The sequence below is a fragment of the Streptomyces flaveolus genome, from assembly GCF_000716535.1.
Lineage (GTDB): Bacteria > Actinomycetota > Actinomycetes > Streptomycetales > Streptomycetaceae > Streptomyces > Streptomyces flaveolus_A.
Genome location: NZ_JNWV01000051.1, coordinates 1 through 47,797 on the forward strand (window position 1 = coordinate 1; position 47,797 = coordinate 47,797).

General features: G+C 71.2%; 45 protein-coding genes, 1 rRNA gene and 1 pseudogene. 22 read left to right on the forward strand and 25 right to left on the reverse strand.

What is annotated here, in order from left to right:
• Both OO52_RS53405 and OO52_RS40340 read right to left on the reverse strand, forming a co-directional pair.
• A pseudogene (locus OO52_RS53405) lies at positions 1-147 on the reverse strand (LLM class flavin-dependent oxidoreductase); the annotation flags it as partial.
• A 107-nt stretch (positions 148-254) separates the two neighbouring features.
• The gene (locus OO52_RS40340; protein ID WP_030656224.1) at positions 255-1,163 is read right to left on the reverse strand and encodes an NADP-dependent oxidoreductase; all 909 of its coding nucleotides are present in this window, start codon (positions 1,161-1,163) and stop codon (positions 255-257) included.
• A 134-nt stretch (positions 1,164-1,297) separates the two neighbouring features.
• On the opposite strand from OO52_RS40340, the gene OO52_RS40345 reads away from it, so the two are divergent.
• Positions 1,298-1,702: a winged helix-turn-helix transcriptional regulator gene (locus tag OO52_RS40345; protein ID WP_030656225.1), complete on the forward strand. Its 405-nt coding sequence runs from the start codon at positions 1,298-1,300 to the stop codon at positions 1,700-1,702.
• Between the two features lie 54 nt (positions 1,703-1,756).
• Here OO52_RS40345 and OO52_RS40350 read toward each other — a convergent pair whose 3' ends face one another.
• Positions 1,757-2,221, reverse strand: a complete 465-nt coding sequence (locus tag OO52_RS40350; protein WP_030656227.1) for a hypothetical protein — start codon at positions 2,219-2,221, stop codon at positions 1,757-1,759.
• A gap of 147 nt (positions 2,222-2,368) precedes the next feature.
• On the opposite strand from OO52_RS40350, the gene OO52_RS40355 reads away from it, so the two are divergent.
• The 3 genes from OO52_RS40355 (at position 2,369) to OO52_RS51810 (ending at position 3,703) form a co-directional block, all read left to right on the forward strand.
• Positions 2,369-2,707: a YnfA family protein gene (locus OO52_RS40355; protein ID WP_030656229.1), complete on the forward strand. Its 339-nt coding sequence runs from the start codon at positions 2,369-2,371 to the stop codon at positions 2,705-2,707.
• 61 nt (positions 2,708-2,768) lie between these two features.
• Positions 2,769-3,545 carry an SDR family NAD(P)-dependent oxidoreductase gene (locus OO52_RS40360; protein WP_030656230.1) on the forward strand — a complete coding sequence of 259 codons (777 nt, stop codon included), beginning with the start codon at positions 2,769-2,771 and terminating at the stop codon, positions 3,543-3,545.
• Positions 3,542-3,703 carry a hypothetical protein gene (locus OO52_RS51810; protein WP_167347952.1) on the forward strand — a complete coding sequence of 54 codons (162 nt, stop codon included), beginning with the start codon at positions 3,542-3,544 and terminating at the stop codon, positions 3,701-3,703. Before OO52_RS40360 ends, OO52_RS51810 begins: the two co-directional genes overlap by 4 nt.
• 27 nt (positions 3,704-3,730) lie before the next feature.
• Here the strand turns inward: OO52_RS51810 and OO52_RS40365 are convergent, their stop codons facing one another.
• The gene (locus tag OO52_RS40365; RefSeq protein WP_030656231.1) at positions 3,731-4,576 is read right to left on the reverse strand and encodes an SDR family oxidoreductase; all 846 of its coding nucleotides are present in this window, start codon (positions 4,574-4,576) and stop codon (positions 3,731-3,733) included.
• 135 nt (positions 4,577-4,711) lie between these two features.
• On the opposite strand from OO52_RS40365, the gene OO52_RS40370 reads away from it, so the two are divergent.
• On the forward strand, positions 4,712-5,263 hold the full coding sequence (locus OO52_RS40370) for a TetR/AcrR family transcriptional regulator (protein WP_234339930.1): 552 nt from the start codon (positions 4,712-4,714) through the stop codon (positions 5,261-5,263).
• A 177-nt stretch (positions 5,264-5,440) separates the two neighbouring features.
• Positions 5,441-6,241 (forward strand): LAGLIDADG family homing endonuclease, encoded by an 801-nt coding sequence (locus OO52_RS40375; RefSeq protein ID WP_106972152.1) that lies wholly within the window; start codon positions 5,441-5,443, stop codon positions 6,239-6,241.
• Between the two features lie 39 nt (positions 6,242-6,280).
• Here the strand turns inward: OO52_RS40375 and OO52_RS40380 are convergent, their stop codons facing one another.
• Positions 6,281-7,474: an RtcB family protein gene (locus OO52_RS40380; protein ID WP_030656234.1), complete on the reverse strand. Its 1,194-nt coding sequence runs from the start codon at positions 7,472-7,474 to the stop codon at positions 6,281-6,283.
• 214 nt (positions 7,475-7,688) lie between these two features.
• Here OO52_RS40380 and OO52_RS40385 point away from each other — a divergent pair, with 214 nt between their 5' ends.
• From OO52_RS40385 to OO52_RS40395, 3 genes are all read left to right on the forward strand, one after another.
• Positions 7,689-8,588 carry a hypothetical protein gene (locus OO52_RS40385; protein WP_030656236.1) on the forward strand — a complete coding sequence of 300 codons (900 nt, stop codon included), beginning with the start codon at positions 7,689-7,691 and terminating at the stop codon, positions 8,586-8,588.
• A gap of 111 nt (positions 8,589-8,699) precedes the next feature.
• Positions 8,700-9,602, forward strand: coding sequence for a DUF3558 family protein (locus OO52_RS40390; protein WP_234339931.1), 903 nt, complete (start codon positions 8,700-8,702; stop codon positions 9,600-9,602).
• Positions 9,603-9,694: 92 nt separating this feature from the next.
• Positions 9,695-10,960: a DUF2637 domain-containing protein gene (locus tag OO52_RS40395; protein WP_199820041.1), complete on the forward strand. Its 1,266-nt coding sequence runs from the start codon at positions 9,695-9,697 to the stop codon at positions 10,958-10,960.
• A 51-nt stretch (positions 10,961-11,011) separates the two neighbouring features.
• On the opposite strand, the gene lysS is transcribed toward OO52_RS40395, so the two are convergent.
• Complete coding sequence (gene lysS / locus OO52_RS40400; protein WP_030656242.1) at positions 11,012-12,754, reverse strand: lysine--tRNA ligase; 1,743 nt, start codon at positions 12,752-12,754, stop codon at positions 11,012-11,014.
• A 128-nt stretch (positions 12,755-12,882) separates the two neighbouring features.
• Here lysS and argS point away from each other — a divergent pair, with 128 nt between their 5' ends.
• The 5 genes from argS (at position 12,883) to OO52_RS40420 (ending at position 22,661) form a co-directional block, all read left to right on the forward strand.
• Entirely contained in the window at positions 12,883-14,649 is a 1,767-nt protein-coding gene (gene argS, locus OO52_RS40405; protein ID WP_030656244.1) for an arginine--tRNA ligase, read from the forward strand.
• A 225-nt stretch (positions 14,650-14,874) separates the two neighbouring features.
• Positions 14,875-16,944 carry an FxSxx-COOH system tetratricopeptide repeat protein gene (gene fxsT, locus OO52_RS53410; protein WP_234339932.1) on the forward strand — a complete coding sequence of 690 codons (2,070 nt, stop codon included), beginning with the start codon at positions 14,875-14,877 and terminating at the stop codon, positions 16,942-16,944.
• A 93-nt stretch (positions 16,945-17,037) separates the two neighbouring features.
• Positions 17,038-20,337 (forward strand): tetratricopeptide repeat protein, encoded by a 3,300-nt coding sequence (locus OO52_RS53415; RefSeq protein ID WP_234339934.1) that lies wholly within the window; start codon positions 17,038-17,040, stop codon positions 20,335-20,337.
• Between the two features lie 6 nt (positions 20,338-20,343).
• Positions 20,344-21,615 (forward strand): CHAT domain-containing protein, encoded by a 1,272-nt coding sequence (locus tag OO52_RS40415; protein WP_030656245.1) that lies wholly within the window; start codon positions 20,344-20,346, stop codon positions 21,613-21,615.
• A gap of 26 nt (positions 21,616-21,641) precedes the next feature.
• Positions 21,642-22,661, forward strand: a complete 1,020-nt coding sequence (locus tag OO52_RS40420; RefSeq protein ID WP_030656246.1) for an alpha/beta hydrolase — start codon at positions 21,642-21,644, stop codon at positions 22,659-22,661.
• On the opposite strand, the gene OO52_RS40425 is transcribed toward OO52_RS40420, so the two are convergent.
• Positions 22,636-23,634 carry a helix-turn-helix transcriptional regulator gene (locus tag OO52_RS40425; protein ID WP_030656248.1) on the reverse strand — a complete coding sequence of 333 codons (999 nt, stop codon included), beginning with the start codon at positions 23,632-23,634 and terminating at the stop codon, positions 22,636-22,638. The genes OO52_RS40420 and OO52_RS40425 overlap by 26 nt on opposite strands.
• 73 nt (positions 23,635-23,707) lie before the next feature.
• Here OO52_RS40425 and OO52_RS40430 point away from each other — a divergent pair, with 73 nt between their 5' ends.
• Together OO52_RS40430 and OO52_RS40435 are read left to right on the forward strand one after the other, a co-directional pair.
• Positions 23,708-24,097 (forward strand): VOC family protein, encoded by a 390-nt coding sequence (locus OO52_RS40430; RefSeq protein ID WP_030656250.1) that lies wholly within the window; start codon positions 23,708-23,710, stop codon positions 24,095-24,097.
• Between the two features lie 81 nt (positions 24,098-24,178).
• Entirely contained in the window at positions 24,179-25,003 is an 825-nt protein-coding gene (locus tag OO52_RS40435; RefSeq protein ID WP_030656252.1) for a DUF4253 domain-containing protein, read from the forward strand.
• Positions 25,004-25,013: 10 nt separating this feature from the next.
• On the opposite strand, the gene OO52_RS40440 is transcribed toward OO52_RS40435, so the two are convergent.
• Positions 25,014-26,357, reverse strand: a complete 1,344-nt coding sequence (locus tag OO52_RS40440; protein WP_030656253.1) for a helix-turn-helix domain-containing protein — start codon at positions 26,355-26,357, stop codon at positions 25,014-25,016.
• Between the two features lie 202 nt (positions 26,358-26,559).
• Here OO52_RS40440 and OO52_RS40445 point away from each other — a divergent pair, with 202 nt between their 5' ends.
• Complete coding sequence (locus OO52_RS40445) at positions 26,560-27,294, forward strand: DUF4232 domain-containing protein (protein WP_037630784.1); 735 nt, start codon at positions 26,560-26,562, stop codon at positions 27,292-27,294.
• On the opposite strand, the gene hemB is transcribed toward OO52_RS40445, so the two are convergent.
• Entirely contained in the window at positions 27,284-28,294 is a 1,011-nt protein-coding gene (hemB, locus tag OO52_RS40450; RefSeq protein ID WP_030656257.1) for a porphobilinogen synthase, read from the reverse strand. The two genes, OO52_RS40445 and hemB, sit on opposite strands and share 11 nt — an antisense overlap.
• Before the next feature lie 107 nt (positions 28,295-28,401).
• Complete coding sequence (locus tag OO52_RS40455; protein WP_030656259.1) at positions 28,402-28,980, reverse strand: TetR family transcriptional regulator; 579 nt, start codon at positions 28,978-28,980, stop codon at positions 28,402-28,404.
• Between the two features lie 108 nt (positions 28,981-29,088).
• Here OO52_RS40455 and OO52_RS40460 point away from each other — a divergent pair, with 108 nt between their 5' ends.
• Complete coding sequence (locus OO52_RS40460) at positions 29,089-29,520, forward strand: nuclear transport factor 2 family protein (RefSeq protein ID WP_030656261.1); 432 nt, start codon at positions 29,089-29,091, stop codon at positions 29,518-29,520.
• Positions 29,517-30,401: an NAD(P)H-binding protein gene (locus tag OO52_RS40465; RefSeq protein ID WP_030656263.1), complete on the forward strand. Its 885-nt coding sequence runs from the start codon at positions 29,517-29,519 to the stop codon at positions 30,399-30,401. Before OO52_RS40460 ends, OO52_RS40465 begins: the two co-directional genes overlap by 4 nt.
• A gap of 106 nt (positions 30,402-30,507) precedes the next feature.
• On the opposite strand, the gene OO52_RS40470 is transcribed toward OO52_RS40465, so the two are convergent.
• The 5 genes from OO52_RS40470 to OO52_RS40490 all read right to left on the reverse strand — a co-directional run bounded on the left by OO52_RS40470 (position 30,508) and on the right by OO52_RS40490 (position 36,205).
• Positions 30,508-32,211 carry a uroporphyrinogen-III synthase gene (locus OO52_RS40470; RefSeq protein WP_030656264.1) on the reverse strand — a complete coding sequence of 568 codons (1,704 nt, stop codon included), beginning with the start codon at positions 32,209-32,211 and terminating at the stop codon, positions 30,508-30,510.
• On the reverse strand, positions 32,208-33,179 hold the full coding sequence (gene hemC / locus OO52_RS40475) for a hydroxymethylbilane synthase (RefSeq protein WP_030656266.1): 972 nt from the start codon (positions 33,177-33,179) through the stop codon (positions 32,208-32,210). Before hemC ends, OO52_RS40470 begins: the two co-directional genes overlap by 4 nt.
• Positions 33,176-34,870 carry a glutamyl-tRNA reductase gene (locus OO52_RS40480; RefSeq protein WP_030656268.1) on the reverse strand — a complete coding sequence of 565 codons (1,695 nt, stop codon included), beginning with the start codon at positions 34,868-34,870 and terminating at the stop codon, positions 33,176-33,178. Before OO52_RS40480 ends, hemC begins: the two co-directional genes overlap by 4 nt.
• Positions 34,867-35,643: a redox-sensing transcriptional repressor Rex gene (locus OO52_RS40485; protein WP_030656270.1), complete on the reverse strand. Its 777-nt coding sequence runs from the start codon at positions 35,641-35,643 to the stop codon at positions 34,867-34,869. The genes OO52_RS40480 and OO52_RS40485 overlap by 4 nt, the downstream gene beginning before the upstream one ends.
• 280 nt (positions 35,644-35,923) lie before the next feature.
• A complete protein-coding gene (locus tag OO52_RS40490) occupies positions 35,924-36,205 on the reverse strand; it encodes a glutaredoxin family protein (RefSeq protein WP_106972151.1) in 282 nt (93 codons plus the stop codon).
• A 117-nt stretch (positions 36,206-36,322) separates the two neighbouring features.
• Between OO52_RS40490 and OO52_RS40495 the strand changes: the two genes are divergently transcribed.
• The 3 genes from OO52_RS40495 (at position 36,323) to OO52_RS40505 (ending at position 39,818) form a co-directional block, all read left to right on the forward strand.
• Complete coding sequence (locus OO52_RS40495; protein ID WP_078630043.1) at positions 36,323-37,243, forward strand: HAD family hydrolase; 921 nt, start codon at positions 36,323-36,325, stop codon at positions 37,241-37,243.
• Between the two features lie 327 nt (positions 37,244-37,570).
• Entirely contained in the window at positions 37,571-38,350 is a 780-nt protein-coding gene (locus tag OO52_RS40500) for an ECF subfamily RNA polymerase sigma factor, BldN family (RefSeq protein ID WP_030656275.1), read from the forward strand.
• 235 nt (positions 38,351-38,585) lie between these two features.
• Positions 38,586-39,818, forward strand: a complete 1,233-nt coding sequence (locus OO52_RS40505) for a DUF5667 domain-containing protein (RefSeq protein WP_030656277.1) — start codon at positions 38,586-38,588, stop codon at positions 39,816-39,818.
• Between the two features lie 72 nt (positions 39,819-39,890).
• On the opposite strand, the gene OO52_RS40510 is transcribed toward OO52_RS40505, so the two are convergent.
• From OO52_RS40510 to rrf, 10 genes are all read right to left on the reverse strand, one after another.
• Positions 39,891-40,955, reverse strand: a complete 1,065-nt coding sequence (locus OO52_RS40510; protein WP_030656279.1) for a lysophospholipid acyltransferase family protein — start codon at positions 40,953-40,955, stop codon at positions 39,891-39,893.
• Between the two features lie 14 nt (positions 40,956-40,969).
• Positions 40,970-42,031, reverse strand: coding sequence for an NAD-dependent epimerase/dehydratase family protein (locus OO52_RS40515; RefSeq protein WP_030656281.1), 1,062 nt, complete (start codon positions 42,029-42,031; stop codon positions 40,970-40,972).
• A 187-nt stretch (positions 42,032-42,218) separates the two neighbouring features.
• A complete protein-coding gene (locus OO52_RS48635) occupies positions 42,219-42,317 on the reverse strand; it encodes a 30S ribosomal protein bS22 (protein WP_003948845.1) in 99 nt (32 codons plus the stop codon).
• 135 nt (positions 42,318-42,452) lie between these two features.
• A complete protein-coding gene (locus OO52_RS40520) occupies positions 42,453-42,665 on the reverse strand; it encodes a helix-turn-helix domain-containing protein (protein ID WP_158712621.1) in 213 nt (70 codons plus the stop codon).
• 129 nt (positions 42,666-42,794) lie between these two features.
• Positions 42,795-43,610: a phosphatase gene (locus tag OO52_RS40525; RefSeq protein WP_030656284.1), complete on the reverse strand. Its 816-nt coding sequence runs from the start codon at positions 43,608-43,610 to the stop codon at positions 42,795-42,797.
• Positions 43,611-43,737: 127 nt separating this feature from the next.
• Entirely contained in the window at positions 43,738-44,910 is a 1,173-nt protein-coding gene (locus tag OO52_RS40530) for an acetoin utilization protein AcuC (RefSeq protein ID WP_030656285.1), read from the reverse strand.
• Positions 44,861-46,078 carry an MFS transporter gene (locus OO52_RS40535; protein ID WP_030656287.1) on the reverse strand — a complete coding sequence of 406 codons (1,218 nt, stop codon included), beginning with the start codon at positions 46,076-46,078 and terminating at the stop codon, positions 44,861-44,863. Before OO52_RS40535 ends, OO52_RS40530 begins: the two co-directional genes overlap by 50 nt.
• Positions 46,079-46,199: 121 nt before the next feature.
• Positions 46,200-46,913, reverse strand: a complete 714-nt coding sequence (locus OO52_RS40540; protein ID WP_030656289.1) for a VC0807 family protein — start codon at positions 46,911-46,913, stop codon at positions 46,200-46,202.
• Positions 46,914-47,005: 92 nt separating this feature from the next.
• The gene (locus OO52_RS40545) at positions 47,006-47,650 is read right to left on the reverse strand and encodes an HAD family hydrolase (protein WP_030656292.1); all 645 of its coding nucleotides are present in this window, start codon (positions 47,648-47,650) and stop codon (positions 47,006-47,008) included.
• Between the two features lie 59 nt (positions 47,651-47,709).
• Positions 47,710-47,797, reverse strand: a 5S ribosomal RNA gene (gene rrf / locus OO52_RS46295); the annotation flags it as partial.

The window sequence follows — 47,797 nt, forward strand, 5'->3', positions numbered from 1 at the left end:
CTCACCCATCGCGAAGACGTCCAGGCCGACCTCCTCGGCCTTCAGCGCGATGGCGACCATGGCCTTGATCCGCTCGCGCTCGGTCGGGGTCCGCCCCGTGGTGGGGTCCGGCGTGACATCGCCGACCGAAAAGATCCCGAACTGCATGGTCGCTCACCCTCCAGGTTGTTGACCGTTCAACTATACCCCTCCAACGGCCACCACACCCCGGGTATTCCAGCCCCCTCCACCGCCCCTTCCCGGCCCCTCCGGCCCTACGGCACCAGCACCACCCGCCCCCGCAGCCCGCCCTCCGCCAGCCGGGCATGCGCCTTGGCCGCATCCGCCAGGGCGAACGTCTCGGCCACCCGCAGCGTCAGCACCCCTTCGTCGACCAGCCGGACCAGCTCCGCGAGCCGCGCCCCGTCCGCGGTCACCGCCACGGCCCCCGTCCGCACCCCGCGCACCGACGCGGGGTGCGCCCCGGGCCGCACCCCCGTGTACGCGCCCCCGTCCCGCACCCACTCCAGCGCCGGCTCCCCGAGCACCGCCGCGTCCAGCACCGCGTCCACGCTCCCCGGCTCGACCAGCGAGGCCCCCTCGGCCGGCCCGGCCGTGAAGTGCGCGGCCCCCAGCGACCGCACCAGCTCCTCGTCGCCCGCCCGGGCGTGCCCCGTCACCTCGATCCCCCGGTGCGCGGCGAGCTGCACGGCGAACCCGCCGACCGCGCCCGCCGCCCCGGTCACCAGCAGCGACGCACCCGGCGCGAGGTCCAGCAGATCCAGCGCCTGGACGGCGGTCAGCCCGTTCAGCGGCAGGGTCCCCGCGTGCACGGCGTCCACGGTGGCCGGCGCCTTCGCCACCGCGTCCGTGTCCACGACGACGTACTCGGCGTGCGCGCCCAACGGATCGGCGACGCCCGGCACGAGCGCCACCACCGGGTCGCCCACCTGCCAGGCGGCGGCCGCCCCGACCGCGTCCACCGTCCCGGCCGCGTCCCAGCCGAGCCCGAGCGTCTTGCCGGCCCCGCCGAAGAACCCGGCGCGCACCCCGGCGTCCACGGGGTTCAGCGCGCCCGCGGCCACCTTGATCCGCACCTGCCGGGCCCCCGGCTCCGGTACCGGCACCTCGGCGATCTCCACCGCGTCCGGACCGCCGAACGTCCTCACCACAGCAGCACGCATGACAACTCTCCTCAGCCATAAGGCAGTTGATGGATTCCGCGGCACTTTTCCGGCCGCACGACCCACCGTAGGAGAGCTACTATCCACAAGTAAGTAGTTACCTCAGAGTGCGTAGCCGACCCGGAGGAGAGTCCATGGCGACCATGACCGCCGCCCAGCGCCGCGAACAGGCCCGCGCCGACTACGACGCCTTCCTGCGCAACTGCCCCACCAACCAGCTCCTCGGGCGGCTCAGCGACAAGTGGGTCAGCCTCGTCGTCGCCGCCCTCTCCACCGGCCCCCTGCGCTACAGCGACCTCGGCCGCAAGATCGCCGGCGTCAGCCCCAAGATGCTCACCCAGACCCTGCGCACGCTGGAGCGGGACGGCATCGTCAGCCGCACGGTCACCCCGTCCGTCCCGGTCCGCGTCGACTACGCGCTCACCCCGCTCGGCACCGGCCTCGCCGGCCTGCTCACCGCCGTGAAGACCTGGGCCGAGACCCACTTCGACGAGGTCCGCGAGGCCCGCGAACGCTACGACGCCGAGAACCCCGCCTGAGCCGAGGAAGGCGCCGGCACGGAAGGCACCACCGGCACCGAAGCCAGCGGAAGATCAGAAGGCGTACGAGTCCCCGGTCGCCAGCACCAGCACCGTCATCCGGTCGTTCGACCGGTCCTGGTCCGTCACACCCGCGCTCCACGCGGTGTCGACCTCCAGCGTCAGCTCCGACGGCCGCTCCCGCAGCCGTACCGGCAGCCGCAGCCGCTCCCCCTCCGCGTCCACGGCCAGCGGCCCGGTCCCGCACAGCACCGTCCGCTCGTCCTCCCGGGCACAGCGCGCGGGCAGCTCCTGCCGGTCGGCCAGCTCCTCCGACCAGCGCAGCCGGACGGTGGCGTCCGCGACGGCGGTGGGGCCGTTGTTGCGCGGGGTCAGCACCACCTCCACCTGGTCCCCGTCCATCGTCGCGGTCCCGTGGAATGCGAGGTCGGCCTCCGGAACCGGAGCGGCCACCGCGATCCCCGGCACCAGGACGGCACCGGCACACACCCCGGACAACACCCACGCCCGCATCCGCATGCGCTCACCACTCCTCGCTCGCGACCGCACCGCCGTATCCACGGCTGCCGTACGGATGTATGCCACGCGAGCCATCCGCCAGGCGCCCTCCAACAGGTGACGCGCCCTCCCCCGGGTGACGCGGAACCGGCGTGCGAAGCTGCCCCCATGCCGATCCTCCGCTCCGCCGCCCTGTTCGTCGTCGCCGCTCTGTTCGAGATCGGCGGCGCCTGGCTGGTCTGGCAGGGCCTGCGGGAACACCGGGGCTGGCTGTGGATCACCGGGGGCGTCCTCGCCCTCGGCGCGTACGGCTTCGTCGCCACCTTCCAGCCGGACGCCCACTTCGGCCGCATCCTCGCCGCCTACGGCGGGATCTTCGTGGCCGGCTCGATCCTGTGGGGCGTCGTCGCGGACGGCTACCGCCCCGACCGCTGGGACATCACAGGGGCGCTGATCTGCCTCGCCGGGATGGCCGTCATCATGTGGGCGCCGCGAAACAGCGGCTGAGGCTCACTTACGCTGGACGGACCCGCTCGACCGACCGCCCAGCCGCAGCCCAGGAGCAGCCATGGCCACCGCCGCACCGTCCGCCGCCTCCCGCATCGCCGTCGTCACCGGCGCGAGCAGCGGCATCGGCGCCGCCACGGCCCGGCAACTCGCCACGGCCGGCTACCGCGTCGTCCTCACCGCCCGCCGCAAGGACCGCATCGAGGCCCTGGCCGAGGAACTGACCAAGGCCGGCCACTCCGCCCTGGCGTACCAGCTGGACGTCACCGACCGCGCCGCCGTGGACGAGTTCGCCACCGCCTTCCAGACGATCGGGGTCCTGGTCAACAACGCGGGCGGCGCCCTCGGCGCGGACCCGGTCGCCACCGGCGACCCGGCGGACTGGCGCACGATGTACGAGACGAACGTCATCGGCACCCTGAACCTCACCCAGGCACTGCTGCCGAAGCTCGTCGCGAGCGGCGACGGCGTGGTCGTGGTCGTCTCCTCCACCGCCGGCCACGGCACCTACGAGGGTGGCGCCGGCTACGTGGCCGCCAAGCACGGCGCCCACGTCCTCGCCGAGACCCTGCGCCTGGAGATCGTCGGCCAGCCGGTCCGGGTCATCGAGATCGCCCCCGGCATGGTCAAGACCGACGAGTTCGCGCTGACCCGCTTCGGCGGGGACACCGAGAGGGCCGAGAAGGTGTACGAGGGCGTCGCCGAGCCCCTCACCGCGGACGACGTGGCCGAGACGATCACCTGGGCGGTGACCCGCCCCAGCCACGTCAACGTCGACCTCCTGGTCCTGCGCCCGCGCGCCCAGGCGTCCAACACGAAGGTGCACCGGGAACTGTGACGGACGAGAACTCCCTGACGGAGGACACCTTCGAGAAGCGGCGCCTGGCGCAGGAGACGAAGAACGAACGCCAGGTCTGGTACTTCCTGGCCTACTTCCTCTTCGGCATCCACTTCATCGCGTTCATCATGATCTACGCGGTGCGGCACGCGAAGTGACGCACGGGCCCGTACGCCGGGCCCGCGTCAGGCGAACGCCGGCAGGTTGCGCGCGACCCACGCGGCGAAGGGCGCGGCCGGGCGCCCCAGGACGGCCTCCACATCCGGAGCGGCCCTGCGCTCGGCCGGCAGCGGCGCGCCGAGGACGTCGAGGGTGCCGGCGACCACCTGCTCCGGCATGAACCGCGCCATCCCCGCGTGCGCCTCCTCGCGGGACAGCTCCACGAAGGCCACCTTCTCGCCGAGGGCCGCCGCGATGACCTCGGTCTGCTCGCGCGGGCTGATGGGCTCGGGCCCGGTCAGCTCGTACACCCGGCCGGCGTGCCCGTCCTCGCGCAGAGCGGCGGCGGCCACGGCGGCTACGTCCGCCGGGTCGACCACGGGCAGGGCGACCTCGCCGAAAGGCGCGAAGACGGTGCGCTCGGCGCGGACCGACCCCGCCCAGGCGAGGGCGTTGGAGGCGAACCCGCCGGGGCGCAGGATGGTGAACTCCCGCCCGGACGCGCGTACCGCGGCCTCGAGGGCGCGCAGCCGGGCGTGTGAGGACGCGTCGGGCCGGGTGGCGCTGACCTGCGAGGACACCAGCACGATCCGTCCGACCCCGGCGTCCGCGACCGCATCGAGCAGGACGTCGGGGCTCTCCCCCCGGAAATTCAGCTCGCCCCCCAGGACCAGGAACACGGCACGGGAACCGTCGAGGGCGGCCCGCATGCTCGCCGCGTCCCCGACCCCGCCCCGGACCCACCGCACCCCGGCCCCGGACGACGCGGTGTCCGGCCGCCGCGACACGGCGACGACCTCCTCACCGCCCGCTGCCAGCAGCTCCACCAGCACACGCCCGACGTTCCCGGTGGCACCGGTCACAGTGATCATCACGAACCCCCCAGTGAGTAAGTTGACTAACTAACTGAGACGCTAGCAGAGCCCCACCCCCGGCTGTCTATAGTCAGTCAGGTGACAAACTCAGTGGATCGGCGGGCACGGGCGTCACAGAAGCGCCAACGACTCATGACGGCGGCGGCCCGGGTCCTGCACCAGCAGGGCGTCGAGCGCACCACCCTCGCCGACATCGCCCGCGAGGCCGACGTCCCGGTCGGCAACGTCTACTACTACTTCAAGACCAAGGACGAACTCGTCCAGGCGGCGCTCGCGGAACACCGCGCCCACCTCGACGAACTCACCGGCGAACTGGACCGGTTGCCGACCCCGCACGACCGCCTCAAGGCCCTGGTCGAGGCCTGGACCGCCCAGCGCGAGGTCGCCGCCCGCCACGGCTGCCCCACCGGCACCCTGGCCGTCGAACTGGACAAACGCGCGGACGGCACGCTGGACGCGGAAGCCGGCGCGGTGATCCGCCGCCTCCTGGACTGGACCGCCGGCCAGTTCCGCACCTGGGGCGTCCCCGACCCCGACGACCACGCCCTCACCCTGATCGCGGCCTACCAGGGCATGTCCCTCCTGACCAACGCCCTCCGCGACCCCGACATCATGACGAGAGAGGGAGCCCGCCTGCTGCGCTGGCTGGACGCGCTGGAGCCGGGGGCCGGGCGGGACGCGTAACCCACACGGGCGAACCTCATCGATCACCCGATCAGCGCACGAACATCCGCCCTAGGCTCGCGCCACACGATCAACTCGACGGTCCTCGGCGGGGAGTGCCATCCCAGCCGAGGACCTGACCAGCAAGGAAGTGGAGGCTTCCCTGTGGCTGACTGCGAGCCTAACGCCCACCGGTTCATGGACCTCACGGTCCCTGAGTACGCATACATGTTCGGGTTCTTGCAGGCGGATGGGCATCTGTCTCACCAGTCACGGAAACGGGGGCGACTGGCGGTCGAGATCAGCTCTCGGGACATCGATCTGCTGCGACAGTTCCAGAAGCTGACTCCCTACAAGAGCAGCATCACCGAACGCACCCGGTCCACCAACTTCGCCACGACTCACACCGCCGCCATCTGGAACCTGCATTCCCTGGAGGCGAGGACCAGGATCAACGAACTCGGTCTGCCTTACGGCCGCAAGTCCGAGGCGATCAGTCCACCGAGCGTGGCGTTCTCGCACCGGGACTATCTTCGCGGCCTGATCGATGCCGACGGCTCGGTCGGCTTCACCAGCAAGGGGTTCCCGTTCGTATCCCTCACCACCGCCAGTAGTGCGATCGCGTCCTTCCTGTGCGACTACGCCAGGGAGGTGACGGGAGCCGAGCGCAACGCCAAGCGCAACGCCCGCGACGGGGTCTACAACGTCCTCTACATGATGGAGCTGGCGCAACGTTTGGCGGCTGACCTCTATTACCCCGGCTGTCTCTCCCTGGAACGCAAGCGCGCGACCGCGGACTCGCTCTCCGCCTGGGCGCGTCCCACCGGCATGAGGGCCGCGTACACAGCACGCCGCTGGGCCGAGCACGAAGACCGGATCCTGTTGAAGCTCAGCAGCCCCATGGCCGCAGCAGAGGCACTCGGCAGGACCAGTCAGAGTTGCAGTCTCCGTCTATGGCGGCTGCGCACCGGCCAAGTGCCGATGCCCAACGATCAGTGACCAGATGAAGAGGCCCCTGGCGCCAGGGGCCTCTTCACGTCAACCCTTCACACAGATGAACTGCTTCAGCTTCGCCACGACTTCGACGAGGTCGCGCTGCTGCTCCATCACCTGGTCGATGTTCTTGTAAGCACCTGGAATCTCGTCCAGCACACCCGAGTCCTTGCGGCACTCCACGCCTCGGGTCTGCTCCTCCAGGTCCTTGGTCGTGAAGCGACGCTTGGCCGCATTGCGGCTCATGCGCCGACCGGCCCCGTGCGAAGCCGAGTTGAAGGCCTTCTCGTTCCCGAGCCCTTTCACGACGTACGAGCTGGTGCCCATCGAACCGGGAATGATCCCGAACTCACCCGAGCCGGCACGGATCGCTCCCTTACGGGTCACGAGCAGGTCCATGCCGTCGTACCGCTCCTCCGCCACGTAGTTGTGGTGGCAGGAGATCTCCGGCTCGAAGGTCGGCTTCGCCTTCTTGAACTCTTTGCGAATCACGTCCTTCAGGAGCGCCATCATGAGCATGCGGTTGTACTTGGCGTACTCCTGCGCCCAGAACAGGTCATGTCGGTAGGCCGCCATCTGCGGGGTGTCCGCGATGAAGACGGCGAGGTCCCGGTCGACCAGGCCCTGGTTGTGCGGGAGCTTCTGGGCCTCGCCGATGTGATGCTCGGCGAGTTCCTTCCCGATGTTGCGCGACCCTGAGTGCAGCGTGAGCCAGACCGAATCCGACTGATCCAGACAAACTTCGAGGTAGTGGTTGCCGGATCCGAGCGTTCCCATCTGTTTTTCTGCTCGATCGTGACGGAATTTGACCGCTTCCGCGACCCCGTCGAACCGCCCCCAGAAATCGTCCCACCCGGCAGTGGCCACCCCGTGGAACCGCCCGGGATCGACGGGACTGTCATGCATCCCCCGCCCCACCGGAACAGCCTGCTCGATCTTCGACCGCAGCCGCGACAGGTCCCCGGGGAGGTCGTTCGCCGTGAGGGACGTCTTCACCGCCGACATCCCGCAGCCGATGTCCACCCCGACCGCCGCCGGGCACACCGCCCCCCGCATCGCGATGACCGAGCCGACCGTGGCGCCCTTGCCGTAGTGCACGTCCGGCATCACGGCCAGGCCCTTGATCCACGGCAGGGTCGCCACGTTCTGGAGCTGGCGCAGGGCCACGTCCTCGACCGTCGCCGGGTCCGTCCAGATCCGGATCGGGACCTTGGCGCCCGGCATCTCCACGTACGACATGTATTCCTCATTCCCCCGGAACCGACAACAAAAGGCTTGAAAGCGGAAAAACGCAAAAGCGGCGCCAAGGTCGATGAAAAGGGACAAGGGACCGGCGTCCACGGCAGTGCGTGCGATACACATTGTCTCCAGGGGGCGCCCCGCCACGGCAAGCGAATAACCAGCGGGGACACTGGAGCACCAGCGATCGAACACCGTCGAGAGGAGCCCGACCGTGCAGCGGAAGGCGTATGTAACCGGCACCGCCGCCCTCCTCGCGGCGCTGCTGGCCGGCTGCACGAGCGGCTCCGGGGACACGGGTCCGGCGGACAACGCCAACCCGGGTGACGCCGGTTCGGCCGCGGCCGCCGCCCAGCCCGGCAAGTACCGCACGCTCCCCGAGCCCTGCGGCGCGGTCGGCCACGACGCCCTGGACGCGCTGCTGCCCGGCATCCAGCAGATCACCGACCCGGCCCAGCGGGACAAGGCGTACCAGGGCGATGCCGCGCTCACCTACGACACCGATCGCAAGGTCGGCTGCCGCTGGAAGGTCGAGTCGGCCGATGCCACGGACCACCTGTCCGTCGACTTCGAGCGCGTGGTGTCGTACGACAACACGGTCAGTGACGACGACCAGGCGCAGAAGCTGTTCCTGGAGAAGGAGACGGCCGCCGACCTCCCGGCGCCGACGACCTCCTCGGCACCGCCGACCTCGTCCCCGACGCCCACCGCGTCCTCGTCCTCGTCCGCGTCCGCGTCCTCCTCCTCGTCGGCGAAGGGCTCCGCCGGCGGCGCCGCCTCCCCGGGTGCGACGAAGCCGTCTTCCTCCAACTCCCCTGTGTCGTCGGGCTCCTCCGAGTCCTCCGACGCGTCCTCCGGTGCCGCGCCCACCGATCTCCAGCCGCGCGCGCTCCTCGACCTCGGCGACGAGGCGTATCTGGACGACCGGCTCAGCACGTCCGGTTCGACGGCCGAACAGCGGACGGTGACTGTGGTGTTCCGCACGTCCAACGTCATCGTCACCATCCAGTACGAGGAGCAGCCGATGGCCATGGGAACGGTCCCGGACAGCAAGGAAATGCAGGACAGGGCCCGTAATCTGGCCTCGCGGCTGGATGACGCGCTGGGCGGCTGACGACCTCACCGGTCCCACCGGTCCCCGTCCGCGAAGCGCGCGAACGGAAACCGCACAGCTCCTTCACCGCGTACCGTGGCCCCGCAGGAACCCGCACGAACACCGAGCGTCATGAGTGAAGGAACCATGCAGCGAGCAGCCCAGCGAGACGACCGTGCCCAGCGACACCAGCGAGCCAAGCGCCTTCGCCGCGTTCTTGTCTGCGCGGCAGCCGTTCCCGCGGTTCTGATCACCGCGGCGTGCTCGTCGGACTCGGGTGACTCCAAGGCCAAGTCCGGTGGCGGGAGCAGCGCGTCGGCTGGGGCCGGCAGCTCGCAGCCGTCGGCGAGCGCGTCGCCGACCGTGCAGGCGGCGGCGTACGACAAGCTTCCCGACGCGTGCGCGGTGCTGTCGAAGAAGACGCTGGCCGATCTGGTCCCTCAGGCCGCGAAGTCCGGCAAGAAGGGCAGCTCGGACGAGCCGTCGTCGCGTGCTTCCTGTTCGTGGAACAGCCTGGACAACAACGGTGTGAAGGGCTCCCAGTTCCGCTGGCTGAACGTCTCCCTGCTGCGCTTCGACTCGGACGTCTCGCGTGGTTCCGGCGACGACCAGGCGCACACGTTCTACGCCCGGCAGGTGAAGGACGTGCAGGCGGTCGACGGTGCGAAGGGCACCAAGGCGATACCGCTGTCCGGTACGGGTGCGGAGGCGATGGCGGTGCGCTACGACCTGAAGAAGAAGGAAGGCCTCTTCAAGCAGCAGACGGTCGTCGCCCGGGTGGAGAACGTGGTGGTGACGGTCGACTACAACGGGGCCGGCCTCGCGGGTGAGAAGACGCCGGACGCCGACGACCTGACGAAGGCCGCGGAGAAGGCCCTGAAGGAGGTCGTGGCGTCGGTTTCGTCGGCCAACGGGGCTGGTGGTAAGGCGAGTTCGCCGGCGTCCCCGTCGAAGTCGGCGTCGCCCTCGAAGACCTCTTCGAAGTCGCCCTCTGCCGGCGCGTCTCCGTCCGGGTCGGCCGCGAAGAAGAGCTGACCGGGGGCCGTGAGGGCTGACCGGCACCGCGTTCGCCGCACGCGTGTGCCACTCTGTTGCGCGCAACAACACGCAATGGGAGGGGAGTACGAGTGGCCGCGCCACTGCAGCTGACTCGGATGCACCGCGTGCTCATCGGCGTGGTCGTGACCGGCGCGTTGATCATCGCCGGCATCGGCTTCGCCGGTTCGTACGCGGCCGTCCGTGAGCTGGCCATCAAGAAGGGCTTCGGGAACTTCTCTTATGTGTTCCCGGTGGGCATCGACGCAGGCATCTGTGTCCTCCTCGCCCTGGACCTGCTGCTGACCTGGATCCGTATCCCCTTCCCGCTGCTGCGCCAGACGGCGTGGCTGCTGACGGCGGCGACGATCGCGTTCAACGGCGCGGCCGCCTGGCCGGACCCGCTGGGTGTCGGGATGCACGCGGTGATCCCGGTGCTGTTCGTCGTGGCGGTCGAGGCGGCCCGGCACGCGATCGGCCGGATCGCGGACATCACGGCCGACAAGCACATGGAGGGGGTCCGTCTCACCCGCTGGCTCCTCTCCCCGGTGCCCACGTTCCTCTTGTGGCGCCGTATGAAGCTGTGGGAGCTGCGTTCGTACGACCAGGTCATCAAGCTGGAGCAGGAACGCCTCGTCTATCAGGCGCGCCTGCGGTCCCGCTTCGGCCGGGCCTGGCGCCGCAAGGCTCCGGTGGAGTCCCTGATGCCGCTGCGGCTGGCTCGGTACGGCGTCCCGCTGGCGGAGACGGCCCCGGCGGGCCTGGCGGCGGCGGGCATCGAGCCGGCCCTGATACCCGCCGTGGTCGCGGGCAGTCGTGCCGCTGGGGCGGCGCCCGTTCCCCAGCAGGCGGCACCTCCCGGCGAGCAGCGGCGCGAGCTGCCCGGCCAGCGCTCCGGGCAGCCGGACGACACCCCGGTGGACGAGCAGAGCCCGTGGTTCCAGACTCCCCGGGAGGTCGAGTACCACGGCGGTTACGACCCCACCTACGACCCCATGCTCCAGGAGCCCCAGTACGCCCCGGAGGAGCAGTACGAGGACTGGTACGAGGACCAGCCCCCGGAGCAGTTCCAGCAGCCGTCCTCCGAGGAGACCGGCAGCTTCCCGATTCCGGTGGGCCCGAACCGCATGCGCGAGCTGGGGGAGGGTGGCGGCGTTCCCGAGCCGGAGCCGACGGAGGACGAGTACTACCAGGTCTTCCGGAAGTCGATCGACGGCAGTTTCCCCACGCCGCACCAGTTCAGCGAGGCGGTGGAGGCGACGTACCGCATCACGCTGCCGCCGCGTGACGCCGACCGCATGGTCAACCGGTTCACGAACCGCTTCAACGCGGAGCTGGAAGAGGACCACATCGCATGACGGCATGAAGAAGGGGCCCTCCGCCGGCGGAGGGCCCCTTCTTCGTGCCGCTTACTCCCCGAGCAGGCGCCGTACCCGCTCCTGCCCCACGGCCAGCAGCAGGGTGGGCAGCCGGGGCCCGGTGTCCCGGCCGACGAGCAGGTGGTACAGGAGGGCGAAGAAGGACCGCTGAGCCGTCTTGATCTCGGCGGGGAGCTCCTTGGGCGTGGCGTCGGCGGGGAACCCGGCCTGCACCTTGGGCACGCCGTACACGTGGTGGGTCAGACCGTCGAGCGACCAGTGGTCGGCGAGTCCGTCGAGCAGCAGGCGTACGGACTGCTGGGAGGCCTCGTCGAGGGACTTCAGCAGTTCGGCGTCGGGTTCGTCGCGCACGATGGTCCGCTGGTCGGCGGGGACGTGCGTGTTGATCCAGGCCTCGGCCCTGTCGTAGCGCGGCCGTACCTCGTCCAGGGAGGCCAGCGGCTGCTCCGGGTCGAGCTCGGAGAGGATGCGCAGGGCCTGGTCCTCGTGTCCGGCGGTGATGTCGGCGACGGACGCGAGGGTGCGGTACGGCAGCGGTCGCGGGGTCCTGGGCAGCTCACCGGCGGCGGTGCCGACGGCACGGGTGTACGCTGCCACGTCGCCGGGCAGGGCGGAACCGTCGGAGACCTTGGCGGCGAGCTTGTCCCACTCGTCGTAGAGCCGCTGGATCTCCTGGTCGAAGGCGATCTTGAAGGACTGGTTGGGCCTGCGGCGGGCGTACAGCCAGCGCAGGAGCTGCGGCTCCATGATCCTCAGCGCGTCGGCCGGGGTCGGGACGCCGCCGCGCGAGGAGGACATCTTCGCCATGCCGGAGATGCCGACGAAGGCGTACATGGGGCCGATGGGCTGCTTGCCGCCGAAGATGCCGACGATCTGGCCGCCGACCTGGAAGCTGGACCCCGGCGAGGAGTGGTCGACTCCGCTCGGCTCGAAGATCACGCCCTCGTACGCCCAGCGCATCGGCCAGTCGACCTTCCAGACCAGCTTGCCGCGGTTGAACTCGCTGAGCCGGACGGTCTCGGCGAAGCCGCACGCGGTGCAGGTGTACGACAGCTCGGTGGTGTCGTCGTCGTAGGAGGTGACCGTCGTCAGGTCCTTGCCGCAGTTGCCGCAGTACGGCTTGTACGGGAAGTACCCGGCGGAGCCGGAGCTGCCGTCGTCCTCGGACGCGGCGCCGGAGCCCTCCTCGGCCTCCAGCTCGGCCTCGTCGACGGCCTTCTGCTGCTGCTTCTTCGGGGCCTTCTTCGTGCGGTACTGGTCGAGGATCGCGTCGATGTCGTTCCGGTGCCTCATGGCGTGCAGGATCTGCTCGCGGTAGGCACCGGAGGTGTAATGCTCGGTCTGGCTGATCCCGTCGAACTCCACGCCGAGCTGGGCCAGCGATTCGATCATCGCGGCCTTGAAGTGCTCGGCCCAGTTCGGGTGCGGCGAGCCCTTGGGGGCGGGGACGGACGTCAGCGGCTTGCCGATGTGCTCGGCCCAGGCCTCCTCGTCGACGCCGTCGATGCCCTTCGGCACCTTGCGGTACCGGTCGTAGTCGTCCCAGGAGATCAGGTGCCGGACCTGGTGGCCGCGGCGGCGGATCTCGTCGGCGACGAGGTGCGGGGTCATGACCTCGCGGAGGTTGCCGAGGTGGATCGGACCGGAGGGGGAGAGTCCGGACGCGACGACGACCGGTTTGCCCGGGGCCCGGCGCTCCGACTCCTCGATGACCTCATCCGCGAAACGGGAGACCCAGTCGGTGGTCTCGGTGCTCTGAGCCACGATCGGCACGTCCTTCTTTCTGAACGGGGTGACACCCCATTCTCACAGACCGGAACGCGCCCGGGAAAACGGCTTTACCCCCCGTGGGATACTGGCTGGGTCTATCCATCCCCACGAGGAGAACGGCACCCACTCCTATGGCCTCGGTCACGTCCCTCAGCGACAACGTCCAGCAGCACCTCGCGTCCGCCCTCTCGGCCACCCTGCCGGAGGCCGCCGGCGCGGACCCGCTGCTGCGACGAAGCGACCGGGCCGACTTCCAGGCCAACGGCATCCTGGCCCTGGCCAAGAAGGCGAAGGCGAACCCCCGGGAGCTGGCGACCCAGGTCGTCTCCCGGGTGGTGACGGGTGACGTGATCAAGGACGTCGAGGTGTCCGGCCCCGGCTTCCTGAACATCACGATCGCGGACCGGGCGATCACGCGGAACCTGGCCGCGCGGTACGCGGACGAGACGGGCCGCCTCGGCGTGCCGCTCGCCGAGCACCCGGGTACGACGGTGATCGACTACGCCCAGCCGAACGTGGCGAAGGAGATGCACGTCGGCCACCTGCGGTCCGCGGTGATCGGCGACTCGGTCGTCCAGCTCCTCGAGTTCACCGGCGAGAACGTGGTCCGCCGGCACCACATCGGCGACTGGGGCACCCAGTTCGGCATGCTCATCCAGTACCTGGACGAGCACCCGCACGAGCTGGACCACAAGGACGCCCAGGTCACCGGCGAGGAGGCGATGTCGAACCTCGACCGCCTCTACAAGGCCGCGCGGAAGAAGTTCGACTCCGACGAGGAGTTCAAGACGCGGGCCCGGCGCCGGGTGGTCGACCTCCAGGCCGGGGACGAGCACACGCTCGCCATGTGGCAGAAGTTCGTGGACGAGTCGAAGATCTACTTCTTCTCCGTCTTCGAGAAGCTGGACATGGAGATCCAGGACGCGGACATCGTCGGCGAGTCCGGTTACAACGACATGCTGGCCGAGACCTGCCGCCTGCTGGAGGAGTCGGGTGTCGCGGTCCGCTCCGAGGGCGCCCTGTGCGTCTTCTTCGACGACATCAAGGGTCCGGACGGCAACCCGGTCCCGCTGATCGTGCAGAAGTCGGACGGCGGCTACGGCTACGCGGCCACCGACCTCTCGGCGATCCGCGACCGCGTCTTCAACCTGAAGGCGAACACCCTCCTCTACGTGGTGGACGCACGGCAGGCCCTGCACTTCCGGATGGTCTTCGAGACCGCCCGCCGGGCCGGCTGGCTGAACGACGACGTGACGGCGGTGCAGCTCGCCTTCGGCACGGTGCTCGGCAAGGACGGCAAGCCGTTCAAGACGCGTGAGGGCGAGACGGTCCGCCTGGTCGACCTCCTCGACGAGGCGATCGACCGCGCGTCGGCCGTGGTCCGGGAGAAGGCGCAGGACCTGTCCGAGGAGGAGATCGCCGAGCGGGGTGCCCAGGTGGGCATCGGCGCGGTGAAGTACGCGGACCTGTCGACGTCGGCGAACCGGGACTACAAGTTCGACCTGGACCAGATGGTCTCGCTGAACGGCGACACGTCCGTCTACCTCCAGTACGCGTACGCCCGTATCCAGTCGATCCTCCGCAAGGCCGGCGAGGTCCGCGCGACGGCCCACCCGGAGCTGGGCCTGCACGAGGCGGAGCGCGCCCTCGGCCTGCACCTGGACTCCTTCGGGGAGACGGTGCGGGAGGCGGCGGCGGAGTACGCCCCGCACAAGCTGGCGGCGTACCTGTACCAGCTCGCGTCGCTGTTCACGTCGTTCTACGACAAGTGCCCGGTCATCAAGCCGCAGCCGCCGCGGGACGTCGCGGAGAACCGCCTGTTCCTCAGCGACCTCACGGCCCGCACCCTGCACCAGGGCATGGCCCTGCTGGGCATCCGCACGCCCGAGAAGCTCTGAGGCGCACACAAGGCTCCGCGTCCCGGTAACCCCGGGGCGCGGGGTCATCGGTCGTGACAACTCGCAGCCATTTCAGTACGGTTGATGCCCGCCGGGAGACTCTGGCGGGCACGGGGCGGTGGCATCGGGGGGCTCGTTGGTCGTGGTGATCTCACCTGAATTAGGTTCCGTTCGTCCCGGGACTTCCCTGTCGGTCATGGCTGGCACTCGGATCCGGGGGCCACGATGATCACCGCCCAGGGCTCACTGACCGCCGAGAGCCTGCTAGGACAGGCCGACGGGGCGACCGCCCTGTGGCGTGCCCGGCCGATCGACTCAGGCGGCAATCCTCATCTGGAAGAACGCGCGGTGGTGCTCTCGGCCGCGGCCAAGGCGGCCACCGCCTGGTTGTCCGCACCCCCAGGGCTGCACAACCTTCCTGCCGCCAAGGACGGTCTGATCGGCCGGACGGACGCATTGCAGGGGCTCCGTGAGTCACTGACGTCCGGCGCGGGCGTGATCTGTCAGGCCGCGGCCGTTCATGGTCTCGGCGGTGTGGGCAAGACGACCCTGGCTCTGCACTACGCGCACACGCACCTCACCGACTACCCGTTGGTGTGGTGGATCACTGCCGAGAGCGAGGAGCACATCGCTTCAGCTCTCGCCGACCTGGCTGTCCGCATCTACCCCGACTGGGCGCTGGATGCCGGTGCCAGAGAGCGTACCGAGTGGGCCGTGAGGTGGCTGCAGGCCCATCCCGGCTGGCTGATTGTCTATGACAACGTCAACGACCCGCTCCACGTCAACCCATTCCTGAGCCGGCTCTTCGGCCACGGCCATCAGCTCGTCACGAGCCGGCGGCGAGCCGGATGGCGTGCTGGGACGCACCTGGTGAGCCTCGACGTGCTGTCCCCGCGGCTGGCCGTCGACCTGCTGTGCGACGTGGCGTTCCCCGCTCGCCGCCCGACCCCGGCGGAGCGGAGACAGGCGGGCCTGCTGGCGTCGGATCTGGGACATCTGCCTCTGGCCCTGGCACAGGCCGCGGCTTACGTACGCGAGACGGGCATGTCCTTCGCCTCCTACCGGTCGAAGCTCGCCGCCACCGCGGGCGACGCGCCGAGGGCGACGACGCCGTCGGAGGAGCTGGACCGTGCCATCACGCAGATCTGGCTGACCAGTTCGCGAGCGATCGGCGAGCGCTGCCCGGTCGCTGTGGAACTGTTGATGGCACTGGCCTGGTACGCGCCCGAGGCGCTCCCGGTACAGGTACTCACGTCGTTGGCGGACAGCGAGGCCGAGGGACGGACCGCCGTCGACATGCTGGCCGACTACAACCTGGTCAGCATGGGCGGGGACTCCGTCTCACTGCACCGGCTGATGCAGAAGACCCTCCGTACCGCGGCTTCCGTAAGGGCGGCCGACATCCGCGGTCGTGCCGAACGGGCTCTGGCCGGGGCGCTCCCCGACACGTCCGCCATGGACGGTGAGGCGGAACGGGGCGTCTGGCAGCAGTGGCTTCCGCACATCCAGGCGCTGGCGCAGACCGGGCCGTCGAGCACCCCCCATCACGAAGTAACGGAGATGTACCGCCGCGCGGCCGACGAACTCGTCGCCCGTGAACAGCATGTGCTGGCCATCCCCCTGGTCGAGTGCGTGGTCGAGAACCAGCTTCGACTGTTGGGGTCGGACGACAGCGCCACCCTCGCCGACCAGGACCGTCTCGCCGGGCTGCACGCGAAGGCCGGTGACCCGGCCAAGGCCGTGCGGTTGTGCCAGGAAGCCTTCCGCAACCACCTGCGGCTCTCGGGCGGAGACGCGAGGTCCACGCTGGACGGCAGGCACAGACTCGCTTACGCGTACCGCAAGGCCGGCGACCTCCTGGCAGCCGTCCGCGAGTTCGAGGCCGTTGTCGCGGACCGCCGCCGCGTCCTCGGCGAAGACCACCCCGACACCCTCACCAGCCGCAACGACCTAGCCTACGCGCGTCAGATGGCAGGTCAGTACCGGCAGGCGGTGAAGGACTTCGAGGCCGTGGTCGCGGACCGCCGCCGCATCCTCGGCGACGACCACCCCGACACCCTCACCAGCCGCAACAACCTGGCCTACGCCCACCGCAGGGCCGGGGACCACCAGCTGGCACTGCGACTGTACGAACAGGCGGTGGCCGACCGGGAGCGGGTCCTGGGCGCCGACCATCCCGACACCCTGACGAGCAGGGGATGGCTGGCCTCCGCCCATGAGGCGGCGGGCAACCAACAGCAGGCCGTCTCTCTCTACACGGCCCTGCGAGCCGAGCGGGGCCGCGTCCAGGGCTAGAACCATCCGGAAACACTGAAGACCCGCCAGAGTCTGGCCTACGCCCTGCTGGAAGCCAAGGGCCCCGCCGCGGCCCTCCCGGAATTCGCAGCACTGGTCGAAGACAGTGAACGGTGCCAGGGCCCCGATCACCCCGACACGCTCGACTACCGTTACGACGTCGCCTACGCCCATCGGGCCCTCGGGGACTACGCGCAAGCGCTAGCGGAATACGAGCACCTGGTCGAAGACTATGCCAGGGTCCGGGGCCGGGAGCACCCCGAGACACTGTCCACCCGCAACGCCCTCGCCTACACCCGGCAGTTAGCCGGGGATCATCCCCGAGCGATCGCGGAGCTTCAGGTCCTCCTCGACGACCGCATCCGCATCCAGGGGGAGGACCACCTCGCCACACTGACCGCCGCCGAGAATCTCGCCTACGCGTACCAGGCGGCTTCCGAGCACGATCAGGCCATCGCCCGGTACGAGCGCCTCCTGCGCGACCGGATCCGGATTATGGGTGACGACCACCCGCGAGTCCTCGATACGCGGTGGAACCTGGCCCGCTGCCGTCAGCTGGCGGGTTACCCGGAGCGTGCCGCCACCGAGTTCCGCGCTCTGGTGGACGACCAGGTGCGTGTCCTGGGCCCCGGGCACCAGGACGTGTACCTCACGCGCCGGGCGCTGGGCGGGGCGTACACCACCGCCCAGGAGTACGCCGCGGCGATCAGCCTGTACCAGCAGCTCCTCGAAGAGATGGAGCGTGCGCTGGGAGCGGATCACCAGGACGTCCTCAACACCAGAGGCTGGCTCGCCGAGGCCTACCGTCTGGCCGGCGAGTACTACCGTTCGATCTCCGCGTGGGAGGCACTCGTCGCGGACCGTCAGCGGGTCCAGGGAGTCGACCACCCCGCTCTGCTGGAGGCCAGGCACCAGCTGGCCTGGGCGCTCCGGTCGGCCGGCGAATACCGGCGCGCGATCGAGATCTACGAGGACGTCCTCGGCTACCGCCTCCGGCTTCACGGCGCGGACAGCCGAACCACACTGATCGCACGCAACGAGGTGGCCCTCTGCCGCAAGTACGCGGGAGAGTACCAGCGCGCGATCGACGAGTTCGTCTCACTCGTGGCCGATTACCGGCGGGTGTTCGGCGAAGACCATCCCGACACCCTCGTGGTCTGCGGGAACCTCGGCCACACCTGCGCAGCCGCCGAGCGCCACGACGAGGCCAGGTCCCTGTTCGAAAACGTGATCAACCGGTGGATCCGCCTCAAGGGAGAGGACCACCCGCGGACGCTGGACGCCCGTCGCGACCTTGCCCTGTCCTACGGCGACGCCGAGGAGTACCAGCTCGCGCTTGCCGAGTTCGAGGCGATCTGGACCGCCCGGAGACGCCTGCACGGAGCCGATCACCCCGATACGCTCGACGCCCGCGATGATCTGGCCGCCGCGTGCCGCAACGCAGGCGAGTACCAGCGGGCGGAGGTTCTCTCCCGGCAGAGCGTCGACGACTGGGGGCGACTACGGCATCCGGACCATCCCAAGACGTTGCTCGCCCGAAACTGGCTGGCCTTCACGCACCAGCTGGCGGAGGAACACAGCCGGGCGATCGCCGAGTTCGAAGCGCTCGTGGCGGACCGCGAACGCATCCAGGGTCCCCTCCACCTGGCCACGATCATCGCTGGTGAGAATCTCGCCAGCGCCTGCCGAAGCGCGGCGGAATACGAACGGGCTGTTCGGGTCCGTAAGCACTGGTTGGACCGGCGGCTGCGGTTCCAAGAACGCGACCACCCCCAAGTTCTCACCTCACGGTATTGGCTGGCACGTGCCCGGCTCGACGCCGACGACTTCGCCGGCGCCCTGCGCGATGCCTTGGCGGTGGTGGCGGACCGGGAACGCACACTGGGGGAATCCCACCTCGACACTCTCGATGCCCGGCTCACCCTCGCCCTGGTGCGTCAGCAGTCGGGCGAGACCGCGCAGGCCATCCTCCTGTCCGAACGGCTCGTCGCCGACTGCGTCCGTTTCCTGGGCCCCGATCACCCGCTGACCTTCACGGCACGGGGCAGGCTCGCGTTCGCCCACCGCGCGGCAGGGCACTATGCCCAGTCCGTCCGTCTCCAGAGGGAGCGGCTGGCCGATCTCATACGGGTGCGGGACGCCGACCACCCCACGGTGCTCAGCGCACGCAATGCGCTCACTCGGGTCCTCAGGCTCTCCGGCGCCTACAAGGAGGCCGTGGGCGAACTGGACTCGCTGGCCGCCGACGGTTTTCGGCTGCACAGTCCGCTGCACCCCAGTACCGTCGAATGGCGAGTGGATCTGGCCTTCGCCTGCCGGGACGCGGGCGATCACTGGCGGGCGATCGCGGTCATGGAGGAGTTGCTCCGCGACTGCCGGACCGTCCTGGCGGAGGATCACCCCACGACCCTGCGCGCCCGCGCTTGTCTCGCGCTGATGGCCACCGAGTTCGGCCCGCCGACGCGAGCGGTGGCCCGGTTCGAACGGCTCGTCGAGGATGCGACGAGGGTGTACGGCCCCTGCCATCGCGTCCCGCTCCGGTTACGGGACGGCCTGGCCTACGCACTGCTGCAGGCGGACGACCCCGAGGGCGCCCTCGTCGTCCAGCGCGCGTCGCTCGCCGACCGGGCCCGGCTGCTGGAACGGTCAGGGTTTCCCAGCACTCCCGAGGGCATCGCCGAGGCGCACCGGCAAGCAGCGGACGGAAGCGCCGATGACCTTGCCAGGTCGGTCGTGATGGTGTGTCTGGAACGCGCCGACGACGGCTATCCCACGTGGACGGAGAATCTGGCCCGTGCGATGGCCGAAGCAGGCGATGCCGAGGGAGCCGTACGGCTGCTGCGGGCGGTGCACGACGGACGCGAACACGTCCTCGGTCCCGACGCCCCGGAGACGTTGGACAGCCTGACCATGCTGGCGTTCGTCCGCGCGGAAGCGGGACAGCACGACGCTGAGCCGTCCCACGACGAGTTGCTGACGCGCTGGGAGCGGTTGCTCGGCCCGGACCATCCGCGCCTGGAGGCGCTCCGCGGCCAGCTGGCCCGGCTGCGACCCGCCTGGCTGCCCCGCGTGACCCTCCTGGACAACCCCGGTGTCGGAACGAGAGCGGCCATCGAGGTGTGGCTGGAACGCTCCGGGGGCACGGCGACGCCGGAGCTGCCGCCGCTGCTGCTGGTGGCGGGAGCGCGCACGGCGGCGGCGATCGAGCCGGCCGCGCAGGAATACGTGGCCGGAGGCGAGCCGGCCCGGTTCAGCTTCACCGCCAAGGAACCCGGCACGCATCGCGTCCGGTTCACCGTCTACGACCAGGAGTACGGCTTCGTGCTGCAGGACCTGGAGGCGACCGTCCACGTCCCCGTACCCCCTGCTCCGAGTTCCCCGGGGAGAGACTGACCGACCATGCCCCAGGACCTGACCGTCGACATACGCAGCAATCCCTCGCTCGACTACACGGTGCTGCCACGGCAGCGCACCGGCTCGGACAAGCACCCGTCGCGCAGTGAACCGCTGGATCTCAGCGTCGTGCTGCGCCAAGACCACGGAGGTGATCTCGATCTGCTGATCCTGGGGTCGGCCGTGCCTCGCCTGCGCACCCGGTCGCCGCGTGCCTCCCTTTCAATAAAGGCCCCGGCCCTGGTGCGGAAAGCCGCGAGGCTGCGCACGATGTGGCGGGACCGCCTGGTGTGCCACACGGAGATGATCGACGGAGAGGTCCGCTACCCGCTCGCCGAGTCCGCTGATCTGTCCGCTCGCGCCGACCTGGCGGACCGGTTGACGGGTGAGATGGCGGAGGAGGGGTCCTTCCTGCTCGACTGCCTGCTCGGCGGCGACACCCATGAGGAGCGCTCGCTGCGGGCACTCTTCACGGACATCCTGGGCAGCGAGCGGTCGCTGCGGATCAGCTTCGACTCGGACATCTATCTGCCCTGGCCGATGCTGTCCCTGGATCCGAGGGACCACGGCGGGCCATGGGGCTCCTTCCTCGGCTACCGGCACCAGATCGAACAGACCGGCGGCACATGGCCGATGTACGACGTTCCATGGGGCTCGCGCGCCCAGGCGATCACCAGCCTCAACACCGACACCCAGCTGGACTCAGTCGGCAGAGCACCCGACGTGCGCAAACTGCTGGACGAACGCTCCAGGCTCACCGTGCGCACCGAGGCCGGCCCACTCCTGGAAGCGTTGTCCGGTGCGCATTTCGACGAAGACCTCATGTACTTCTGGTGCCACGGCCACTTCGTCGACAACGGTTCGCCCCACCCGCACCTGGTGCTCCGGCTCTCCGACGAGCGGCACATCGACGCCGACAGCATCGAACTCAGGCGCAGCCGCATCAAGTACTCCGCGCGTACCCGCTTCAAGCCGTTCGTCCTGCTCAACGCATGCCACGCCGGGCAGCCGGCGGCCGCTCCCCAGTTGGAGCACCTCGGCCAGGCGCTCATCAAGTTCGGCGCCGACGGCGTGTTGGGACCGCAGATCGAGATACCCCAGGACTTCGCGAGCGAGTACGCGTACGAGTTCCTCAACCTCTACCTGAGCGGGGGCCACACGGCGGGAGAGATCAGCCGAGGACTGGTGCGCCGTTTCGCCGAGGACTTCCGCAACCCACTCGCCCTCACCTACTCGTTGCACTGCGGCCTCGACAGCAGACTGGACCTCTCCTCGTGACCCGCACGCGAACGAGCCCCAGGCCCTTGCCCCGGCCCGCGGAAATCGACCTGGACGAACAGGGGAGGATCCAGGCACCGGGCACCCGCACGCCGGTACCAGCCCCGAGGATCCGCGAACATCTGGAACGCCATCTGCGGATCCCGGCCTGGGCGAGCGACATATACGTGTACGTCCACGGCTGGCAGACCGCGCCCGGCACAGCGACACAGACCGCGGCGCGGCTGCTCCGGCAGGCGTTGGACCTGCGATCCGCCCGGCCAGGACTGTATCCGGGCGTGATCTCGGGCTACCGGCCCTGGTGCGTGGTGGTCCGCTGGCCCTCCTCCAGCCTGCCCTCGCTGAAGGGTTACCGCAGGATCCGGGACCGGGCCCATGCGATGAGCGCCCAGGGCGCTGGCCAGGCACCCTACGTACTCGCCCACCTTCTCGGCTATCTGGACGACCGGCGCGCCGATCCGGCCCACCCCTCGGTCCTGGCCAACCGCTCGGGGCAGTACCTGCACCTCGTGGGACATTCCTTCGGTGGAAGGTTCCTTTGCGAGGCGGTGCAGCGGGCGGCCGAACGGCCACCGCGGCCTCCTGTCCTCGGCTGGAGCACGCCTCGGGACCCCCGGCAGCCCTTCACGGTCGACAGCATGCTCATCTTCCAGATGGCCGCACCCCGCGACGCGTTCGTCCGCCACTTCCCCCGGCTGTTTCCCTCCGGGCAGACCCCGGGCGCGCCGCTCCGGGGGCCTCTCGTCCTGACGCATTCCCGCTGGGACCGGGCCACGGGCTTCTGGCATCTGCGCGCCGAAGGAGCTCCCGGCATCGGGCACTCCGGTGCCGGTGCCGCTCCGGTGCCCCCGTTCCCCACCCGGTTGCTCCCCACGGACGCCGTGTATCCCCAGCAGGCACTGGACCACCGCATCGTCAATGTGGATGCCGGCTGGCTCTACCGGGGCGGCAGGCTCACCCGCCTTGCTCCCGCGGGCGCCCATTCGGACTTCCAGCGGGCCGAGTCAGCTCACCTGATGCTCACACTGGCGGAGCGCTCCCGCTGACTTCTGTCCGCTCCGCCGGCCCCTGAGCGGCGTTCTCCTCGGCAAGCTCCCGCGCCAAGCGGACGAAGGCCTCCCGTACGGCGTCCGGGGCGAGGACGCGCAGGGGGGTGGCGAGGCCCAGCAGGTAGCGGGCGAGACCGTCCGCGTCCGGGCCGCCGATGTCCACGAGGGTGGCGTCCGGGCCGTCGGCGCGGTGGGTGCCGACGGTGGGCGGTACGACCCGCAGCGCGTCCGCCAGGGGCAGCGGCAGCCGGATCGTGGCCGACATCGGGTAGGGGCCGTTGGCGGTGTTGCGGGAGACGAGCTGGGCCGGGTCCGGGGGGTCGGTGATCTCCACGGGCCGGCCGGTGGGCTGGAGCCGTTCGACCCGGTCGGCCCGGAAGGTCCGCCAGCCCCGGGTCACGTCCCGGGCGACGAAGTACCAGCGCCGGCCGGTGTGGACGAGCCGGTACGGATCGACGTCCCGGACCGTGTGCCGGTCCTGCCCGTCGCGGTACGACAGCCGGGCCCGCTCACCGCGCCGGCAGGCGGCTGCCAGCTCCAGCAGCATGCCGGGCCGCATCCGTGGTTCCTCGGGCCAGGGGAGCCGCACGAGGGCGTCGTCCCACTCCCCCAGCCGGTCGGCGATCCGGGGCGGCAGCACCTGCCGCAGCTTGAGCAGCGCGGACAGCGCGGCCTGGTCCCCGCCGAGGGCTCCGCCGAACGCGGCCTCCCGCAGCCCCACGGCCACGGCCAGGGCCTCCTCGTCGTCCAGGATCAGCGGCGGCACGCGCGAGCCCGCCCGGAGCCGGTAACCGCCCCAGGGACCGGCGCCGGAGTCGACGGTGTACCCGAGCTCCCGCAGTCTGGCGACGTCCCGCCGGACCGTGCGGTCGGTGACGGCCATGCGCTCGGCCAGCTCGGCGCAGGTCCACGAGGGCCGGGCGGCGAGCAGCGCGAGCAGGCGGAGCAGACGGGCGGAGGCGCTGAGCACGGGCGGAAGTTTTCCACACCGGCTCTCACAACCAGGACCGAACCTGTCCTGGTCACGTCCTAGGGTCGTCCCCATGAGTACGGACACCACTTCCGCGCCCGCGTTCCGCTATGCCGCCGTCACCTTCGACTGTGCGGACCCGATCGAACTGTCCCGTTTCTACGGCGAGGTGTTCGGCCTGCCCGTCACCTACTCCTCCGACGACTTCGTGCTGCTGGGCGGCACCGACGGGGCGGCGGGACTGGGCTTCAACCGCCTGGCCGACTACCGCCCGCCGACCTGGCCGGACCCCGCCCAGGAGAAGCAGGCGCACATCGAGGTGGGCGTGGACGACCTGGACACGGCCGAGGAGCGTCTGCTGAAGCTGGGCGCGACCAAGCCGGAGGCCCAGCCGCAGCCGGACCGCTGGCGGGTCCTGCTGGACCCGGCGGGGCACCCGTTCTGCATCACGACCCTGGTCTGACACCGGGCCGTACGGCCGGCCCGCCACCGACGACCGTGCTGCTCAACGGCGTTGTCAGTGGCGGGCTTTACAGTCACCGGTATGGCGACTCTTCCCAACCCGCTGCCCAAGCTGGCCACCGACCCCAGTGGGCGTTCCCTCGGTCTTCGACTGCCTCCCGGCAGGCTGGTGGACGAGACGGACGACGGACCCTGGCACGAGCCCCTGCTGTGGCATGCGGAGAAGCCCTCCTCGCCCGGCACCTGGAAGGCGCTGGGCGCGCCGGCGGCCCGTGCCGGGCTGCTGCCGGTGCTGGTGGATCTGGCCGGTTGCCGGGCCGGGGTCGAGGACTGGGTGCTGTTGCCGGGCGAGGCGTCGTACCCGGGGGACCACGAGGCCGAGGACGTGCTGTCGGAGTACTGGGTGGAGGAGACCGACGGGCATGTCAGCGAGGAGATCGAGCCGTTCGGCACGCAGTGGCCGGGGCTCGCGTCCGCCGGCCTCCTGGCCGCCGATCCGGAGAGCCGGGCCGCGCAGGTCGCCGACGCGCTGCACCAGGACCTGAGCACGTGGGCCGAGTGGATCGAGGAGCCGCACCTGGCCCTCGTACCGGCGCGCCGGTCCGCCGACATACCGGCGGCGATCGGCTGGACCGGCACCCTGGACCACGACGGCGACGTGGCCCGGATCTGCGCGGTGCTGCGTTCGTGGGAGGACCGGTTCGGGGTCCGGGTGGTGGCGCTCGGGCCGGACGCCCTGGTGGTGTCCGTGGCGGCGCCGCCCACCGCCCTCGACGACGCCGAGGTGCTGGCCGCCGAGCACTACGCCCTGTGCCCGAACTCCGTGGTGCAGAGCGGCCCGGGGAGCGTGGGGGCGTACGCCAAGGAGCTGGTCGGCGCCACGAGTTGGTCCTTCTGGTGGGAGTGATCCGGAGACGTCAGTCGGCCTGCGACGCCGGTTGCCACTTCTCGCCGCCGAGCGGGAAGGCGTACGCGGGCCGGCCGTTGTCGCCGCTGGTGCGGAACGGCCGGCCGGCGTCGTCGATCACCAGCGTGCCGTGCCGGTCCCCGCTGGACCAGGACAGCTCCAGGTACCAACTGACGTCGTAGGCGGACGCGTCCGCCGTGACGTGGAAGACCTCGGGATCGGACCGGCTCACCTTGAACGGGAAGTCCCGGCTCCCGGCCTCCGGTACGGGCGCCGGGCGCATCGCGTCCAGGGCGACGGTGAAGGAGCGGGTCGGCACATCGCCGCCGCAGCCGACGCCGGGATAGCCCATGGCGTAGTCGTTCCAGGCGAGCGGTGACCGCTTGCCCGCCATGCGCACGGACAGCTTCTCCAGGACGACGGTCTCCGTGCCGGTGCCCTGCACCGTGAAGGTGACGAACTGCTCCCCCGCCGAGACCGCCTTGTGCACATCCACCCAGGCGGGCGCGTCCTGCTCCAGCGGCGGCGGGGCGACGGCGGTGGGCGGCCGGTCGATCAGGTAGTGCTGGGAGCAGGGGCTCTGCCAGCTGAAGGGGTGGGTGGTGACGGTGAGCGGCGGGGCGGCTGTGGTCCGCCCCGCCGTGGCGGCGGCACCCGAGCCGTCCGCCGGGGTGCCCCCGCGGGCGGCGGGGGTCTCGGGTGAGGGGGAGGCCGAGCGGGTGGCGGACCGGCGCGGCGCCGGGCTCCCGGCCGTCGGCACCGGCGACGCGCTGTCCCGGGCGGCGGCTCCCCAGGTGACCGTGGTGCCCTTGCCGTCCCGGCCCTCACGACCGTCCCGCTCCCCGTCACCTGAGTGCCCGGCGGGCAGGTTCAGCGCGACCGCCACGGCGCCGAGCAGTGCGGTGACGGTCAGGGCGGCGAGGACGGCAGTGCGACGGCTCCGGCGCCGGGGAGCGGCCGGCGCCGCCTCTGACGCCGGCCGGGGTTCGGGTTCGGCCACCGGCACCGGCACCGGCTCGGGTTCGGCCACCGGCACCGGCACCGGCTCGGGTTCGGCCACCGGCCCCGGCACCGGCTCGGGTTCCGTCACCGCCGCCGCGGACGGCTCCTTCCGCCCCCGCCACGCGTCCGCCAGCACCCACCGCCGGTGCAGCTCCACGAGTTCCTCGGGCGTGGCCTTGCACAGCCGGGCGAGCCGCTCCACGGGCGCGTAGTCCGCCGGTACGGCGTCCCCGTTGCAGTACCGGTGGAGCGTCGACGTACTCATGTGCAGCCGCTTGGCGAGCGTGCCGTAGCTGTGCCCGGAGCGGTCCTTCAACTCCCGCAGCAGCTCCGCGAAACCGCTCTCGGGCATGCCTTCCGACACCGTTTCTCCGTCCCCCCTCGTCCCACCCCGGCGTTCCAGGGAGGGACTGTTCCCGCAGGTCAAAGCCGGTGCGGGCGTTCCAGCGTCCCGGATCCGCGGCCACTGCTGGCCGCCGGGACGGACCCGCCCACAGGCTGTGGTCATCCAAGCACGTCAACCGGCCCAGCCCGAAAGAGGACTTGCCATGCGAATGCGCCATATCCGTCTGCTCGCCGCCACCGGCACCGCCGTCGCCGCCCTCGCGCTCACGGCGTGCGGCAACGGGACCGGCACCGAGGACGAGGGCGCCTCCCGGCCGACGACCCCGACGGCGTCGGCGGAGAAGACCGCGCCGGGGAAGGCCACGGGGAAGGCCGCGTCGGGGACGCCCGAGGCCGGCACCGGCGGCCGTACGGCGAACGGGACACCCGTGGCCCGTACCGGCGCACCCGGCGCCCGGCCGAGCGCCTCTCCCGCCGCGCGCGGCACCCGGGGCGGCACCGGCGGTTCCGTCACCTCGGTGGTGCTGTGCGACGGCGCGAACACCACCGTCACCGCGCAGCCGGTCGCCCGGCCCCTCAACCACATGCTGATCACCGTGAAGAACACCGGCGGCAAGGCCTGCGAGCTGCCGTACTACCCCGTGCTCCGCTTCGACCAGATGCAGTGGGTGCCGCAGGCGGACCGGGGCACCCAGCCGCAGGCCGTGGTCTCCCTGGCGCCCGGCGAGTCGGGGTACGCGGGCGTGCTGCTGTCGGCCGCCGACGGCAGCGGCACCGGCGGGATGACGGCCCGCAGGCTGACGGTGGGCTTCCAGGGCCTCACCCCGAACAGCAGCGGCGGCCCGTCCGCGACGCCGTCCCTGCCTGCCAAGGGCGTCTACTACGACAGCTCGCTGAAGGTGACGTACTGGCAGCAGGAGAGGGACGACGCCCTCAGCTGGTGAACGGGGCCCGGCTCAGCTTCTGGGCCGCCTCGGTGGCCCAGTAGGTGAGGATGGTGCGCGCCCCGGCCCGCTTGATGCCGGTCAGGGTCTCGAAGACGGCCCGGTCCCGGTCCACCCAGCCCTTCTCGGCGGCGGCCTCGACCATCGAGTACTCGCCGGAGATCTGGTAGGCGACGACGGGCACGTCCACGGCGTCCGCGACCCGGGCGAGGATGTCGAGGTAGGGGCCGGCCGGCTTGACCATCACCATGTCGGCGCCCTCGGCGAGGTCCAGCTCCAGCTCCCGCAGGGACTCGCGCCAGTTGGCCGGGTCCTGCTGGTAGGTCTTGCGGTCGCCCTGGAGGGAGGAGGCGACGGCCTCCCGGAAGGGGCCGTAGAACGCCGAGGAGTACTTGGCGGTGTAGGCGAGGATCGCGACGTCCTCGCGGCCGATCTGGTCGAGCGCGTCACGGATGACGCCGATCTGGCCGTCCATCATCCCGCTGGGGCCGACGACATGGGCGCCGGCGTCGGCCTGCACCTGGGCCATCTCGGCGTACCGCTCCAGGGTGGCGTCGTTGTCGACGCGCCCCTCGGCGTCCAGCACCCCGCAGTGCCCGTGGTCGGTGAACTCGTCCAGGCAGAGGTCGGACATGACGAGCAGGTCGTCGCCGACCTCGGCGCGGACGTCCCGGAGGGCGACCTGGAGGATCCCGTCCGGGTCGGTGCCGACGGTGCCCCGGGCGTCCTTCTTGGACTCCTCCGGCACGCCGAACAGCATGATCCCGGAGACCCCTGCCTCCACGGCCTCCAGCGCGGCCTTCTTCAGGCTGTCCCGGGTGTGCTGCACGACACCGGGCATCGCCGCGATCGGCACCGGCTCGCTGACGCCCTCCCGGATGAACGCCGGGAGGATGAGGTCGGCGGGGTGCAGCCGGGTCTCGGCGACCATGCGGCGCATGACGGGGGTGGTGCGCAACCGTCGGGGACGCGTACCGGGGAAGGATCCGTACTTCGTCATGCCCTCTACGCTACGCCCGCCCGGCCTGCGCCTTTGCCGACGCGGTGTCGGACGCGGCAGGCCCCGAACGGCCCCTCGGGCGCCCGGGAAGCCGGGCACCGCGCACCTCAGACGCCCAGTACCCGTGCCGTGAAGGCCGCGAGTCCGGCCCGCATCCGCTCCCGGTCCACGCCCCGGTCCCCGGCCAGGTGCTCGACCAGGTCGGCGCGGACGGCGGCGAGCAGGGCGTGCGCGGCGAAGTCGCCGTCGCCGAGGCCGGGGACCCGCGCCAGTACAGCGCGCAGCAGGTCGTGCCACCGGTCGTAGTGGTCCATCCGGTAGGGGCTGGCGCCGATGGTCGACTCCAGGGCCAGCGCGAGGTGCCGGTTGTCGAACTTGAAGGTGAGCAGGGCGTCCAGCAGGGCGGGGACGCGTTCCAGCGGAGGGGCGGCGGGTCCGAGCGGGGCCGGCCCCTCGGCCACGGCCCGCTCGATCGGTTCCAGCCGGGCTGCGTAGAGCGCGCGGATCAGACCGGTGCGGTCGCCGAACGCGCGGAACAGCGAGGCCTTGCCGACTCCGGCGGCCGCCGCGACGTCGGCCATCGTGACGTCCTCCGGGTGCGCGGAGCGCGCGAAGAGATCGTCGGCGGCCGCGAGCAGCGCGGCGCGGTTGCGCACGGCGTCCTTGCGCGGCTTGCGCTCGGCCATGAGGTGTCTCCCGATTGCAATCCGGACCTCGGGTCCGTATTTTCGATTGAAGCGGACCCCGGGTCCGCATTGGCCATCCTACGAAACTCCCAGGAGACGGAGACCCCCATGTCCGCGACACCTTCCCGCGCCCCCGGCGACCTCTACCGCCACGGGCTGCGGCTGCTGCTGGACAAGAAGATCGACGACTGGGTCGCCCTGTGGGACGAGGACGGCGTCATGGAGTTCCCGTTCGCGCCGGACGGCTGGCCCCGGCGGCTGGAGGGCAGACAAGCCGTCGCCGCCTACATGCGCGACTACCCGGACCACATCGACCTGCACGACTTCCCCGAACTGCGCGTCCACGAGACCACCGAGCCGGGGACCATCGTGGTGGAGATGCGCGGAGTGGGCCGGCTGGTGCGCACCGGCGCCCCCTTCGACATGACGTACATCGCGGTCGTCGAGGTCCGGGACGGCCGCATCACCTCCTACCGCGACTACTGGAACCCGCTCGCCGTCCAGGACCCCGCGGCCGACTTCCCGGGCAGCACCCGATGACGGGCGCGACGGGCTCCGGCACCACGCTGGTCACGGGTGCCACCGGCACCACCGGCAGCCGTACCGCGGCCCGGCTGGTCGCCGGCGGGCACCGGGTGCGGGCGGCGTCCCGCCGTGCGCGCCCGGTGGCGGGCGCCGACGCGGTCCGCTTCGACTGGTACGACCCCACGAGCCACGACGCGGCCCTGACCGGCACCGACCGGGTGTACCTGGTCCCTCCCGTGGGTGACCCGGCTCCGGCCGCCGTCATGCTGCCCTTCCTGGAGCGGGCCCGCGCCCACGGGGTGCGCCGGGCCGTCCTGCTCGGTTCCTCGGCCATTCCGGCGGGCGGCCCGGCCGTGGGCGCGGTCCACGAGGCGCTGCCCGGCCTGTTCGAGGAGTGGGCGGTGCTGCGGCCCTCGTGGTTCATGCAGAACTTCACCGGCGACCACGCGCACGCCACCGGCATCCGCGAGGAGGGCGTCGTCCGGTCCGCGACCGGCACGGGCCGGGTGGGCTTCGTCGACGCCGACGACATCGCGGCGGTCGCCGCCACCGCCCTGACCGCCGACCGGGCACCCAACGCGGACCTGGTCCTGACCGGCCCGGAAGCGCTGTCCTACGACGACATCGCGAGGATCTGCACCGAGGTCACCGGCCGCCCGGTCGTCCACCGCGCGCTGACCGCCGGGCAACTGCGGGATCACCTGACCCGGACGGCGGGCATCCCGGCCGAGTTCACGCAGATGCTGGCGGCCATGGACCGCGCCATCGCCGACGGAGCCGAGGACCGCGTCACCGACACCGTCCTCCGCCTCACGGGCCGCCCGCCACACGGCTTCCGCGAGGTCGTACGACGGGATACGGGCTCCTCCCACCGGCCCGAACCCGGCATGCCGTAGCCGATCGGCACCGTGCCGGGTGGGCACCGTGCCGGGCGGCGGACAGCAGACCACCCGCCCGCCCTCGGCGAAGAGCTCCGGGTGGACGGGTGGACGGGTGGACGGGCTAGGTGGTCGACCGCCTCCGGCGGGCACCCGGCCGGCGCTCGCTCGGCCGGGTCACCGGGTCACCGGCCTCCAGCGCGGCGGCGCGCCGCTTCATGCCGAAGTCCGCCAGCGCCTCCGCCAGCTTGTGCACGGACGGCTCCGGGGCCATGACGTCGACCCGCAGCCCGTGCTCCTCGGCGGTCTTCGCCGTCGCCGGCCCGATGCACGCGATCACCGTCACGTTGTGCGGCTTGCCCGCGATGCCCACCAGGTTCCGGACCGTGGACGAGGACGTGAAGAGGACCGCGTCGAAGCCGCCGCCCTTGATCGCCTCCCGGGTCTCGGCCGGCGGCGGCGACGCGCGCACGGTCCGGTAGGCCGTGACGTCGTCCACCTCCCAGCCCAGCTCGATCAGACCGGCGACCAGGGTCTCGGTCGCGATGTCGGCCCGGGGCAGGAAGACACGGTCGATCGGGTCGAACACCGGGTCGTACGGCGGCCAGTCCTCCAGCAGACCGGCGGCCGACTGCTCCCCGCTCGGCACCAGGTCCGGCTTCACACCGAAGGCGACCAGCGCCTTGGCGGTCTGCTCGCCCACCGCGGCCACCTTGATGCCCGCGAAGGCACGCGCGTCGAGGCCGTACTCCTCGAACTTCTCCCGAACGGCCTTCACCGCGTTGACCGAGGTGAACGCGATCCACTCGTAGCGGCCCGTCACCAGGCCCTTGACCGCCCGCTCCATCTGCTGCGGGGTGCGCGGGGGCTCCACCGCGATCGTCGGGACCTCGTGCGGCACCGCGCCGTAGGACCGCAACTGGTCGGAGAGCGACGCCGCCTGCTCCTTCGTGCGCGGCACGAGCACCTTCCAGCCGAACAGCGGCTTGGACTCGAACCACGACAGCTCGTCGCGCCGGGCGGCGGCGGAACGCTCGCCGACCACGGCTATCACCGGCCGGCCGCCGTCCGGCGACGGCAGCACCTTCGCCTGCTTCAGCGTCTGCGCGATCGTGCCGAGCGTCGCCGTCCAGGTCCGCTGCCGGGTCGTCGTTCCGGCGACCGTCACCGTCAGCGGGGTGTCCGGCTTGCGGCCGGCCGCGACCAGCTCACCCGCCGCGGCGGCGACCGAGTCCAGGGTCGTCGACACCACCACCGTGCCGTCCGACGCGCCCACCTCCGTCCAGCACCGGTCGGAGGCGGTCCGGGCGTCCACGAACCGGACGTCCGCGCCCTGCGCGTCCCGCAGCGGCACACCGGCGTACGCGGGCACGCCGACCGCCGCCGCGACACCGGGGACGACCTCGAAGGGCACCCCGGCCGCCGCGCAGGCGAGCATTTCCTCCGCCGCGTTCGTATCCAGTCCCGGGTCCCCGGACACCGCACGGACGACCCGCCTGCCGCCCCGCGCGGCCTCCATGACAAGATGAGCGGCATCCCGAGCAGGAGCCGGGACAGCGGCGGGTGTTGACGTGCCGTCAACGACCGTCAGCTGGGGCGTGCCCGGCGGGGACACCGCGGCGGAGTCCGCGTCCGTCTGCACCACGGAGACGCCCTGCCGCGCGTGCGTCCGGATGACGTCGAGCACCTCGTGCTCGGCGACCAGGACGTCCGCGTGCGACAGCGCCTCCACGGCGCGCAGAGTCAGCAGTCCCGGATCCCCGGGTCCGGCACCGAGGAAGGTGACGTGCCCGTGTTCCGGACCGGCGGGAAGAGTGGTGGGGCTCACTGTGCTCGCTCCCCCATCAGACCGGCCGCGCCCTGGGCGAGCATCTCGGTGGCGAGTTCGCGACCGAGTGCCGTCGCCCGGTCGTGCGTCTGGGGCACGGGACCGGTGGTGGACAGCTGCACCATGCGGGTGCCGTCGGTCGTCCCGACGACGCCGCGCAGGCGCATTTCCTTGACAATCTGCCCGTCGGCCAGAAGGTCGGCCAGCGCACCGACAGGTGCGCTGCAACCGGCCTCCAGGGCGGCGAGCAGTGACCGCTCGGCGGTGACGGCGACCCGCGTGAACGGGTCGTCGAGCTCACCGAGCGCGGCGACGAGCGCGGCGTCTTGGGCGGTGTTCCCCGCCCTGCACTCGATCGCCAGTGCCCCCTGGCCGGGGGCGGGCAAAACCGTGTCGACCGACAGGAAGTCGGTCACCTCGTCGATCCGGCCGATCCGGTTCAGTCCGGCGGCGGCCAGTACGACCGCGTCCAGCTCGCCGTCGCGGACGTATCCGATCCGCGTGTCGACGTTGCCGCGGATCGGGACCGTCTCGATGTCCAGGCCGTGGGTACGGGCGTACGCGTTCAGCTGCGCCATGCGGCGCGGCGAACCGGTGCCGATGCGCGCGCCCCGCGGCAGGTCCGTGAACTTCAGCGCGTCGCGCGCGACGATCACGTCCCGGGGGTCCTCGCGCACCGGTACGGCGGCCAGGACCAGCTCCTCGGGCTGCGTGGTCGGCAGGTCCTTGAGCGAATGAACCGCGAAGTCGACCTCGCCCCTCAGCAGCGCGTCGCGCAGCGCCGTGACGAACACGCCGGTGCCGCCGATCTGCGCGAGCGCCTCACGGGAGACATCGCCGTACGTGGTGATCTCGACCAGCTCGACGGGCCGCCCGGTCACCTGGCGCACGGCTTGCGCCACCTGCCCGGACTGGGCCATGGCGAGCTTGCTCCGCCTGGTCCCCAGCCGCAACGCCTTCTCAGTCATGCCGGTCGGTCCTTCGTGTCTGTGCTGTCCCCGGCCCGGGAGACGGCTGCCACCGTCTCGGGGTCGAGGTCGAACAGGGTGCGCAGCGCGTCGGCGTACCCGGCGCCGCCGGGCTCGGCCGCGAGCTGCTTGACCCGTACGGTCGGCGCGTGCAGCAGCTTGTCCACGACCCGGTGCACGGCCTGGCGGATCTCGCCGCGCTGGCGTTCGTCCAGGTCGGGCAGGCGGCCGTCGAGGCGGGCGATCTCGCTGGCGACGACGTCGGCGGCCATGGTGCGCAGCGCGACGACGGTCGGCGTGATGTGCGCCGCCCGCTGTGCCGCGCCGAAGGCCGCGACCTCGTCGGAGACGATACGCCGGACCTGGTCCACGTCGGCCGCCATCGGCGCGTCGGCGGACGCTTCCGCCAGCGACTCGATGTCGACCAGGCGGACCCCGGCCAGCCGGTGCACGGCCGCGTCGATGTCGCGGGGCATGGCCAGGTCGAGCAGGAAGAAGAAGGGCGCGGGCCGCTCGGCGACCGGCTCGGGCCTGCGCCGCTCGGGGATCCGGCCGACGGTGGCGGCGGTCGCGGCGAGCGCGGTGATCAGCCCGGCGTCCGCCTCGGGCGTCCGGCGCTCCCGGCGGTCGACGGTGCCTCCCGCGACCCAGGCCGCGTGCTGCTCCAGGGTGGCCGCGTCCATGCCGGCCACGGCGGCCTCGCCCATGACGGAGAAGCCGGGCTGTACGGCGGCCAGGTCCAGCGGGCAGTTCTCGTCGGCGCCGATGCCGGTGGGCCGCACGGGGGCCTCGGGCCGCGCGGTCTCCGACGGGACGGCCATGGCACCGGTGTCGGCGACGGGGGCGCCGGTACGGCCCTCGACCGCGTGCGCGACCGCCTCCGCCGTGAGCACCAGGCCCGTCGCCCCGGTACAGGAGACGACGACGTCGGCACGTGTCAGCTCGGCGGCCACGGCGTCCATGCGCACGGCGCGGGCGGTCACCTCGTTCTCGTCGGACTCGGCGAGGATCCCGGCGAGCCGCTCGGCGCGCTCGAAGGTGCGGTTGGCGACGACGACCTCGGCGACCCCGGCGCGCGCGAGCGTCGTGGCGGCCAGGGACGACATCGACCCGGCGCCGATGATCAGCGCCTTCTTGCCCGCGGCCCAGTCGGTGACGGGCGTCCCGACGGCGAGCTGCTCCAGGCCGAAGGTGACCAGGGACTGGCCGGCGCGGTCGATACCGGTCTCGGAGTGGGCGCGCTTGCCGACCCGCAGGGCCTGCTGGAACAGGTCGTTCAGCAGCTTGCCCGCGGTGTGCAGCTCCTGGGCGCGGGCCAGCGAGTCCTTGATCTGGCCGAGGATCTGCCCCTCGCCGACGACCATCGAGTCGAGCCCGCAGGCCACCGAGAACAGGTGGTGGACGGCCCGGTCCTCGTAGTGCACGTACAGGTACGGAGTGAGTTCCTCCAGGCCGACCCCGCTGTGCTGGGCGAGCAGCGTGGACAGCTCGGCGACACCGGCGTGGAACTTGTCCACGTCGGCGTACAGCTCGATGCGGTTGCAGGTGGCGAGCACCGCGGCCTCGCCGGCGGGCTCGGCGGCGACCGTGTCCTGGAGCAGCTTGGTCTGGGCGTCCGCGCTCAGCGCGGCCCGCTCCAGCACGCTGACCGGGGCACTGCGGTGGCTCAGTCCGACGACGAGGAGACTCATGCCGGCATCACGGCGGGGACGTCCCCGTCGGGCCCCTGGTCGGCGGAGTCGTCGGCGGCCACGCCACGGGGAGCGGCGGCGGGCAGCGCGCCGTCGCCCGCGGCGGTCTCCTCGCCGGCCTTGCGCTGCTCGTGGAAGGCGAGGATCTGGAGTTCGATCGAGAGGTCGACCTTGCGGACGTCGACGCCGTCCGGGACGGACAGCACGGTCGGCGCGAAGTTCAGGATGGAGGTCACGCCCGCGCCCACGAGCCGGTCGCAGACCTGCTGGGCGGCACCGGCCGGGGTGGCGATCACGCCGATGGACACGCCGTTGTCCTTGATGATCTTCTCAAGGTCGTCGGTGTGCTGGACGGGGATGCCCGCGACCGGCTTGCCGGCCATCGCCGGGTCGGCGTCGATCAGGGCGGCGACCCGGAAGCCGCGGGAGGCGAAGCCGCCGTAGTTGGCGAGGGCGGCGCCGAGGTTGCCGATACCGACGATCACGACCGGCCAGTCCTGGGTCAGGCCGAGTTCGCGGGAGATCTGGTAGACGAGATACTCCACGTCGTAGCCGACACCGCGCGTTCCGTAGGAGCCCAGGTAGGAGAAGTCCTTGCGCAGCTTGGCGGAGTTGACCCCCGCCGCCGCGGCCAGCTCCTCGGAGGAGACCGTGGGCACCGAGCGCTCCGACAGAGCGGTCAGGGCTCGGAGGTACAGCGGAAGCCGGGCGACGGTGGCCTCGGGAATCCCTCGGCTACGGGTCGCCGGTCGGTGTGTTCGGCCAGTTGCCACGGTGCTCCTGCGGGTAGAGCGGGGCTGCAGGCGGTCATACGTCCCCAGACCGCCCCGTCGACAGCAGGCTATGTCTTTGTGAACGCGTGCACAAAGATGGTGTCCGATTTGCCCGGCAGAAGTGACCGGGGTCACGCGACTTTTGCGCCCTCGCCGGGAACCGGCGCATACGCACCGGTGTTCCTTCGTTACTGGGGGCAAAACCGCACACACTCCTCACGAATCCCGCCCCCGAGACCAAACCGCCGTCGATCCTAAGCGACTTTCCGACCGGTTTGGACTAGTCGGTCAGTGCCCGGCGCAGGCGCTCCTCGTTCACGCGCCAGAACGTGTGCTGCTCGCCGTCGACGAGGACGACCGGGATCTGCTCCCAGTAGCGGTCGTGCAGCTCCTGGTCCTCGGTGATGTCCTTCGGCTCCCACGGCACGCCGAGGTCGCCGCACACCTTCTCGATCACCAGCTGCGCGTCGTCGCACAGATGGCAGCCCGGTTTGCGGATGAGGGTGACCAGCCGCGCGCGCGGCTCTGCCTTGCGTCGGAAGAGGGGACTCATACCGGCCATTCTCGCGCGCTCGGCGCTCGTTCCGGATCGCTTCTTTAACGGCCCGGTCGAGCAGAGTTCACAACCTCCCAACCTCCGGTCGCCGGAACCGCCGGGCGAACTGGCTATGCTCACGACATGGCCGCTCTCGGATGGCTCACTCCCCGTAGGCGCTCCGCCACGGCGCGGAGCGTGTTGGCAGGCGAGGCCTCGGCGGAGGCCGCCCGCAAGTCCTCGCAGGAAGCCCCCCGCGCCACGCCGGAGGAGCCGGACTTCCCGGTGATCGGCGACGACAGGGCCGCCGCCTTCTTCGACCTCGACAACACGGTGATGCAGGGCGCCGCGCTGTTCCACTTCGGCCGGGGGCTGTACAAGCGGAAGTTCTTCGAGACCCGCGACCTCGCCAAGTTCGCGTGGCAGCAGGCCTGGTTCCGGCTGGCCGGCGTCGAGGACCCCGAGCACATGCAGGACGCCCGCGACTCGGCGCTGTCGATCGTCAAGGGCCACCGGGTCGCCGAACTGGAGTCGATCGGCGAGGAGATCTACGACGAGTACATGGCCGACCGCATCTGGCCCGGCACCCGCGCCCTCGCCCAGGCCCACCTGGACGCCGGGCAGAAGGTGTGGCTGGTCACCGCGGCCCCGGTGGAGATCGCCCAGGTGATCGCCCGCCGCCTCGGCCTCACGGGCGCCCTCGGCACGGTGGCCGAGTCGGTCGACGGCGTCTACACCGGCAAGCTGGTCGGCGAGCCGCTGCACGGCCCGGCCAAGGCGGAGGCGGTCCGCGCGCTCGCCGCGGCGGAGGGACTGGACCTGTCCCGCTGCGCGGCCTACAGCGACAGCCACAACGACATCCCGATGCTGTCCCTGGTCGGCCACCCCTACGCCATCAACCCGGACGCCAAGCTGCGCAGGCACGCCCGCGAGAAGGACTGGCGGCTGCGCGACTACCGCACGGGCCGCAAGGCGGCGAAGGTCGGCATTCCGGCGGCGGCCGGGGTCGGCGCGGTGGCCGGCGGTACGGCGGCGGCGATCGCCCTGAGCCGACGGCGCCGATAACCGCCACGGCGGGTCCCGCACGCGCCCCGGCCCTCCCACCGGCCGCCATGGCGGCCCCGCGCGCACGGATTATGCCGCGGCCATTTCAACACGCACCGCTCCTCACCGAAAACGGCCTCTTTCCGGTCAACAAGCGATCAGTTTGCGTAACTTGACCCACCATCAAACGGCTACAGATGCGACGCAATCGGTGATTTGAGCAACTCGGTGTAGCAGTGCCTGTACGAAGCGTTATTCTCCTCAGACGCAAACCGGTACCCCTCCGTCGCTACGACGGGTGAAAGGTCCCGCACTGCACGTGATGGAAGCTCTGCCTCTGGGAGTCCCGTGTACCCACACGTCGGGGTTGACGCCTCGGGCCTGGCTACGCTGCGCGCAACAGTCGCAACGGTCAAAGAGACGCTGCGCGGCCTCGTCCCCACCGCGTACGCCGTCCCCGCCTTCGCCGCCGCCGCGCCCGTCGGCCCGTGCTACGCACTGGCCGACGGCAGTGCCGCCGTCGGCAGACGGGGGCGGGCCACCGGCGCGGCCACCGCCCGCCGCCCGGCCGCCGACAGCGACAGCGCCCGCATGATGGACCTGGTCGAACGCGCCCAGGCGGGGGAGGCCGAGGCCTTCGGGCGGCTCTACGACCAGTACAGCGACACCGTCTACCGGTACATCTACTACCGCGTGGGCGGCCGGGCGACCGCCGAGGACCTCACCAGTGAGACCTTTCTGCGGGCGCTCCGGAGGATCGGCACCTTCACCTGGCAGGGCCGCGACTTCGGCGCCTGGCTGGTCACCATCGCCCGGAACCTGGTCGCCGACCACTTCAAGTCCAGCCGCTTCCGGCTGGAGGTCACCACCGGCGAGATGCTCGACGCCAACGAGGTCGAACGCTCCCCGGAGGACTCCGTCCTGGAGTCCCTGTCGAACGCCGCCCTGCTCGACGCCGTACGGCGGCTCAACCCCCAGCAGCAGGAGTGCGTGACGCTCCGCTTCCTCCAGGGCCTCTCGGTCGCCGAGACCGCCCGGGTCATGGGCAAGAACGAGGGCGCCATCAAGACCCTCCAGTACCGTGCCGTACGCACCCTCGCCCGGCTGCTGCCGGACGACGCCCGCTGATCCACGTGACCCAGGGCGACGGTCAACTCACCTACCGTGAAAGTCGGTTGCCTTTCTGATCCGGTCATCCGCCGTCCGTAACCCAAGTGCCGCGCCAGTCGTTGTGCGGGATACAGGCTCCCTGTGGTCACGTTCCGGCCGACCGCGATCGCTCGATCGTGTGGAAGCGCCGTGGGCGTGCAACCCTCAGGACCCCCTGGGGAGTCGACCGTCATGACGAGAGGAGGTGCCGCCAGTGATCGCGAACGTATCGGCGCACCGGCGGGCGAACGCCTTCGCCCAGGCCCTGGAGGAGCAGTCCGACCGGGACACGGCGGCCGAGCAGTCCGTAGGCCCGGCGGGATCACCGCCGACCATCGAGGAACGGACCGAGCAGGGCGAACTGCTGGCCCTGGCGGCGGACCTCGACGCGCTGCCCAAGCCGCAGCTCGCCCCGGAGGTCAAGGTCGTCCAGCGGGCCCAACTGGTGGCCGCGATGGAGGCCATGCTCCAGGAGGGCACGGGGGCGGCGGACGCGTCGGTACCGGCACAACGCTCCCAACGGGCCAAGGGCGCGCATCGGGCGAGCCCGCTGGGCAAGCTCCGCCCGCGCACGAGACTGACCAAGGGCCTCGCCGCCGGCGGGCTCAGCGTGGGCGTGGCCGCCGGGGCCTTCGGCGGGGTCGCCGCCGCCAGCTCCGACGCCCTGCCCGGCGACTCGCTGTACGGACTGAAACGCGGCATCGAGGACTTCAAGCTCAACTACCTGGCCGACGGCGACGACCAGCGCGGCCAGACCTACCTCGACCAGGCCTCCACCCGCCTCAGCGAGGCCCGACGGCTGATGGAGCGCGGCCGGGGCGGCCATCTCGACCACGAGTCCATCGGCGAGATCCGCCGCACCCTGTCCGGGATGCAGCACGACGTCACCGAAGGCCACCGTCTGCTCCACGCGGCGTACGAGGCCGACCCGGACTCGCTCGGCCCCATCCAGGCGCTGTCCACGTTCTCCCGGTCCCACCGCCAGGCCTGGAGCGCGCTCAGCGACAGGCTGCCCACGCAACTGGGCGATGTGAAACAGCAGGTGTCCTCGGTCTTCGACGCCATAGACGAAGAGGTCGCCCCGCTGCAGTCCCTGCTCCCGCAGCCACCCGCCCAGCCGGGCGACGCCGGACACCCGGGCGGATCCGGCCCGGCGTCCACCGGCTCCTCCGGCAGCCACCGGTCCACCACGCCCAGCGCCGGGAACACCCCGTCCGCCGGCAAGCACACCGGCACCGGCACGCCGAGCGGCCCGGCCACCGGCAGCAGCGGCGACGGGCTCATCGGCGGCGACACGGGCGGCCTGCTCGACCCGCCGAAGACCGGGCCCGACACCACGTCCCCGTCCGCCGGCAAGTCCCCCACGGGCCAGCCGGACGTCACGATCCCCCCGCTCATCCCCGACCTGCTCCCGGGTCTGGGCATCGACGGGGAGGACGCGGACTGACGCGGCACGGCTACGGCATCGAGGGCGCCCCTTTCCGAGCAGGGGCGCCCTCGATGCCGTTCACCGGACGCCTCAGAAGAACACCGAGCGCCGCTGGACCAACAGCTTGTACAGCGTGTGCTGAATCTGCTCCCGCACCTGATCGGTCAGGTTGAACATCAGCATCGGATCCTCCGCCGCCTCCGGCGGATACCCGTCCGTCGGGATCGGCTCACCGAACTGGATCGTCCACTTCGTCGGCAGCGGGATCGCACCGAGCGGACCGAGCCAGGGAAACGTCGGCGTCAACGGGAAGTACGGGAAGCCCAGCAGCCGCGCCAGCGTCTTGGCGTTGCCGATCATCGGGTAGATCTCCTCCGCACCGACGATCGAGCAGGGGATGATCGGCACACCCTGGCGCAGGGCCGTGGAGACGAAGCCGCCCCGGCCGAACCGCTGGAGCTTGTACCGCTCGCTGAACGGCTTCCCGATCCCCTTGAAGCCCTCCGGCATCACCCCGACCAGCTCGCCCTGGCCCAGCAGCCGTTCCGCGTCCTCCGTGCAGGCGAGGGTGTGCCCCAGCTTGCGGGCCAGTTCGTTGACCACCGGCAGCACGAAGACCAGGTCGGCGGCGAGCAGACGGAGATGGCGGCCGGCCGGGTGGTGGTCGTGCACCGCCACCTGCATCATCAGCCCGTCGAGCGGCAGCGTCCCGGAGTGGTTGGCGACGATCAGCGCCCCGCCCTCGGCCGGGATGTTCTCGACGCCCTTCACCTCGACCCGGAAGTACTTCTCGTACACCGGCCGCAGCAGCGACATCAGGACCTGGTCGGTCAGCTCCTCGTCGTAGCCGAAGTCGTCGACCTCGTAGTCCCCGGTGAGCCGGCGCCGCAGAAAGGCCAGCCCGGCCGCCACCCGCCGCTCCAGGCCGCCGTCCCGCCCTTCGGCCTCCGCCGGCTCCAGCGGCTCCTCGTCGCGGCTCACAGGACCATCCTCGGGCGGCCGCTCCCGTCCCGGCAGGGGCTGGACCGCACCCATCTCTCCCGGCTCCCCGTGCGCACCGCGCCGGCTCCCCCCGCTGCGCCGCCGCGGCTGGCGCTGTGCGGCGCTTCCGCGGGACCGGTCGTCGTCGAACGGAATGACCTTGGCGTCCGCCATCGTTGCCGCTCTCCTCAGTTGGCGCTGTGCGTCTGGGGGTGGCCGCCCGCCCTCGCGGTCAGCGCGGCGACCCGGTCGACGGCCGCCGCCAGGGTCTCCGGCGGCAGCAGCCCGGCACCCTGGCCGCGCGCGAAGTCCGCGAAGGTCTCGGCCGTCGTGTAGCGGGGCGTGAAGCCCAGCGTCTCGCGCATCTCGACGGTGTCCACCACCCGCCCGTGGGTGAGCAGCCGGATCTGCTCCGGCGAGAAGTCCGTCATACCGAGCGTACGCACAAGGGAGCCGGCCCAGGTGACCGCGGGCAGCAGCAGCGGCACGGTGGGCCGCCCGAGCCGCCGGGAGCACTGCGAGAGCAACAGCACGCCGTCCCCGGCGATGTTGAAGGTGCCGCTGTTCAGGGTGCCCCGGCGCGGCTCGTGCGAGGCGATCCGCAGCACCTCGATGACGTCGTCCTCGTGCACGAACTGCAGCCGCGGGTCGTAGCCGAACACGGTCGGCAGGACGGGCAGCGCGAAGTACGAGGCGAGCGGGGTGTCCGCGGCCGGCCCGAGGATGTTGGCGAACCGCAGCACGCACACGGCGACGTCCGGGCGCCGCCGGGCGAACCCGCGCACATACCCCTCCACCTCGACGGCGTCCTTCGCGAAGCCGCCGCTGGGCAGCGACTTGGGCGGGGTCGTCTCGGTGAACACGGCCGGATCGCGCGGCGCGGAGCCGTAGACGTTCGTACTGGACTTCACCACCAGCCGCCGCACGGCCGGCGACTTCTGGCAGGCACCGAGGAGCTGCATGGTGCCGATGACGTTGGTCTCCTTGACCGTGGCCCGGCTGCCGCCGCCCAGGGCCGTGCCCGTGACGTCCAGGTGGACGACCGTGTCCGCGCCGGTCTCGGCGAGCACCCGGGCGATGGTCGGCTGCCGGATGTCGGCCTGGATGAAGTCGGCGCCGCCCAGATGGTGCGCCGGCGGCACCGCGTCCACGGCGATCACACGCTCGACCTCCGGGTCCCGCTGGATCCGCCGCACGAACCGGCCGCCGAGCTGCCGGGCGACTCCGGTGACGAGCACGATCCGTCCCAAGATCAGCGCCTTCCTTCCCGCGTAACCGGTATCCCGCGTTCCCCGTGTGCGGCCAACCTAGCCGGTCGATGTTGCGCTGTGATGACCCCAAGTGCACCTGGCGACGGAAATTCCCCCATCGGTATATGCCTGTGGCCCCCCACCACTGCTGGTGGGGGGCCACAGGGCCACACTCTCGCGGCGCCGCTTACTTCTTGTTACGGCGCTGAACGCGCGTGCGCTTGAGCAGCTTGCGGTGCTTCTTCTTGGCCATCCGCTTGCGCCGCTTCTTGATAACAGAGCCCACGACTACCCTCGCTCACTTCTCATCACTCGGTTGTTTGGGCGCCATGGGCCCACACGACCTACGAGGGGCTAGCCTACCCAACCGAGCGCCGAGGTCGTAATCGAGGGGTGTCCCCGGGTCACCCAGGGGGCGCCGTCAGACCGTCTCCACCCCCACATAGCTGTCACGGAGGTACTCGTGTACCGCTTGTTCCGGGACGCGGAACGACCGTCCGACCCGGATCGCGGGCAGATGACCGCTGTGCACCAGGCGGTACACGGTCATCTTCGACACTCGCATCACCGAGGCGACCTCCGCCACGGTAAGGAACTGAACCTCGTTCAGAGGCCTCTCGCCAGCTGCAGCCATGACACACCTGAACCTTCCGCACTCGACGGCCACCGGCTTCCCCTTCCGGTGACTCTTCGTCGTTGCGTGCTCACTCCCCAGACTAGGGGCGGGTGATGCGAGTGGGGAAGAGGTGCACCCATCGGCGGCCTACTGTGACAGACACGCGCGATTGAGTACGTAGCGGATCAACGGCCGGTAGTGAGCAGACCGCACTGCGTCATCAACCGGAACGACGACGGACACCCGCCCCTCGGCCTCCCCCACGAACAGCGCGGGATCATCCGTGTCTGCCAGACCGATGGCCTCGAACCCGAGCTGACCAGCACCGCAGACCCACCCGTGATCCCCGACCACCAGCTCCGGCAGCGGCCCGCCGGCCTCCGCCGCGGCGTCCAGCGCGACGCGAACCGGGAGCGGCGAGTGGCTGTGGGCGCCCGGCTCACAACCGGGGCGCCCGCTCGCCGGTTCCCGCACCAGGGCAACCCCTCGTACGTAGTCGAGGCGATGGGTGCGTAGACCGAACCGGGTCAATATGTCGACACAGCGACCCTGCGCCGGGGTGAGAACCTCACATCCCGCCGTCGACAAGGCGTCCGCGAGAGCGGCGTAGAAACCGTGCAGCGGACGCGGGTGCCCGGTGCCGAGCAGCACGGGCGCGCCACGACGGGCCACCTCCCCGATCCGCCCGGCGAAGGCGTCCAGCGCGGCGAGCGTCCGCTCCGGATCGATCACATCCGGTCCGGAAATGCACCGGGGGTCGGCCGAAACCCCGCACCTCTCCGCCATCAACCCGATCAAGTCCCGGACTCCCCACGCCCCTTCGGGATCGATCCCGATCAACACGCGTGGATCCCGGGCGGCGAACAGCCGATAACTCCGCAGGCTGTCCTCCCGCGAGGTCGCCACCACCCCGGCCAGCCGGGCGGCCACCAGATGCGCGCGGAGGCGGGCGGCGGTCAACACGGATGCGATGGTGGCCCATTGGGGGTGCGGGCGGGACGCAAACGCCGGAAGTCCGCACGGTTGGCCTAATGCCGGCCTACGGGTGGGCGGGAGAGCCCCTCAGGGACGAAAACCCGCGCGGAGACCGTCACGGAAGAAGCCCGCGCAACGGGAACACCGCCCGCCGGGTCGCCAGCACGGCCTGGTCCACCCGGTCGGCGGGGTCGTACCCCTCGTCCCAGGACGCCCACGACACCGGCCACAACCCGTCCGTCATCCGCCACGGCCCCGGCTGCCGCGTCCGGGCGAACACGTCCTGCCGCCATGCCTCGGGGATCACCGTCTCCGGAGCGACCGGCTTGCCGGCCGCGATCCCCACCAGATGCGTCCACGACCGCGGTACGACGTCCACCACCGCGTACCCGCCCCCGCCGAGCGCGACCCACTTCCCCCCGGCGTACTCGTGCGCCAGGTCGTGACACGCCACCTGCACCGCCCGCTGCGCGTCCAGCGAGACCGCCAGGTGCGCGAGCGGATCCTCGAAGTGCGTGTCGGCCCCGTGCTGGGTGACGAGCACCTGCGGCCGGAACTCCGCGAGCAGCTCCGGCACCACGGCGTGGAAGGCCCGTACCCACCCCGCGTCCCCGGTCCCGGCCGGCAGCGCCACGTTCACCGCGGCCCCCTCCCCCGCGCCCGCCCCGGTCTCCTCCGGCCACCCGGTCTGCGGGAACAACGTACGGGGATGCTCGTGCAAGGAGATCGTCAGCACCCGCGGGTCCTCCCAGAACGCGGCCTGCACCCCGTCCCCGTGGTGCACGTCGACGTCCACGTAGGCGACCCGCTCGGCGCCCAGCTCCAGCAGCCGCGCGATGGCGAGCGACGCGTCGTTGTAGATGCAGAACCCCGACGCCCCGCCCGGCATGGCGTGGTGCAGCCCGCCCGCGAAGTTCACGGCGTGGTCGGCGTCCCCCCGCCACACCGCCTCGGCCGCCCCCACCGACTGCCCGGCGATCAGCGCGGACACCTCGTGCATCCCGGCGAACGCGGGATCGTCGACCGTCCCCAGCCCGTACGAGCCGTCCGCCCCCGCCGGATCGGCCGACGCGGCCTTCACGGCCTCGATGTAGTCCTCCCGGTGGACCAGCCGGAGCGTGGACTCGCCGGCCGCTTTCGCCGCGACGACCTCCACCTCCCGGTCGAGCCCGAAGGCGCCGACCAGCCGGCGGGTCAGCTCCAGCCGGACCGGATCCATCGGATGGTTCCGACCGAAGTCATAGCCCGTTACTGCCTCGTCCCACATCAGCTGTGCGCGGCCGCTCATGCCCGCCACCGTATCGGTCCGGTTGAGCGGCGAACGACCTGGCGTACCCCAGTGTCACCAGCACCAACACCATCGGCACGAGCATGGCCCCCCGATAGCTCCACGCGTCACCGAGAGCGCCCACCAGCGGAGCGCCGATCAGGAAACCCACGTAGTTGAAGATGTTCAGCCGCGCGACCGCAGCGTCCGAGGCCCCGGGGAACAACCGTCCGGCCGCCGCGAACGTCTGCGGCACCAGCACACACAACCCCAGCCCCAGCAGGGTGAACCCGAGCATCCCGGCCCACGCGCCGGGCGCCGCGGCCACCACCGCGAACCCGCCGGCCGCGACCACCGCCCCGAGCCGTACGACCGCCACGGCCCCGAACCGGCGTACCCCGAGGTCCCCGATCGCCCGCCCCACGAGCGTGGTCACCATGTACACGTTGTACGGCACGGTCGCCAGCTGCTCCGAGCTGCCCAGCACGTCCTTCAGGTACTTGGCGCTCCAGTTGGACACGGTCGAGTCTCCGATGTAGGCGAACATCATCACCAGGCACAACGGCAGCAGCAGTTTGAAGACGACGTTCCCCCGCTCCCCGGTCCGCTCCGGAGCGGACACGGGCTCCCCGTCGACGTACCACCGGCTCCCCACCAGCGCCGCCGGCAACAGCACGGCCACTACTGGCAGGTACGACACCCACAGCGCGAGGTGCCAGTGCGCCCCCGCCCAGGCCAGCGAGGCCCCCAGGATCGCGCCCAGGCTGTAGACGGCGTGGAAGCCGAGCATGATGCTGCGCCCGTACGACCGCTGGAGGCTGACGCCGAGCATGTTCATGGACGCGTCCAGCGCGCCCACCGCCAGACCGAACGCGCCCAGCGCCACGGCGAGTACGGCCACCTGTCCGTGCCCGCCCGCCGCGACGCCGAGCAGCGCCAGCAGCACCACCGGCTGGGACCAGCGCAGCAGCCGGCTGGGCCGGACCCGCTTGACCAGGTGCTCGGTGCTCACGCTGCCGACCCCGGCGAGGACCGGCACGGCGGCCAGGAAGACCGGCAGCAGCGCGTCGGAGACGCCGTACCGGTCCTGGATGGCCGGGATGCGCGTCACCAGCAGGGCGAAGGCGACGCCCTGGGCGAAGAAGCTGAACGCCAGCGAGGCCCTACCGCGCCGCAGCACATCAGTCATGGCGGCGAGAGTAGGGCCCAGGGCTACCGCTGGGTAGATCCAGCCAAAGATGAATTTCCCTCAGCTTCCGTCCGGGCTCCGGCCCAGCCCGGCTTCGGCTCGGTGGCCGGCCGGCGGGGGATCAGGCGGCGACGGCCACCGCGGGTCGCTCCACCCGGCCGGCCTCCACCTCGGCCGCGAGCATCCGCTCCATCGGCCCGACAGCCAGCCCCCCGCTGACCACTACCCCGATCCCCATCGCGGCGATCAGGATGACGGAGCCCAGCCACACCATGGTGTCCACGGGGACGGTGTAGGCACCCACGACCCGTACGACGCACTCGGCCAGCAGCGCCAGCCCCCACACCACGGAGAACGCCCGCTCCCTGGACCGGAAGGCCGCGGACTCGGCCGCCGCCCCGGACACCAGTCGCTGCCAGGCGGCTTCCCTGGCCGCGTCGCCCTTCACGACGAAGGGCTTCATGCCCGCGGTCATCATCGGCTTGCCGAGCCGGACGGACACCAGGATGCCGATGGCCACCGTGCTGCTGACCCCGCTGTCCTTGGCCAGCATCAGCCGCGGGTCGCCCGAGACGAAACTCAGCAGCAGGGACACGACGTTCACGACGAGGATCAGACCCGCCAGCGCGTTGGTCCTGCGCTCCCTGACCAGTCCCCATACGGTCCGCACCGCCGGTACGACACTGCTCCAGGCGAGCGCCGCGAAGGTGCTCATCCCGAGGGCGTCCTTGAAGAGGTAGTACGAGCCGAGCGGCATCGCCACATCGATGAGCAGCGGCTTGAAGTTGTCCAGCACGCTCGGCTTCCGGCCCTGGTTCCCCGTGTTCTTCGTCATGTCCTCAGCATCGCCGCAGGGCCGGGTCCGGCAGTAGAAACGATCGTCCGGAGCTCCGCATGACATCTGTCAGCCCGCGCGGCCGACCGGGGTCATACCAGCAGGTCGAGCAACTGGTCCATGCGGGAGAAGAGTTGACCGGCACCCGCGAGCTTCGCCGCCGGCGTCATCGCGGTGAACCCGTACACGTCCATCCCGGCCGCCACAGCCGCCTGCACGCCCAGCGGGGAGTCCTCCACGACCACACACCGCTCCGGGGCCACTCCCATCCGCTGAGCCGCGTGCAGGAACAGGTCCGGCGCGGGCTTGCCCCGCCCGACGTCCTCGGAGCTGAAGACGCGCTCCTGCGGGAACCACCGGTCGAGCCCGGTCGTCCGATGCCCCACCCGGATCCGCGCATGGCTCCCGGAGGAGGCCACGCAGTACGGCACCCCGTCCGCGGCCAGCTTCTCCAGTACGCCGGTCACCCCGGGCACGGGCTGCAACTCCCGCTCGAACGCGGCGAACACCCGCGCGTGGAAGACCTCGTCGAAATCCGCCGGCAGCCGCTGTCCCGTCCGCTCCAGAACCAGCTCGTGGATCCGATGCATCGCCGACCCCATGTAGTCGCGGATGGAGTCCTCGTACGAGGTGGGGTGCCCCAACTCGGTCAGATAGGCGGCCAGGAGCCGGTTGGATATGGGCTCGCTGTCCACGAGGACACCGTCGTTGTCGAAGATGACGAGGTCGTAGCGCATGAGTTCACCCTAAACGCAGAAAACCCCCGCACCGAAGTGCGGGGGCTCCCTCAAAAATTGTTCGGCGGCGTCCTACTCTCCCACAGGGTCCCCCCTGCAGTACCATCGGCGCTGTGAGGCTTAGCTTCCGGGTTCGGAATGTAACCG

Excerpts from the sequence above, each read along its gene's own strand:
- OO52_RS40390 (WP_234339931.1), top strand. The coding sequence starts at position 8,700 with ATGAGTGAAGGAACCATGCAGCGAGCAGCCCAGCGAGACGACCGTGCC.
- OO52_RS40370 (WP_234339930.1), top strand. The coding sequence starts at position 4,712 with ATGACGGCGGCGGCCCGGGTCCTGCACCAGCAGGGCGTCGAGCGCACC.
- OO52_RS40355 (WP_030656229.1), top strand. The coding sequence starts at position 2,369 with ATGCCGATCCTCCGCTCCGCCGCCCTGTTCGTCGTCGCCGCTCTGTTC.
- OO52_RS40340 (WP_030656224.1), bottom strand. The coding sequence starts at position 1,163 with ATGCGTGCTGCTGTGGTGAGGACGTTCGGCGGTCCGGACGCGGTGGAG.
- OO52_RS40360 (WP_030656230.1), top strand. The coding sequence starts at position 2,769 with ATGGCCACCGCCGCACCGTCCGCCGCCTCCCGCATCGCCGTCGTCACC.
- hemB (WP_030656257.1), bottom strand. The coding sequence starts at position 28,294 with ATGACGAAGTACGGATCCTTCCCCGGTACGCGTCCCCGACGGTTGCGC.
- OO52_RS40345 (WP_030656225.1), top strand. The coding sequence starts at position 1,298 with ATGGCGACCATGACCGCCGCCCAGCGCCGCGAACAGGCCCGCGCCGAC.
- hemC (WP_030656266.1), bottom strand. The coding sequence starts at position 33,179 with ATGACTGAGAAGGCGTTGCGGCTGGGGACCAGGCGGAGCAAGCTCGCC.
- OO52_RS40380 (WP_030656234.1), bottom strand. The coding sequence starts at position 7,474 with ATGTCGTACGTGGAGATGCCGGGCGCCAAGGTCCCGATCCGGATCTGG.
- argS (WP_030656244.1), top strand. The coding sequence starts at position 12,883 with ATGGCCTCGGTCACGTCCCTCAGCGACAACGTCCAGCAGCACCTCGCG.
- OO52_RS40480 (WP_030656268.1), bottom strand. The coding sequence starts at position 34,870 with ATGAGTCTCCTCGTCGTCGGACTGAGCCACCGCAGTGCCCCGGTCAGC.
- OO52_RS40460 (WP_030656261.1), top strand. The coding sequence starts at position 29,089 with ATGTCCGCGACACCTTCCCGCGCCCCCGGCGACCTCTACCGCCACGGG.
- fxsT (WP_234339932.1), top strand. The coding sequence starts at position 14,875 with ATGATCACCGCCCAGGGCTCACTGACCGCCGAGAGCCTGCTAGGACAG.
- OO52_RS40430 (WP_030656250.1), top strand. The coding sequence starts at position 23,708 with ATGAGTACGGACACCACTTCCGCGCCCGCGTTCCGCTATGCCGCCGTC.
- OO52_RS40415 (WP_030656245.1), top strand. The coding sequence starts at position 20,344 with ATGCCCCAGGACCTGACCGTCGACATACGCAGCAATCCCTCGCTCGAC.
- OO52_RS40540 (WP_030656289.1), bottom strand. The coding sequence starts at position 46,913 with ATGACGAAGAACACGGGGAACCAGGGCCGGAAGCCGAGCGTGCTGGAC.
- OO52_RS40350 (WP_030656227.1), bottom strand. The coding sequence starts at position 2,221 with ATGCGGATGCGGGCGTGGGTGTTGTCCGGGGTGTGTGCCGGTGCCGTC.
- OO52_RS40375 (WP_106972152.1), top strand. The coding sequence starts at position 5,441 with ATGGACCTCACGGTCCCTGAGTACGCATACATGTTCGGGTTCTTGCAG.
- OO52_RS40495 (WP_078630043.1), top strand. The coding sequence starts at position 36,323 with ATGGCCGCTCTCGGATGGCTCACTCCCCGTAGGCGCTCCGCCACGGCG.
- OO52_RS40455 (WP_030656259.1), bottom strand. The coding sequence starts at position 28,980 with ATGGCCGAGCGCAAGCCGCGCAAGGACGCCGTGCGCAACCGCGCCGCG.
- OO52_RS40440 (WP_030656253.1), bottom strand. The coding sequence starts at position 26,357 with ATGCCCGAGAGCGGTTTCGCGGAGCTGCTGCGGGAGTTGAAGGACCGC.
- OO52_RS40545 (WP_030656292.1), bottom strand. The coding sequence starts at position 47,650 with ATGCGCTACGACCTCGTCATCTTCGACAACGACGGTGTCCTCGTGGAC.
- OO52_RS40445 (WP_037630784.1), top strand. The coding sequence starts at position 26,560 with ATGCGCCATATCCGTCTGCTCGCCGCCACCGGCACCGCCGTCGCCGCC.
- OO52_RS40435 (WP_030656252.1), top strand. The coding sequence starts at position 24,179 with ATGGCGACTCTTCCCAACCCGCTGCCCAAGCTGGCCACCGACCCCAGT.
- OO52_RS40530 (WP_030656285.1), bottom strand. The coding sequence starts at position 44,910 with ATGAGCGGCCGCGCACAGCTGATGTGGGACGAGGCAGTAACGGGCTAT.
- OO52_RS40365 (WP_030656231.1), bottom strand. The coding sequence starts at position 4,576 with ATGATCACTGTGACCGGTGCCACCGGGAACGTCGGGCGTGTGCTGGTG.
- OO52_RS40520 (WP_158712621.1), bottom strand. The coding sequence starts at position 42,665 with ATGGCTGCAGCTGGCGAGAGGCCTCTGAACGAGGTTCAGTTCCTTACC.
- OO52_RS40465 (WP_030656263.1), top strand. The coding sequence starts at position 29,517 with ATGACGGGCGCGACGGGCTCCGGCACCACGCTGGTCACGGGTGCCACC.
- OO52_RS40510 (WP_030656279.1), bottom strand. The coding sequence starts at position 40,955 with ATGGCGGACGCCAAGGTCATTCCGTTCGACGACGACCGGTCCCGCGGA.
- OO52_RS40535 (WP_030656287.1), bottom strand. The coding sequence starts at position 46,078 with ATGACTGATGTGCTGCGGCGCGGTAGGGCCTCGCTGGCGTTCAGCTTC.
- OO52_RS40490 (WP_106972151.1), bottom strand. The coding sequence starts at position 36,205 with ATGGCCGGTATGAGTCCCCTCTTCCGACGCAAGGCAGAGCCGCGCGCG.